Source organism: Streptomyces varsoviensis (genome assembly GCF_000718635.1).
Lineage (GTDB): Bacteria > Actinomycetota > Actinomycetes > Streptomycetales > Streptomycetaceae > Streptomyces > Streptomyces varsoviensis.
Window position 1 is genome coordinate 1 of the sequence record NZ_JOBF01000035.1, and the last position, 57,099, is coordinate 57,099.

General features: G+C 71.1%; 44 protein-coding genes and 1 pseudogene. 31 read left to right on the forward strand and 14 right to left on the reverse strand.

Annotated elements, in window-relative coordinates; translation table 11 throughout:
* The 4 genes and pseudogenes from IF55_RS33250 to IF55_RS33265 form a co-directional block, all read left to right on the forward strand.
* Positions 1-531: pseudogene (locus IF55_RS33250) on the forward strand (flavodoxin-dependent (E)-4-hydroxy-3-methylbut-2-enyl-diphosphate synthase); the annotation flags it as partial.
* A 331-nt stretch (positions 532-862) separates the two neighbouring features.
* Complete coding sequence (locus tag IF55_RS33255; protein ID WP_030890329.1) at positions 863-1,708, forward strand: GNAT family N-acetyltransferase; 846 nt, start codon at positions 863-865, stop codon at positions 1,706-1,708.
* Positions 1,709-1,813: 105 nt separating this feature from the next.
* Positions 1,814-2,347, forward strand: a complete 534-nt coding sequence (locus IF55_RS33260) for a GNAT family N-acetyltransferase (RefSeq protein WP_030890332.1) — start codon at positions 1,814-1,816, stop codon at positions 2,345-2,347.
* Between the two features lie 107 nt (positions 2,348-2,454).
* Complete coding sequence (locus IF55_RS33265; RefSeq protein ID WP_030890334.1) at positions 2,455-4,155, forward strand: proline--tRNA ligase; 1,701 nt, start codon at positions 2,455-2,457, stop codon at positions 4,153-4,155.
* 117 nt (positions 4,156-4,272) lie between these two features.
* Here the strand turns inward: IF55_RS33265 and IF55_RS33270 are convergent, their stop codons facing one another.
* The 3 genes from IF55_RS33270 to IF55_RS33280 all read right to left on the reverse strand — a co-directional run bounded on the left by IF55_RS33270 (position 4,273) and on the right by IF55_RS33280 (position 6,481).
* On the reverse strand, positions 4,273-5,205 hold the full coding sequence (locus IF55_RS33270) for an aminoglycoside phosphotransferase family protein (RefSeq protein WP_030890337.1): 933 nt from the start codon (positions 5,203-5,205) through the stop codon (positions 4,273-4,275).
* 165 nt (positions 5,206-5,370) lie between these two features.
* Positions 5,371-5,919 (reverse strand): ferritin-like domain-containing protein, encoded by a 549-nt coding sequence (locus IF55_RS33275; protein WP_048832986.1) that lies wholly within the window; start codon positions 5,917-5,919, stop codon positions 5,371-5,373.
* Between the two features lies 1 nt (position 5,920).
* A complete protein-coding gene (locus IF55_RS33280) occupies positions 5,921-6,481 on the reverse strand; it encodes a hypothetical protein (protein WP_245661615.1) in 561 nt (186 codons plus the stop codon).
* A gap of 232 nt (positions 6,482-6,713) precedes the next feature.
* Between IF55_RS33280 and rimP the strand changes: the two genes are divergently transcribed.
* The 9 genes from rimP (at position 6,714) to IF55_RS33320 (ending at position 19,559) form a co-directional block, all read left to right on the forward strand.
* Complete coding sequence (rimP, locus tag IF55_RS33285) at positions 6,714-7,289, forward strand: ribosome maturation factor RimP (RefSeq protein WP_030890345.1); 576 nt, start codon at positions 6,714-6,716, stop codon at positions 7,287-7,289.
* Between the two features lie 2 nt (positions 7,290-7,291).
* Positions 7,292-8,329, forward strand: coding sequence for a transcription termination factor NusA (gene nusA, locus IF55_RS33290; protein ID WP_030890347.1), 1,038 nt, complete (start codon positions 7,292-7,294; stop codon positions 8,327-8,329).
* Between the two features lie 180 nt (positions 8,330-8,509).
* A complete protein-coding gene (locus IF55_RS37920) occupies positions 8,510-8,797 on the forward strand; it encodes a YlxR family protein (RefSeq protein WP_078645682.1) in 288 nt (95 codons plus the stop codon).
* A 148-nt stretch (positions 8,798-8,945) separates the two neighbouring features.
* The gene (infB, locus tag IF55_RS33295; protein ID WP_030890351.1) at positions 8,946-12,032 is read left to right on the forward strand and encodes a translation initiation factor IF-2; all 3,087 of its coding nucleotides are present in this window, start codon (positions 8,946-8,948) and stop codon (positions 12,030-12,032) included.
* Positions 12,033-12,196: 164 nt separating this feature from the next.
* Positions 12,197-12,490: a DUF503 domain-containing protein gene (locus tag IF55_RS33300; RefSeq protein WP_030890354.1), complete on the forward strand. Its 294-nt coding sequence runs from the start codon at positions 12,197-12,199 to the stop codon at positions 12,488-12,490.
* A 38-nt stretch (positions 12,491-12,528) separates the two neighbouring features.
* Positions 12,529-13,032 (forward strand): 30S ribosome-binding factor RbfA, encoded by a 504-nt coding sequence (gene rbfA, locus IF55_RS33305; protein ID WP_030890356.1) that lies wholly within the window; start codon positions 12,529-12,531, stop codon positions 13,030-13,032.
* On the forward strand, positions 13,029-13,940 hold the full coding sequence (gene truB / locus IF55_RS33310) for a tRNA pseudouridine(55) synthase TruB (protein WP_030890358.1): 912 nt from the start codon (positions 13,029-13,031) through the stop codon (positions 13,938-13,940). The genes rbfA and truB overlap by 4 nt, the downstream gene beginning before the upstream one ends.
* A 285-nt stretch (positions 13,941-14,225) precedes the next feature.
* Positions 14,226-18,488, forward strand: a complete 4,263-nt coding sequence (locus IF55_RS41030) for a S1 family serine peptidase (protein ID WP_048832987.1) — start codon at positions 14,226-14,228, stop codon at positions 18,486-18,488.
* Between the two features lie 45 nt (positions 18,489-18,533).
* Entirely contained in the window at positions 18,534-19,559 is a 1,026-nt protein-coding gene (locus tag IF55_RS33320; RefSeq protein WP_078645685.1) for a bifunctional riboflavin kinase/FAD synthetase, read from the forward strand.
* A 117-nt stretch (positions 19,560-19,676) separates the two neighbouring features.
* Here the strand turns inward: IF55_RS33320 and IF55_RS33325 are convergent, their stop codons facing one another.
* From IF55_RS33325 to eccE, 4 genes are all read right to left on the reverse strand, one after another.
* A complete protein-coding gene (locus tag IF55_RS33325) occupies positions 19,677-23,165 on the reverse strand; it encodes an SCO5717 family growth-regulating ATPase (RefSeq protein ID WP_048832988.1) in 3,489 nt (1,162 codons plus the stop codon).
* 285 nt (positions 23,166-23,450) lie between these two features.
* Positions 23,451-23,756: a hypothetical protein gene (locus IF55_RS33330; RefSeq protein WP_048832989.1), complete on the reverse strand. Its 306-nt coding sequence runs from the start codon at positions 23,754-23,756 to the stop codon at positions 23,451-23,453.
* Positions 23,757-23,833: 77 nt separating this feature from the next.
* Positions 23,834-24,658: a hypothetical protein gene (locus tag IF55_RS33335; RefSeq protein ID WP_030890374.1), complete on the reverse strand. Its 825-nt coding sequence runs from the start codon at positions 24,656-24,658 to the stop codon at positions 23,834-23,836.
* Positions 24,658-26,025 (reverse strand): type VII secretion protein EccE, encoded by a 1,368-nt coding sequence (gene eccE, locus IF55_RS33340; protein ID WP_078645687.1) that lies wholly within the window; start codon positions 26,023-26,025, stop codon positions 24,658-24,660. Before eccE ends, IF55_RS33335 begins: the two co-directional genes overlap by 1 nt.
* A gap of 181 nt (positions 26,026-26,206) precedes the next feature.
* Here eccE and eccB point away from each other — a divergent pair, with 181 nt between their 5' ends.
* From eccB to IF55_RS33385, 9 genes are all read left to right on the forward strand, one after another.
* Positions 26,207-27,817 carry a type VII secretion protein EccB gene (eccB, locus tag IF55_RS33345; RefSeq protein WP_030890380.1) on the forward strand — a complete coding sequence of 537 codons (1,611 nt, stop codon included), beginning with the start codon at positions 26,207-26,209 and terminating at the stop codon, positions 27,815-27,817.
* A gap of 9 nt (positions 27,818-27,826) precedes the next feature.
* Positions 27,827-29,116: a type VII secretion-associated serine protease mycosin gene (mycP, locus tag IF55_RS33350; protein ID WP_245661617.1), complete on the forward strand. Its 1,290-nt coding sequence runs from the start codon at positions 27,827-27,829 to the stop codon at positions 29,114-29,116.
* 311 nt (positions 29,117-29,427) lie between these two features.
* Positions 29,428-30,690: an outer membrane protein assembly factor BamB family protein gene (locus IF55_RS33355; RefSeq protein WP_030890386.1), complete on the forward strand. Its 1,263-nt coding sequence runs from the start codon at positions 29,428-29,430 to the stop codon at positions 30,688-30,690.
* Positions 30,691-30,784: 94 nt separating this feature from the next.
* A complete protein-coding gene (locus tag IF55_RS33360) occupies positions 30,785-32,203 on the forward strand; it encodes an outer membrane protein assembly factor BamB family protein (protein ID WP_157854546.1) in 1,419 nt (472 codons plus the stop codon).
* Between the two features lie 157 nt (positions 32,204-32,360).
* On the forward strand, positions 32,361-32,816 hold the full coding sequence (locus IF55_RS33365) for a hypothetical protein (RefSeq protein WP_048832990.1): 456 nt from the start codon (positions 32,361-32,363) through the stop codon (positions 32,814-32,816).
* Between the two features lie 11 nt (positions 32,817-32,827).
* Positions 32,828-34,201, forward strand: a complete 1,374-nt coding sequence (locus IF55_RS33370; RefSeq protein ID WP_030890395.1) for a hypothetical protein — start codon at positions 32,828-32,830, stop codon at positions 34,199-34,201.
* Positions 34,202-34,242: 41 nt separating this feature from the next.
* Positions 34,243-35,466 (forward strand): S8 family serine peptidase, encoded by a 1,224-nt coding sequence (locus IF55_RS33375; protein WP_030890398.1) that lies wholly within the window; start codon positions 34,243-34,245, stop codon positions 35,464-35,466.
* A gap of 115 nt (positions 35,467-35,581) precedes the next feature.
* Positions 35,582-35,971, forward strand: coding sequence for a WXG100 family type VII secretion target (locus tag IF55_RS33380; RefSeq protein ID WP_030890400.1), 390 nt, complete (start codon positions 35,582-35,584; stop codon positions 35,969-35,971).
* Between the two features lie 65 nt (positions 35,972-36,036).
* Positions 36,037-36,342 carry a WXG100 family type VII secretion target gene (locus IF55_RS33385; RefSeq protein WP_030890403.1) on the forward strand — a complete coding sequence of 102 codons (306 nt, stop codon included), beginning with the start codon at positions 36,037-36,039 and terminating at the stop codon, positions 36,340-36,342.
* A gap of 77 nt (positions 36,343-36,419) precedes the next feature.
* On the opposite strand, the gene IF55_RS33390 is transcribed toward IF55_RS33385, so the two are convergent.
* The 5 genes from IF55_RS33390 to IF55_RS33405 all read right to left on the reverse strand — a co-directional run bounded on the left by IF55_RS33390 (position 36,420) and on the right by IF55_RS33405 (position 44,403).
* Positions 36,420-36,650: a DUF397 domain-containing protein gene (locus IF55_RS33390; protein ID WP_030890406.1), complete on the reverse strand. Its 231-nt coding sequence runs from the start codon at positions 36,648-36,650 to the stop codon at positions 36,420-36,422.
* 201 nt (positions 36,651-36,851) lie between these two features.
* Positions 36,852-37,436 (reverse strand): hypothetical protein, encoded by a 585-nt coding sequence (locus IF55_RS39610; protein ID WP_157854549.1) that lies wholly within the window; start codon positions 37,434-37,436, stop codon positions 36,852-36,854.
* 39 nt (positions 37,437-37,475) lie between these two features.
* Positions 37,476-39,845, reverse strand: coding sequence for a hypothetical protein (locus IF55_RS33395; RefSeq protein WP_030890408.1), 2,370 nt, complete (start codon positions 39,843-39,845; stop codon positions 37,476-37,478).
* A gap of 13 nt (positions 39,846-39,858) precedes the next feature.
* Complete coding sequence (locus IF55_RS33400; protein WP_157854551.1) at positions 39,859-40,191, reverse strand: hypothetical protein; 333 nt, start codon at positions 40,189-40,191, stop codon at positions 39,859-39,861.
* Between the two features lie 258 nt (positions 40,192-40,449).
* The gene (locus IF55_RS33405) at positions 40,450-44,403 is read right to left on the reverse strand and encodes a type VII secretion protein EccC (RefSeq protein WP_030890412.1); all 3,954 of its coding nucleotides are present in this window, start codon (positions 44,401-44,403) and stop codon (positions 40,450-40,452) included.
* Between the two features lie 246 nt (positions 44,404-44,649).
* Between IF55_RS33405 and eccD the strand changes: the two genes are divergently transcribed.
* The 6 genes from eccD to IF55_RS33435 all read left to right on the forward strand — a co-directional run bounded on the left by eccD (position 44,650) and on the right by IF55_RS33435 (position 51,928).
* A complete protein-coding gene (gene eccD / locus IF55_RS33410; protein WP_030890415.1) occupies positions 44,650-46,119 on the forward strand; it encodes a type VII secretion integral membrane protein EccD in 1,470 nt (489 codons plus the stop codon).
* A gap of 344 nt (positions 46,120-46,463) precedes the next feature.
* Complete coding sequence (rpsO, locus tag IF55_RS33415) at positions 46,464-46,751, forward strand: 30S ribosomal protein S15 (RefSeq protein WP_006602744.1); 288 nt, start codon at positions 46,464-46,466, stop codon at positions 46,749-46,751.
* Between the two features lie 275 nt (positions 46,752-47,026).
* On the forward strand, positions 47,027-49,246 hold the full coding sequence (locus tag IF55_RS33420; RefSeq protein WP_030890422.1) for a polyribonucleotide nucleotidyltransferase: 2,220 nt from the start codon (positions 47,027-47,029) through the stop codon (positions 49,244-49,246).
* Positions 49,243-50,622 carry a M16 family metallopeptidase gene (locus IF55_RS33425; RefSeq protein WP_030890425.1) on the forward strand — a complete coding sequence of 460 codons (1,380 nt, stop codon included), beginning with the start codon at positions 49,243-49,245 and terminating at the stop codon, positions 50,620-50,622. The genes IF55_RS33420 and IF55_RS33425 overlap by 4 nt, the downstream gene beginning before the upstream one ends.
* Before the next feature lie 96 nt (positions 50,623-50,718).
* Positions 50,719-51,471, forward strand: coding sequence for a 4-hydroxy-tetrahydrodipicolinate reductase (gene dapB / locus IF55_RS33430; protein ID WP_030890427.1), 753 nt, complete (start codon positions 50,719-50,721; stop codon positions 51,469-51,471).
* 4 nt (positions 51,472-51,475) lie between these two features.
* Positions 51,476-51,928 carry a tetratricopeptide repeat protein gene (locus tag IF55_RS33435; RefSeq protein ID WP_030890430.1) on the forward strand — a complete coding sequence of 151 codons (453 nt, stop codon included), beginning with the start codon at positions 51,476-51,478 and terminating at the stop codon, positions 51,926-51,928.
* Positions 51,929-51,993: 65 nt separating this feature from the next.
* Here the strand turns inward: IF55_RS33435 and IF55_RS33440 are convergent, their stop codons facing one another.
* On the reverse strand, positions 51,994-52,545 hold the full coding sequence (locus IF55_RS33440; protein WP_030890433.1) for a membrane protein: 552 nt from the start codon (positions 52,543-52,545) through the stop codon (positions 51,994-51,996).
* Between the two features lie 111 nt (positions 52,546-52,656).
* Positions 52,657-52,899, reverse strand: coding sequence for a hypothetical protein (locus IF55_RS33445; RefSeq protein ID WP_030890435.1), 243 nt, complete (start codon positions 52,897-52,899; stop codon positions 52,657-52,659).
* A 283-nt stretch (positions 52,900-53,182) separates the two neighbouring features.
* On the opposite strand from IF55_RS33445, the gene thyX reads away from it, so the two are divergent.
* The 3 genes from thyX to IF55_RS33460 all read left to right on the forward strand — a co-directional run bounded on the left by thyX (position 53,183) and on the right by IF55_RS33460 (position 56,798).
* Positions 53,183-53,923 carry an FAD-dependent thymidylate synthase gene (gene thyX / locus IF55_RS33450; protein ID WP_030890438.1) on the forward strand — a complete coding sequence of 247 codons (741 nt, stop codon included), beginning with the start codon at positions 53,183-53,185 and terminating at the stop codon, positions 53,921-53,923.
* 184 nt (positions 53,924-54,107) lie between these two features.
* Complete coding sequence (dapA, locus tag IF55_RS33455) at positions 54,108-55,007, forward strand: 4-hydroxy-tetrahydrodipicolinate synthase (protein ID WP_030890441.1); 900 nt, start codon at positions 54,108-54,110, stop codon at positions 55,005-55,007.
* Between the two features lie 105 nt (positions 55,008-55,112).
* Positions 55,113-56,798: a ribonuclease J gene (locus IF55_RS33460; protein WP_030890444.1), complete on the forward strand. Its 1,686-nt coding sequence runs from the start codon at positions 55,113-55,115 to the stop codon at positions 56,796-56,798.
* Positions 56,799-57,099 lie beyond the last annotated feature (301 nt).

The window sequence follows — 57,099 nt, forward strand, 5'->3', positions numbered from 1 at the left end:
TCGGTGCAGTCGATGACGACGACGGTGACGGCGGATGTCGGTGCGACGTTGCAGCAGATCGCCGAGTTGACGGCGGCGGGTTGTCAGATCGTGCGGGTGGCGTGTCCGTCGCAGGATGACGCGGACGCGTTGCCGGTGATCGCGCGGAAGTCGAACATTCCGGTGATCGCGGATATTCATTTCCAGCCGAAGTATGTGTTCGCGGCGATTGACGCGGGCTGTGCGGCGGTGCGGGTGAATCCGGGGAACATCCGGCAGTTCGACGACAAGGTGAAGGAGATCGCGAAGGCGGCCTCCGATGCCGGGACGCCGATCCGGATCGGGGTGAACGCGGGGTCGCTGGACAAGCGGCTGCTGCAGAAGTACGGGCGGGCGACGCCGGAGGCGCTGGTGGAGTCGGCGCTGTGGGAGTGCTCGCTGTTCGAGGAGCATGGTTTCCGGGATATCAAGATCTCGGTGAAGCACAACGATCCGGTGGTGATGGTCAACGCGTACCGGCTGCTGGCGCAGCGGTGTGATTACCCGCTGCACCGAACAGATGGAGAAGGACGGCGTCGCCTCCGGCGAGCCCGCGGTGAGCGTGGGTTGACGGTTCGCTCCCACGGCGGGGGCCCCGCCCCCGTAGCCGAGCGGGAGCCGGCCCCTCACGGCCGTACCGACGCCCGTAGTCGAGCCGGAGGCGGCCCCTCACGGCCCTACCGACGCCCGTAGCCGCCCCTCGGGCACACGCGCCCCGCGTCCGCCGCGCGGGGCGTTGTCGTGTCCGGTCCGCGCGCTCGGTGCCGCGCCGGAAGCGCGAGGTACAGTGCCAAGACCTGATCCCCCATGGCCCGCGGCCCGAACCGGTGAGGCAAACCGACACGTGTTGACGACGACCACCACCAGGGTCCTGGAGCCCGCAGAGCTCGACGCGGCGCTCGCCGTACTGGACCGCGACCCGGTCGCCAACGCCTTCGTCGCCGCACGCGTACAGGTCGCCGGGCTCGACCCATGGCGGCTCGGCGGTGAGATGTGGGGCTGGTACGCGGACGGCAGGCTGGAGTCCCTGTGCTACGCGGGCGCCAACCTGGTGCCCATCTGCGCCGGCCCCGCGGCCGTACGGGCCTTCGCCGACCGCGCACGCCGCAGCGGCCGCCGCTGCTCCTCCATCGTGGGCCCCACCGAGGCCACCGCCGAACTGTGGTCGCTGCTGGAGCCGAGCTGGGGGCCGGCCCGCGAGATCCGCGCCCACCAGCCGCTCATGGTCACCGAGGCCATGCCGCCGGACATCGCCCCCGATCCGCTCGTCCGCCGCGTCCGCAAGGACGAGATGGACGTGATCATGCCCGCCTGCGTCGCGATGTTCACCGAAGAGGTCGGCGTCTCCCCCCTGGCGGGCGACGGCGGCCTCCTCTACCAGGCGCGCGTCGCCGAACTGGTCAGCGCCGGCCGGTCCTTCGCCCGCGTCGAGGACGGCCGCGTCGTCTTCAAGGCCGAGATCGGCGCGGCCACCCCGCGCGCCTGCCAGATCCAGGGCGTCTGGGTCGCCCCCGAATACCGCGGCCGCGGCCTCTCCAAGACCGGCATGGCGGCCGTCCTCGGCTACGCCCTGCGCGACGTCTCCCCGGTCGTCAGCCTCTACGTCAACGACTTCAACACGGCCGCCCGCGCCACGTACCGCAGCGTCGGCTTCCGGGAAGTCGGCGCGTTCATGAGCGTGCTGTTCTGAGCCGTGGACCTGTCTCGGCCCGGCCCGTAGAGGCCGGTGGGATCGATGGGGCCGACGGGGCTGCGGGGCGGGACGCGCCCCGCGCCGCACCGGTAGCCTCCCCGCATGGATGACATCGTGGTCGGTCCACTCGACCTCGCCGCACGCGTGGACGACGCCCTCGCCGTGCAGGCGCTCGCCTTCGGGCTCACCGACGACGAGATCGGCGTACGCCGCCAGATCGTGCTGCGGCACCTGCGCAGCCCCGGGGCCCGCGCCCTCGGCGCCACCACGGAGGACGGCCGGCTCGTCGGCTTCGTCTACGGCATGCCCAACGACCGCCACCACTGGTGGGCGACGATCGTCGAACCGTATCTGCGCGCGGAGGGCAACGACGCCTGGCTCGACGACGCCTTCGTCATCACCGAACTCCACGTGCTCCCCGCCTACCAGAAGCACCGCATCGGCCGGACGCTGATCACCACCATCACGGACGGCGCCGACGAACCGCGCTCCATCCTCTCTGCCATCGACACCGAGAGCCCCGCCCGCGCCCTCTACCGCAAACTCGGCTACCGCGACCTCGCGCGGCCCGTGCACTTCCCCTCCGCGCCCAGCGCCTACGCGGTGATGGGCGCGCTGCTGCCGCTGCCGAGGTGAGGGGCGGGGCGGGGCGGCGGGAGAGGCGCCCGGGGGCACCCATTTCCCGGCTGTCGGTGGCGGCGGCTAATCTCCTGTGCATCCCACTTCGCACGCAGGAGATCACCATGGCCCACGTCCAGCGCATGTCCACGATGATGCTGAAGACATTGCGCGACGACCCGGCCGACGCGGAGACCGCCAGCCACAAGCTGCTGGTCCGCGCCGGTTACGTCCGCCGCACGTCCGCGGGGATCTGGACCTGGCTGCCGCTCGGCAAGAAGGTGCTGGAGAACGTCTCGCGGGTGGTGCGCGAGGAGATGGACGCCATCGGCGGCCAGGAGGTGCTGCTGCCCGCGCTGCTGCCCAAGGAGCCGTACGAGACGAGCGGCCGCTACGAGGAGTACGGCGACCTGCTCTTCCGCCTCCAGGACCGCAAGGGCGCCGAATACCTCCTCGGCCCCACCCATGAGGAGATCTTCACCCTCACCGTCAAGGACCAGTGCACGTCCTACAAGGACCTGCCCGTGATCGTCTACCAGATCCAGACGAAGTACCGCGACGAGGCGCGTCCCCGCTCCGGCGTGCTGCGCGGGCGGGAATTCCAGATGAAGGACTCGTACTCCTTCGACGCCTCGGACGAGGGGCTGGCCGAGGCGTACCGGCTGCACCGCGAGGCGTACACCCGCATCTTCGCCCGGCTCGGCCTCGACTACCGCATCGTCTCCGCCGTCTCCGGCGCCATGGGCGGCTCGGCGTCCGAGGAGTTCCTGGCCCCCGCCGCAGCAGGAGAGGACACCTTCGCCGACTGCCCCTCCTGCGGCTTCGCCGCCAACACGGAGGCGGTCACCGCGGTCGTGCCGCCCGTGCCCGAGACCGAGCACGGCCCCGTCGAGGAGCTGGACACCCCCGACACCCCGACCATCGAGACCCTCGCCGAGCACCTCGGCGTGCCGGCCTCGGCGACGCTGAAGAACCTCCTGGTCAAGGTCGACAGCGAGATCACGGCCGTCGGCGTCCCCGGCGACCGCGAGGTGGACCTCGGCAAGCTGGCCGAGCACCTCGCGCCCGCCGTCGTGGAGCTGGTGACGGCCGAGGACTTCGACGGCCGCCCCGACCTCGTCCGCGGCTACGTCGGCCCGCAGGGCCTGGCCGGCAAGGCGTTCCGCTACCTCGCCGACCCCCGCGTCGCGCCCGGCACGGCCTGGGTCACCGGCGCCAACAAGGCCGACACGCACGCCCGCAACGTCGTCTGCGGCCGGGACTTCGAGGTCGACGAGTACCTGGACGTGGTCGTCGTCGAGGAAGGCGACCCCTGCCCCCGCTGCGGTGAGGGCCTCAAGCTCGACCGGGCCATCGAGATCGGCCACATCTTCCAGCTCGGCCGCAAGTACGCCGACACGTTCGGACTCGACGTGCTCGGCCAGAACGGCAAGCCGGTGCGCGTCACCATGGGCTCGTACGGCATCGGCGTCTCCCGCGCCGTCGCCGCGCTCGCCGAGCAGACCCACGACGATGCCGGGCTCTGCTGGCCCCGCGAGATCGCCCCCGCCGACGTGCACATCGTCGCCGCGGGCAAGGCCCAGCAGACCGAGCTGGCCCTCGACATCGCACAGCGGCTGGCCGAGGCGGGCACGCGGGTGCTCGTCGACGACCGGGCCGGCGTCTCGCCGGGCGTCAAGTTCACCGACGCCGAGCTGATCGGCGTGCCGACGATCCTGGTCGCCGGGCGGCGGGCCGCCGAGGGAGTCGTGGAGCTCAAGGACCGGCGGACGGGGGAGCGGGAGGAGCTTCCGGTGGCGGAGGCGATCGCCCGTGTGACCGCCTGACGGCGACATCCTGGCGGTGGCCGTCCGGGGTCTTCGGGGCGCTGCCCCGGGCCCCCGGGCCCAACCGCCGGACGGGCTTGAGGGCGCGACCCTTGGCCGTCGCACGCGAGGCCGGGGTTACAGCAAACCCGCGAATTCCAGCAGCAGCTCGCCCTGCTGGCGGTGGCCCTCGGAGAGTCTTCGCAGGGCGGCCTCGGTGGTGCGGAAGTGGGACCAGCCGCGGAGGCGGTCGCGGTCCACATCGAGGGAGTCGGCCAGCTTGGCGACGCGGCGGCGGGCGGCGGAGGCCGCGCCGGAGGAGGCCAGGAGGGTGTCCGAGCGGTCGCGTACGAGCCGGGCCAGGTCGTACGCGCGCTCGCCCACCAGCGGCTTCGGGTCGATGGCCAGCCAGGGGACGCGGTCGCCCGCCAGGACGTTCCCCTGGTGGTAGTCGCCGTGCAGCAGCGCGTCCCCAGGCGCGTCCGCGACCAGCGCGTCGCGCAGTTCCAGGGCCTCGTCGACGACGGCTTCGGCGTCCGCGGCCCAAGGCTGCGCGCGCTGCTCGCGCACCTGGTCGGCCAGCGCCGCCGTACGGTCGGCGACCGAGACGAAGCGGTGCCCCTCCTCCGGGTTCACCCACAGCCGCTGCAACGTGGCGGCGGCCTCCAGCATGGCCTTCGGGTCCGCCAGGGAGCGCAGGCTGACATCCCCGTGCAGCCGCTCCAGGAGCAGCGCGCCGCCCTCCGGGTCGGCGCGCAGCAGCCGCGCCGCGCCCCAGCCGTTCCACTGGGTGAGCGCCGCGTGCTCCTGGGCGGTCTCCTCGTCGAGGAGGCCGAGCTTGAGCGCGGCCGGCGTGTCGTCGGACTGCCGTACGAGGACGACCATGCTGGACCGGCCGCCGGGGCGCTGCACGCGCAGCGGCGTCAGCTCCCAGCGCTCCAGGTAGTGCCGGGCCCGGGCGGGCAGCGTGGCGAGCCAGTCCCGCGCGGCGTCGCCGGCCGGTCCCTGACGGGCGCTCAGGGTGCGTACCAGCCGCTCCGGCGGTTGGAGGCGGTCGTTCGCGTCGGTCATCCCTGAGCTGTCCCTTTCAGACGAGTCGCTGTCAGACGGGTCGGTGCCGGCCGGGCTCGATCTCGGACGGGTTCGTTCCGGGCGGTCGGTCTCACACCGGTCGGTGCCGGGCGGGGCGATCGCGGCGACGGGCGGTCGCCGTGCGCCCGGGCGGGGCGACGGTCCTCACATGCCGTCCGCGCTCCCCGGTGTCCCCGACGCCCCCGGCGTTCCGGCTGTGTCCGCTGAGCCTGCTGAGTCCGCCGCGTCGGCCCGCTCGGCGAGCCCTGGGAAGGCTACGCTCCCGCCCCGCCACCGCACCGCGCGCACCGTCGCCTCGCGCATGGCGTCGGCGGCCGTACGGCGCAGAGTGCCCGTGGCGGCACGTACGAGGTCGGCGTAGACCCCCGTGACCCGGCTCTCCAGCTCCGCGGCGAGCCGCACCGCGGCCTGCGCGTCCGGGACGGGGAAGGGCAGGGCGTACGCGGCGGCCGCGGGCTCGGGCGTGCCGCCGAGGTCGCGCACCGTGCGCCGCATGGCGTCCCGCCGGGCGCGGTGCGCGTCGTAGCCCTGGCGCGCCTCGGCGGCGCGCGCCTTGTCCACCCGCCCGCCGACGACGCCGTAGCCGTACACGGCGGCGTGTTCGGCGGCGAGGGCGGCCTGGGCGGCGGCGAGCGCGTCGCCGCCGGGGCCCGCGGAGATGGTGCCGCTCGGGCGCGGCGTCACGTCGGCCATGTCAGCTTCCCTCCGTGAGGAGATAGACGTGCGCCGCGCCCGCGGCCGCGACGGAGGCGAGGAGCCGGGCCAGCTCCGGCGGCGCGTCCGCGAGGGCCGCCAGGTGGGCGTCGGCGGTGCGGCGCTCGGCGTCGGCGAGCGCGCCGAGGGCCCCCTTCTCGTCCCGCGGTACGTCCGTACCGGCCGTCGGAGAGGCGGATGAGGCGGACGACGACGACACGGTCGAGGGTGACGCGGACGACGGAGAGGGCGACGCAGGGGACGTCGACGCAGAGGAGGACGCCGACGGCGTGGACGATCCCGTCGCGCGCTTCTCGCGCGCCCCGAACGCCCGCGCGTGGAGCGCGACTTCGGAGCGCAGCGGCGCCAGGCGCCCCGCGAGCCCCGCGTGGGCGGCCAGCGTCGCCTCGTAGCGTTCCAGCAGCGCGGTGGAGTCCCGCGCGGCGCGCGCCCGTAGCCGCGCGCCGGCGGCGGCGCGCTTGTCGCCCTCGGCGCCGTCCTGGTGCGCGGAGCAGCCGGCGAGCAGCGCCGCCGCGCCGAGGGCCGCGGCCCCGGTCAGCACGCTGCGTCTGTGCGGGTCGGCCGGGCCCCGCCTCGTCGTCGTGAGCGGCACGTTCCTCTTTCCGCCTCGTTCGGGAATGATCCGGGAATGATCACCGCACGTGAGCGTACCGGCGCGGTGGCGGGGGTTCCGGGAGCGGCCACCGAATCGTCAGCCGGCTGCCGGAACGGCTAGGCTCTGTCCTGACACGCGACTTTCCCACAACAGCACACGCGGCCGAGGAGTCACCCGGATGAGCACCACCCAGAGCGAGAGGCTGCGCGAATTGCTGGCACCTCTCGTCAGCGCGCGAGAGCTGGATCTGGAAGAGGTCGAGGTGACGCCGGCCGGGAAGCGGCGCGTACTGCGCATCGTCGTGGACTCCGACGAGGGCGTGCTGCTGGACACGTGTGCCGAGCTGAGCCGGGCCGCCTCCGAGCTGCTCGACGAGACGGACGCGATGGGCGGAGCCCCGTACTCCCTGGAAGTCACCTCACCCGGCGCCGACCGGCCGCTGACCGAGCCGCGCCACTACCGGCGCGCCGTCGGCCGCCTCGTCAAGGCGCGGCTGACCGACGGCGGCGAGCTGGTCGCTCGCATCATCGCCGTCGACGACGACGGTCTCGACGTGGAGGTGCCGGGCGTGAAGGGGCGCAAGCCCACCGCCCGCCGCCTGGAGTTCTCCGAGATCGCCAAGGCACGGGTCGAGATCGAGTTCAACCGCAAGCAGAGCAGGACCATCAACAGCGACGCCAACGACACGGACGGCGCGAACGACACCGTCGACGCGGGCGACGACGCGCACGACGAGAACCAAGAGGAGGCGTAGCCGTGGACATCGACATGAGTGCCCTGCGGGGTCTGGTGCGGGAGAAGGAGATTTCGTTCGACCTGCTGGTCGGGGCGATCGAGTCGGCCCTCCTCATCGCGTACCACCGCACCGAGGGCAGCCGCCGCCGGGCCCGGGTGGAGCTGAACCGCGACACCGGCCATGTGACGGTGTGGGCGAAGGAGAACGCCGAGGACCTCACGGACCTGGAGGAGGGGCAGGAGCCCCGCGAGTTCGACGACACGCCCTCCGGCTTCGGCCGGATCGCGGCGACGACCGCGAAGCAGGTCATTCTGCAGCGGCTGCGCGACGCCGAGGAAGAGATCACGTTCGGCGAGTACGCGGGGCGCGAGGGCGATGTCGTCGCGGGCATCGTGCAGCAGGGCAAGGACCCGAAGAACGTGCTGGTCGACATCGGCCGGCTGGAGGCCATCCTGCCGGTGCAGGAGCAGGTGCCGGGCGAGGAGTACAAGCACGGCACGCGGCTGCGCACCTATGTCGTCCGGGTGGTCAAGGGCGTGCGCGGCCCGTCCGTGACGCTCTCGCGCACCCACCCCAACCTGGTGCGCAAGCTCTTCGCCATGGAGGTGCCGGAGATCGCGGACGGCTCCGTGGAGATCGCGGCCATCGCCCGCGAGGCCGGCCACCGCACGAAGATCGCCGTCCGGTCCACCCGGTCCGGGCTGAACGCCAAGGGCGCGTGCATCGGTCCGATGGGCGGCCGGGTGCGGGCGGTCATGGCCGAGCTGCACGGCGAGAAGATCGACATCGTGGACTGGTCGGACGACCCGGCCGAGCTGGTGGCGCACGCGCTCTCCCCGGCCCGGGTCGCCAAGGTCGAGATCGTGGACCTGGGCGCGCGCTCCGCGCGGGTCACCGTCCCCGACTACCAGCTCTCGCTCGCCATCGGCAAGGAAGGGCAGAACGCCCGGCTCGCCGCCCGGCTCACCGGATGGCGCATCGACATCCGGCCGGACACGGAGCAGCCCGGCGACCGGGACGGCGACCGCGACCAGGACCGGGACCGCGACCGGGACTGAGCACCGGACGACCGTACGGCCCGGACCGGGCCCGGCCCTATACATCCGGGCCGAGCCCGGCGCCGTCCACCCGGGCCGAACCCGGACCCGTACACCCGGGCCGGGGACGGGCCGGGACGAATACACACGCGATCAGTAACCCGAAGGGGTTATGTCGTCGCGGGGAGGTAGACTTAAGCAGTGTCTGGTCGGACGCACGCCCGAGCATGCCCAGAGCGAACCTGTGTGGGTTGCCGGGAGCGAACGGCCAAGAGCGAACTGCTGCGCATCGTGGCGGTCGAGGGCGCTTGCACCCCCGACCCTCGCGGTACGCTGCCCGGCCGGGGTGCCTATGTGCACCCCACAGTGGTCTGTTACGACCTGGCGGTCCGCCGCCGGGCGTTTCCCCGGGCCCTCCGCTATCAGGGGGACCAGGGACCGCTCGACACCGCGCGGGTGCGTGGTTTTGTCGAGCAGGTAACGCCGTAAGAAGAGAACGGCACGGGAAAGCCGTGCGGTCAGGTACCTCGCGAGTCGGAAGTAGGTCGAGATTGCGATGAGCACTCGATGAGTACGCGATGAGTACGCCCATGAAGTAGCGACGGTCCGGCGTGAACCCGGACCTAAAAGGAGCGAAGTGGCTAAGGTCCGGGTATACGAACTCGCCAAGGAGTTCGGAGTTGAGAGCAAGGTCGTCATGGCCAAGCTCCAAGAACTCGGTGAATTCGTACGTTCGGCGTCCTCGACGATCGAGGCGCCGGTTGTTCGCAAGTTGACCGACGCATTGCAGGGGCCCGGCGGCAACGCCGGCAAGTCCGCTGCCAAGCCCGGGGCGCCCCGCAAGGCGTCCCCCGCCAAGCCGGCCGCGCCCACTCCGGGCCCGTCGGCGCGTCCCGCTGCCCCGGCGCCCAAGCCGGCCGCGGACGCCCCCGCCAAGCCCGCCGCGGCCTCGGGAACCGGCTCCGCGCCGACGCCCGGCCCGCGTCCGGGCCCGAAGCCCGCGCCGGCCAAGCCCGGCCCGGTCGCCCCGGTGCCCGCCGCGGAGTTCTCCGCCCCGGCCCCGGCGCAGTCCGAGCGCCCGGCCCAGCAGGAGCGGCCCGCCCCGCGCCCCGGCGCCACCCCCGGCCCGCGCCCCGCCCGCCCGACCCCCGGTGGTCAGCAGGGCGGCGGCCAGCAGCGGGACGGCGGCCAGCAGGGCGGCCGTGCCGAGCGCGGCCCCCGTCCGGGCGGCCAGAACCAGGGCCCGCGCCCCGGCGGCGCCCGCCCGTCCGGACCGCGTCCGGGCAACAACCCCTTCACGTCCGGCGGCTCCACGGGCATGGCCCGCCCGCAGGCCCCCCGTCCCGGCGGCGCCCCGCGCCCCGGCGGTCAGGGCGGCCCCGGCGGTGCCCCGCGCCCGCAGGGCGGTCCCGGTGGCGCGCCGCGTCCCCAGGGCGGTCAGGGCGGCGCCCGGCCGACCCCGGGCGGCATGCCCCGTCCGCAGGGCGGCGCGCGTCCCGGCCCCCCGGCCGGCGGTAACCGTCCGAACCCCGGCATGATGCCGCAGCGTCCGGCTGCCGGCCCCCGTCCCGGCGGTGGCCCCGGCGGCGGTCGCGGTCCTGGTGGTGCGGGCCGTCCCGGCGGTGCCGGCCGTCCCGGCGGCGGCGGTTTCGCCGGCCGTCCCGGTGGCGGCGGCGGTGCCGGCCGTCCGGGTGGCGGCGGCGGTTTCGCCGGTCGTCCCGGTGGCGGCGGCCCCGGCGGCTTCGGCGGCCGTCCCGGCTTCGGCGGTCGTCCCGGCGGCCCCGGCGCCCGTGGCGGAACGCAGGGCGCCTTCGGCCGCCCCGGCGGTCCGGCGCGGCGCGGCCGCAAGTCGAAGCGGCAGCGGCGCCAGGAGTACGAGGCCATGCAGGCCCCGTCGGTCGGCGGCGTGATGCTGCCGCGCGGCAATGGACAGACCGTCCGCCTGTCGCGTGGTGCCTCCCTCACCGACTTCGCGGAGAAGATCAACGCCAACCCGGCGTCGCTCGTCGCCGTGATGCTCAACCTCGGCGAGATGGTCACCGCCACCCAGTCGGTCTCCGACGAGACGCTTCAGCTCCTCGCCGAGGAGATGAACTACGTCCTGGAGGTCGTCAGCCCGGAGGAGGAGGACCGCGAGCTCCTGGAGTCCTTCTCCATCGAGTTCGGCGAGAACGAGGGCGGCGAGGAGATGCTCGTCTCCCGCCCGCCGGTCGTGACCGTCATGGGCCACGTCGACCACGGCAAGACCCGGCTGCTGGACGCGATCCGCAAGACGAACGTCGTCGCGGGCGAGGCCGGCGGCATCACGCAGCACATCGGTGCGTACCAGGTCGCCACCGAGGTCAACGGCGAGGACCGCGCGATCACCTTCATCGACACCCCGGGTCACGAGGCGTTCACCGCCATGCGTGCCCGCGGTGCGAAGTCGACCGACATCGCGATCCTCGTGGTGGCGGCCAACGACGGTGTGATGCCGCAGACGATCGAGGCGCTGAACCACGCCAAGGCGGCCGAGGTGCCGATCGTGGTCGCGGTCAACAAGATCGACGTCGAGGGCGCCGACCCGACCAAGGTGCGCGGTCAGCTCACCGAGTTCGGTCTGGTGGCCGAGGAGTACGGCGGCGACACGATGTTCGTCGACATCTCCGCCCGCAAGGGCGAGAACATCGACGCCCTCCTGGAGGCCGTCGTGCTCACCGCCGACGCCTCGCTCGACCTGCGCGCCAACGCGGAGCAGGCCGCGCAGGGCATCGCGATCGAGGCCCACCTCGACCGCGGCCGCGGCGCCGTGGCGACCGTGCTGGTCCAGCGCGGCACGCTGCGGGTCGGCGAGACGATGGTCGCGGGCGACGCCTACGGCCGCGTCCGCGCGATGCTCGACGACAAGGGCAACAACGTCGAGGAAGCGGGTCCCTCGACCCCCGTCCTGGTCCTGGGTCTCACCAACGTCCCCGGCGCCGGCGACAACTTCCTCGTCGTCGACGAGGACCGTACGGCCCGGCAGATCGCCGAGAAGCGCGCGGCGCGCGAGCGCAACGCGGCCTTCGCCAAGCGCACCCGCCGGGTGTCCCTGGAGGACCTCGACAAGGTGCTCAAGGCCGGCGAGATCCAGCAGCTCAACCTCATCATCAAGGGCGACGCGTCCGGTTCGGTCGAGGCCCTGGAGTCCTCGCTGCTCCAGCTCGATGTGGGCGAGGAGGTCGACATCCGCGTGCTGCACCGCGGCGTGGGTGCGGTCACCGAGTCCGACATCAACCTGGCGTCCGGCTCCGACGCGATCGTCATCGGCTTCAACGTCCGCGCCGAGGGCCGTGCCACGCAGATGGCCGAGCGCGAGGGCGTCGACGTCCGGTACTACTCGGTCATCTACCAGGCGATCGAGGAGATCGAGGCGGCCCTCAAGGGCATGCTCAAGCCGGAGTACGAAGAGGTCGAGCTGGGCACGGCGGAGATCCGCGAGGTCTTCCGCTCGTCCAAGCTGGGCAACATCGCCGGTGTCCTCATCCGCTCCGGCGAGGTCAAGCGCAACACCAAGGCGCGCCTCGTCCGCGACGGCAAGGTCATCGCCGAGGACCTCAACATCCAGGGTCTGCGCCGCTTCAAGGACGACGTCACCGAGATCCGCGAAGGGTTCGAGGGCGGTATCAACCTCGGCAACTTCAACGACATCAAGGTCGACGACGTCATCGCGACCTACGAGATGCGCGAGAAGCCCCGCGGCTGATCGCTGATCGCAAAGTTGCGACCCGGGGCCGGTCGGCGGAGCGTTATTCCGTCGATCGGCCCCGGCCGTTGCGTGTACGGTTCGAGGAGCTTGTACACCGCCTTGTGATCAAGGAATTTCACACCGACGCCTCAGGCCCGCCGGGTGGGCTTCACCCGTACCGCATGTATGTGGGGACACTCTCGTTCGACCTGCTCCTGGGCGACGTACGGTCGCTGAAGGAGAAACGCTCCGTCGTGCGCCCGATCGTCGCCGAACTGCGCCGCGCGTACGCGGTCAGCGTGGCGGAGGTCGGCGACCAGGACCTCTACCGCAGGACCGAGATCGGACTCGCGGTGGTCTCCGGGGACACGGGACATCTCGTGGACGTGCTGGACCGCTGCGAACGCTGGGTCGCCGCCCGCCCCGAGGTGGAGCTGCTGTCCGTGCGACGGCGGATCCACGGCGACGACGAGTGACGACTGATGAATGAACCGAAGAAGAAAGAAGTAGGCGCATGACCGACAACGCGCGGGCGCGCAAGCTGGCCGACCGCATCCGGGAGATCGTCGCGGAGACCCTGCAGCGCCGGATCAAGGACCCGCGGCTCGGCTATGTGACCATCACGGACACCCGGGTCACGGGCGACCTGCGGGAGGCGACCGTGTTCTACACGGTCTACGGCGACGACGAGGAGCGCGCGGCCTCCGCGGCCGCCCTGGAGAGCGCCAAGGGCGTGCTGCGCTCCACGGTCGGCCGGGAGACCGGGGTGCGCTTCACCCCGACCCTGACGTTCGTGCCGGACGCCCTGCCCGACAACGCCCGCACCATCGAGGACCTGCTCGCCAAGGCCAAGGCCAAGGACGCGGAGGTCCGCGAGGTGTCCTCCGGCAAGTCGTACGCCGGCGACGCCGACCCGTACCGCAAGCCGGGCGAGAGCGCCACAGACGGCGCGGAGGGCGCAGACGGCGACGGCGGAGCCGACGGCGACGCGAAGGGCAAGGGGACCGCCGCCGAATGAAGCGCGCAGCATCCACCTGTCCGGACGGCCTGGTCATCGTCGACAAGCCGGCCGGCTTCACCTCGCACGACGTCGTGGCGAAGATGCGGGGCATAGCCCGGACCCGCAAGGTCGGGCACGCGGGCACGCTCGACCCGATGGCGACGGGCGTGCTCGTGCTCGGCGTCGAGCGGGCCACGAAGCTGCTGGGCCACCTGGCGCTCACCGAGAAGGAGTACGTCGGCACGGTCCGGCTCGGCCAGAGCACGGTGACGGACGACGCGGAGGGCGAGATCACCGCGTCCGCCGACGCCTCCGGCATCCCGCGCGAGGACATCGACGCCGGGGTCGCCAAGCTGAGCGGCGACATCATGCAGGTGCCGTCGAAGGTCAGCGCCATCAAGATCGACGGCAAGCGGTCGTACGCGCGGGCCCGGGAGGGCGAGGAGTTCGAGATCCCCGCGCGGCCCGTGACGGTCTCCTCCTTCGTCGTCCACGCCGTGCACGACGCGCTCGCGGAGGACGGCACGCCCGTACAGGACCTGCTGGTCTCCGTGGTCTGCTCGTCCGGTACGTACATCCGCGCGCTCGCCCGCGACCTGGGCGCGGACCTGGGCGTCGGCGGCCACCTCACGGCGCTGCGGCGCACCCGCGTCGGCCCGTACGGGCTGGACGCGGCCCGCACGCTGGAGCGGCTCCAGGAGGAGCTGACGGTCATGCCCGTCGCCGAGGCCGCCGCGGCGGCGTTCAGCCGCTGGGACGTGGACGGGGACCAGGCCCGGCTGCTCGCCAACGGCGTGCGGCTGCGGATGCCGCCGCCGGTGGCGGCCGCGACCGGGCCGGTCGCCGTCTTCGGCCCCGACGGCGCGTTCCTCGTGCTCGTCGAGAACCAGGGCGGCAAGGCCAAGAGCCTGGCGGTCTTCGCCTGACGCGCGTGCCGCCCCGGGCCCTTCCGGCCGCTCCGGGCCGTCCTGGGGCGTCGATCTCTTCGGGACATCGTGGGGCGGGCCGGCGCGGTCGGCTCGCCCCCCGCCCCAAAATCCCCCTCACCGGCTCTTTATCCAGGCCGCGGCCCTGATTCACCCCTTCGGGCAGGCGCTCGGAGTGAACCAGGGGGGTGCGAGGGGGCGCGTTCGCCGTTCGAGGTGTTTCCGGCGATCATCGGCCGCATACCGTCGGAGTACGGGGTGGCGGGGCACGGGGAGGCTCGGCGGATGGGGTGGCGGCGAACCGATCCGGATGAGGCGCTGGTGCGCGTCCGGGACCTGGCCGGGCGGCCGCGCGGCACGGGCTTCCTCGCGGACGGCCACGGCACCCTGATCACCAGCCACGAGGCGGTCGACGGCCTCGCCCGCGTCGTCCTCCACGCCCCCGGCGAACAGACCTGCCTGGTCGGCGACGACGCCGTGATCGCCCTCCCCGAGTGGGACCTCGCGCTCGTACGCACCGAGGGGCTGAGCGCGCCGCCGCTCGCCGTCTCCGCGTCCACCGCCATCGAGCCGGGCGCGGGCGTGCGGCTGCGCACGCGGCGCTGGCTCGACGCCAGGGTGGTGGGCGGCGCGGCCGTCACGTACACCGCCACCGACCGCTTCCACCTGCTGGGCGCGGCGCTGGAGCTGACCGTGGGGGACCGGGAGACGGTGCGGCTCGGCGAGCGGGCCGCGGGCGGGCCCGTGCTCGACGCGCGGACCGGCGCGGTCGTCGCCGTCCTCGGCACCGCCCTGCAGACCGGCCGCCGGGCGGGCGGCTTCGCCATCCCGCTGCGCGCCACCGCCGCGGCGGACCCCCAAGGCCCGCTCGCCGCGCTGCTCGCGCGCAACAGCGCGACCGTGCCGGCGTACGGGCCGGAGCTCAACCTCGCGGGCGCGCTCCAGCTCACCGCCCTCTCCCTCGGCCCGGCGGACGGCCCCCGACCCTGGGGCGAACCGGCCGAACGCCCGGACACCGCCGAGGAGTTCACCCGCTTCCTCGACGGCGACGCCCCGGTGCTCGGCCTCGTCGGCGACCCCGGCACGGGCCGTACGACCGAACTGGCCGCGCTCGCGGCGCGCCGGGCCAGGGGCGCGGCGCCCGCCCCCACGGTGTGGCTGCGCGGCGCGGACCTGCGCGCGGGCGACACGAGCGTCCGGGACGCCGTCGCGCGGGCGCTGACCGCGGCGGGCCGCGTCGTCACGGCGTCGGCGGGGGCGGCCGGGACGGTCGGCGACACGGAGGCCGTGACCCCTGAGGCGATCGCGCGGCTGACGCGCGCGGCCGGGCGGCCGCTGCTCGTCCTCCTCGACGGGCCGGAGGAGACGCCGCCCGCGCTCACCCGCGAGCTGGCGGGCTGGACGGCCGCCACCGCCGAGTGGCTGCGCGCCTCGGGGGCCCGCCTGATCGTCGCCTGCCGCCCCGAGCACTGGGAACAGGCCGGAGCACTCTTCCCGCCGCACGCCCTCCACCGCCCCGCGCACCGCGCCCGCTCCGGCGCCCGCGCCCTGCCGCCCTGCGCCCGGCTCACCGACCTCACCGGCCGGCAGCGGGACCAGGCGTACGTGCGGTACGGGCTGCCGGGCGACGCCGTGGCACCGGCGGACGACAGCCATCCGCTGACGCTGCGGCTGCTGGCGGAGGTACGGGCGGCGATGGGGGATGTTTCTGGGGCGGCCGGTGGGGCGGAGGGTGAGGGAGGTGCGGCCACGGCTGTCGGGGTGGCTGGCCCGATCGAGGCGGCCGGGGCGGCGGGGGGCGGTTCGGGGTCGGGGCGTGCGCCGGCGCAGGGGGCGCGCGCTACCGGCGCGCGCGGTGGTTCAGAGGCGGGAGCAGCCGAGGAGCCGTGCGCCCCCGATCGGTGGGAGATCTTCTCCGCCTACCTCGACCTGCTCTGCCTGCGCGTCGCGCTCCGCCTCACCGCCGACGAACTGCCCAAGAGACCCGGCAGCGCCGTCCGCCGGCTCGCCGCCCGCGTGGCCGGGCAGGCGCACGAGGCCGCCCGACGCTGCCTCGGGCCGGGCCAGGGCGAGCTGGACCGCGCGTCGTTCGAGGAGCTCTTCCCCTGGCGCACCGGCTGGGCCGCCGCCGTCCTCAAGGAGAACCTCCTCGTCCCGGCCGGTTCGGGCTACCGCTTCGCGCACGAGGAGTTCGCGGACTGGCTGCAAGGGCAGCACCTCGACCTCGACCTGGCGCTGACCGCCCTGGTGCACCGCCGGTACGAGGCACGGGTCCGACCGGCCGACGCGCCGGTCGCCGGCCCGGAGGCGGAGGAGACCGACGTCCGGCTGCCCTCCCGGGCCGGAGCCGCCCCCGCGGGCCCGGAGGAAGCCGCTCCCGCGTCCGTACGCAGATGGGGCAGGCGCGCCGCCCGCCGACGGCCGGCCCCCGCCCCGCCGCCCGGACGGCACCGCCCCCTGCCCGTGCCCCGGCACCGTATCGGCCCCGTACTCCACGCCCTGCTGCTCCTCGGCCGCCGCGCCGGGCCGGCCGAACTCGCCCGCCGCCTGACGGAGCTGGTCCACGCCGTGGACGTACTCGGCGCGCCAGGACCCGACGAGGAGCGCCCCGGTTTCCCGGAAGCTCCCTCGGCCCCGGCGGAGGGCTGGGGCACCGCGCCGCCCGCGGACGGTACGACCGCGGCGGTAGCCGACGGCGACGCCTGGACCGTGAGTACGGACGGGCGGCTGCGCCGGGCGCGGGGCCGAGGCAGGTCGGCGGGGGCCGGCCTCATGGTCGGGGACAGTGGGCGAGAGGCGTCGGCCGGCAACGCGGCAGGGGGCGACAGGCGAGAGACCGCGTCGGACGGGGGCGAGTGGGCCGGGGCGGGGAGCGGCGCCGTACGGGCCGTCGCCGTGGCGCGGGACCGCCGCCCGGGGCCGCCGGCGGGCGAGGGGAGGCCCGTACGCGCCGACGAGCCTCCCGGCCGGCACCGGTCGACGGCGGCGGAGCAGCGTGCCGACGCCTCCTGGTGGGCGGCCCATCTCCTGGGCGAGACGTTGCTGCGGGTGCCCGATGCCACCCCCTACCTCGGGGTGCTGCGCTCGCTCGCCGATCGGGTGGCGGCGCGCTCCCTGTGCCACGGCGGGCTGGGAGAGTTCGGGCCGTGGTTCTGGCTGCGCCTCGGGCTCGCCCTGCCCGACCGGCTCGAACTGCTGCGGCTGCTGCTGCCCGCCGACGCCCCGCCCGCCAAGGACCCGGCCCGGGAGCCCGAGCGGTTCCTGCCCGCCGTCGCGACCGTACTGGCCGAGGACCCCTGCGCGGCCCAGACACTGCTCTGCCGCTGGTTCACCGACGACCGCCCGCTCCGGGCCGCCGCCGCGCCGGACGGCGACGGCATGCGGCCCACCGTCGCGGTCGCGGCCCAGGCCCTGCTCCACACCCACCGGCGACGCGCCGTGGACGACCTCACCGAGGCGCTGGTGGCCGCGGCCCACCCGCTCGCCGACGAGCTGCTGGACGCTCTCGCCGAGGACGAGCCGTCGGCGGTCTGCCGGGCCGTGGACCGGTGGGCGCACGACAGCCGCGACGAGCGCCACGCGGCCGCCGCCGCGTACGGGCTCCGGGCCGCCCCGCACATCACCACAGACGCCGACCGCGAACTGCTGCGCTACGCCGCTCTCGCCCTCCTCGCCGGCCCCGCTGACCGCGCCCTGCACGGCGCCGCCCTCGCCCTGCTCGTACAAGATCCCAAGACGCGCGCCGGCTATCTGCCGCGGGCCCTCGAACGGTTCGCCGACGGCGACCCGCGGCTCACGCCGGATGTCCTGGCCACGGCCCTGACCACCCACCCCGAACCGGTGCTGCGAGCCCTCCGGTCCCGCCTGGGCGAGCCGGGCGACGACCCGGCCCGTCCGCTGGAGGTCATGCGGACGCTGGCGGACGTGACGGCCCCGGCGCTCGCCCGCCGCGCCACCGAGCTCGTACGCGAACACGTCGAGCACCGCCCCGGCGGCGCCCGGCACGCCGCGGCCTTCGTGGACCGCAGGCTGGAACACGGCCCGGCCGTGCGAGCGCTGCTCTTCCCGCTGGTCTCCGACTTCCTGCGGGCCAGATCGCCGCACGCGCGCCGCGCCCTCGCCCCCGTGCTCGCCGCCCCCGGCACCCCCCTCTCGCGCGCCCTGCGCCATGAGTTGCTGGAGGTGCTGCTCGAACACGAGGGGCACGGACAGTACGGCCGGTACGGGCAGTACGTGCCCGATGCCGCCACCCTGGACGCGCTGCTGCGGGCGGCCGCCGAGGGCGCGGCCGACCGGGGCCCGGCCCGTACCCGCGATCTCGTCCACCGCACCGGGCTGCTGCTGGCCCGTACGGCGGAGGGCGCGGCCTGTTTCGACCGGCGGCTGCTCCAGCTCGCCCGTGACGTGCCCGGCTTCGCCGCCCTGGTGCGCGGCTGGCTGGAATCGGCCCCCGCCGAATGGGCGGCCGTGGTGAGCCCGCGGACCCGCGGCCAACTGGCGGGCGCAATGCCCGATGCGTGGCGCGAGCACCCGGCATGGCACTCTTAGACCTGCGTATTGGACAGACAAAGGTTCGGGCGAGGAGCGGGCACAGTGCAACGCTGGCGTGGCTTGGAGGACATCCCCGAGGACTGGGGACGCAGCGTCGTCACCATCGGCTCGTACGACGGAGTGCACCGCGGGCACCAGCTCATCATCGGCCGGGCGGTGGAGCGGGCGCGCGAGCTCGGCGTGCCGTCGGTCGTGGTCACCTTCGACCCGCACCCCAGCGAGGTCGTACGGCCGGGCAGCCATCCGCCCCTGCTGGCCCCGCACCACCGGCGTGCGGAGCTGATGGCGGAGCTGGGCGTGGACGCGCTGCTGATCCTGCCCTTCACCGCCGAGTTCTCGCGGCTGTCGCCCGCGGACTTCGTCGTCAAGGTGCTGGTCGACAAGTTGCACGCGCGCCTCGTCGTCGAGGGCCCCAACTTCCGGTTCGGGCACAAGGCGGCCGGCAACGTCGAGTTCCTGGTGGAGCTCGGCGCCACCTACGACTACGAGGTCGAGGTCGTCGACCTGTTCGTGAGCGGCGAGGCGGGCGGCGGGCAGCCGTTCTCCTCCACCCTGACCCGGCGGCTGGTGGCCGACGGCGATGTCGCGGGCGCGATGGAGATCCTGGGGCGGCCGCACCGCGTCGAGGGCGTCGTCGTGCGCGGCGCGCAGCGCGGCCGCGAGCTGGGCTACCCGACCGCCAACGTGGAGACCCTGCCGCACACCGCGATCCCCGCCGACGGCGTCTACGCCGGGTGGCTGACCGCGGACGGCGAGACGATGCCCGCAGCGATCTCGGTCGGCACGAACGTGCAGTTCGACGCCACGGAGCGGACGGTCGAGGCGTACGCCATCGACCGCGTCGACCTCGATCTGTACGGGCAGCACGTGGCGGTCGACTTCCTCGCCTACCTGCGGGGGATGGAGAAGTTCGACTCCATCGACACGCTCCTGGAGCGGATGGCGGGCGACGTGAAGCGGGCCCGGCAGTTGATCGAGACGGCCGATGCGGCCGATGTGACTGATGGGTCCGATGTGACTGATGGGGCCGACGCGGGGGATGCGGCCGGGGGCGAGGGCGCGCGGTAGGTCCTCGGGGGAGCGACATGACGGAGGGGCGGGGCCGCACATCGTGTGCGCGGTCCCGCCCCTCCGCTTTGCCTTCGTCCTCTGGTGGTGCTTTCTGAGCTGCTACTGCTGGTACTGCTACTGCTGCGGCGGGGCCGGCGGGTAGCCGTATCCGGGCTGTTGCTGCGGATGCTGCTCCGGGTGGGGCGGTTGCTGGCCGGGCTGGGGCGGTTGGGGCGGGGACTGCGGCTGCTGGGGCTGTTGCGGCTGTTGCGGTTGTTGGGCCGGCCAGCCCGGCATCTGTCCCTGCCCCTGGCCCTGGCCCGGCTGCGGCTGGTACGGGGGCTGCTGCTGCCAGCCTCCTGGTTGGCCCTGCTGCCCTGGCTGTCCCTGCTGTCCCGGCTGCGGGTAGGGCTGGGGCTGCTGCGGCTGCCCGCCGTACGGGGCGCCGTAGGGGCCGCTGTTGTACGGACCGCTGTTGTACGGGCCGCCGCCGTAAGGAGCCGCGCCGTACGGACCACCCGGCGCACCCGGCGCCTGGCCAGGCGCCTGCCCCTGGCCGGGGAACTGCCCGGGGGCCTGGCCCTGGCTCTGACCCGGAGCGGGTGCGTAACCGCCCTGCGCGGGCGAACCCATGTGTCCCGGTGGGTTGTTGGCGTCCCCGGGCCACAGCCCTTGCTGCTGCTGGGCCCGTACGAAGTCCTCGGCGACCATGGCGGAGAGGTTGAAGTACGACTCGCGCGTCTTCGGCCGCATCATGTCGAGGTCCAGCTCCGCGCCCGCCGCCAGATGCTCGTCGAACGGCACGACGACGACGCCGCGGCAGCGGGTCTCGAAGTGCGACACGATGTCGTCGACCTTGATCATCTTGCCGGTCTCGCGGACCCCGGAGATCACCGTGATGCTGCGCGAGACGAGGTCGGCGTAGCCGTGCGCGGAGAGCCAGTCCAGAGTGGTGCTGGCGCTGGACGCGCCGTCGACCGACGGCGTCGAGATGATGATCAACTGGTGCGCGAGGTCCAGGACCCCGCGCATCGCGCTGTAGAGGAGGCCGGTGCCCGAGTCGGTGAGGATGATCGGGTACTGCTTGCCGAGCACGTCGATAGCGCGCCGGTAGTCCTCGTCGTTGAAGGTCGTGGAGACCGCCGGGTCCACGTCGTTGGCGATGATCTCCAGCCCGGAGGGCGCCTGCGAGGTGAAGCGGCGGATGTCCATATAGCTGTTGAGCTGCGGGATCGAGTGCACCAGGTCGCGGATGGTCGCACCGGTCTCACGGCGCACCCGGCGGCCGAGCGTGCCCGCGTCCGGGTTGGCGTCGATCGCGAGGATCTTGTCCTGCCGCTCGCTCGCCAGCGTCGACCCCAGGGCCGTGGTGGTCGTCGTCTTGCCGACGCCGCCCTTGAGGCTGATGACGGCGATGCGGTAGCAGGAGAGGACCGGCGTACGGATCAGCTCCAGCTTGCGCTGCCGCTCCGCCTCCTCCTTCTTCGCGCCGAACTTGAACCGCGAGGCTGCGTTGCCGCCCTGCTTCTTGGGCTTCTGCTTTCCCCTGATCAGCCGGTCGGAGGAGAGCTCCACCGCCGCCGTGTACCCCAGCGGCGCGCCGTGTACGGAACGCTGCCGCTGCTCGGGCGTCACGGTGGGCCAGCCGCCGGCGCGCGGGTCGGCCGGCCCCTGCTGCGCGCCCTCGTAGCCCGGCCCCGGCTGCGCCGGCTCGGCGGCCGGAGGCATCGCGCCGGGCTGCGGGCCACCCGGCTGCGGCTGCGGGTAGCCGTAACTCGCCGGCGCGGCAGGGGCGTTGCCCGAGGCGGCCGGTGCGGCAGGAGTGTCGGCCGAGGCGGCCGGGGCGCTTGGGGCCGGAGGCTGCGCGGCCGGGCCGGGGTAGCCGTAGCCGCCCTGAGGGGGCGCGGTCGGGGCCGGGGCCGGTGCCTCGGGCGGCGCGGCCGGGTGCTGGGGCTGCTGGGGCTGCTGAGGCGCGTACGGGCCCGCGGGCTGCGGCGGGTACGGGCCGCCGGGCTGGGGCGCGGCGGGTGCGGCGGAGGAGGCGGCTCCGGGCTGCGGGAAGCCGTAGCCGCCCTGCGGAGCGGACGAACCGGCCGGGCCGGCCGGGCCGGGATACCCATAACCGGCTTGCGGGGCAGGAACGTTGGGGGCGGATGGCGCTGCCGACGCGGAGCCTTCGGCGGGCTGGGGCGGTGCGGGGGAGCCCTGCGGTACCTGCGGTACGGGACCGGCGCCGGGGCCGCTCGTCGGCGCGTACGGGCCCGGGGCCGCCTGAGCCGCCGCGCCCGGCTGCTGTTCCGGCGCGGGCTGCGCCCACGGCGCGCCACCGGACGGCGCGGCGGCGGCCGGGGGAGCCTGCGGGGGCTGCGGTGCCGCGGGCTGGAAGTCCGGCGGCAGCGGCGGCAGCCCACTGGGCGGCGCGGGCGACGAGGCCCAACCCAGCGGGAGAGGAGGCACGTTCGGGCCGTCGGACGCGGCATCGTCCTCCGGTACGGACGGTACGGCGTCGGCGACCGCGTCCTCCGGGGCGGCCGGCGCGGCATTCGCGTCCGCGGGCTCGGCGGCCGTTCCCTCGCCGCGCGGCGTGGCGGGCGCGAACCTCATCGTCCCCTCGCTGCGCACGTCACCGCGGCCGCGTGCGTCCTCCCCGGCGCCGTCGCGCGCCTCGGCCGCGGCGTCATCGGCAGGCGTCCGGTCGGCGGCCGTTCCCCTCTCGCCCGTGCCTTCCGCTTCCGCTTCGCCCGTGCCTTTCGCTCCGCCCGCAGCTTTCGCGGCCTCGCGGCGCAGGTCGGCGCTGGAGAAGCGCATGGTGTCCCCGCCGAGCGGTACGCCACCGCCGCCGGTGCCGTCGGCGGCCCGTTCCGCTTCCTGAGCGCTTCCCGCGCCGGCGGCGGGAGTTTCATTCCCCTGCCGGTAGCTACCGCTGGAGCTGCCGGAGCCGGAGCCGGAGCCGGAGCCGGAGCCGGTGTCGGTGTCGAGGTCGGAGCCGGTGTCGGCGGTGTGCTCGAGGTCCGCCGTTCCTCCGTTCACCGCCGCGACCGCCGCGTGCAACTCGGCGAAGCTCGGCAGCTTCTCCTCCTCCTTCGCCTCCTTCGCCTCCTTCTCGTCCTTCGCCTCCGGCGCGGCCGCTGCCGCGCTCGGGGGCGTGGGGGGCGAGGCGGGGGCGGGCGGCGCCGAGACCGGAGCCGTCGGAGCAGGGCTCGCGGGAGCGGCGGCCGGCCCACCCTGAGACTGCGACTGTCCACTGGGGGTCTGCGATTGATCGCCTTGGGGCCAGGACTGACCGCTTTGATACTGCGGCGGTACGGACGGCTGCGCGGCCGGGGGCTGGGCGGCGGGCTGCGGGGGCACCGGGGGGCGAGCGGCGGCCGGCTGCTGAGCCACTGGCGGCTCGGCCGCCGACGGCGCCCACCCCTGCTGGAACTGGCCCGGGGGCGGCAACGGCATGCCCGACGGCGGCGGAGGCGTCGAAGCCCCGCCCTGGTCGCCCGACGCGTTCTGCGTGTACCAGGCAGGCGGCGTGTAATCGATGGTGAACTCGCCCGTGTGCTCGTGCTCGGCGTCGGACCGATCCTCGCCGGCCGTCTTCCCGCCAGCGCGGCTCTCGTCCCGATCGCTGCTCACAATGCCTCCTGCTGGTGTGGTCTAGCGCCCTTGGATTTCTTGTCGGGGCCGACCGTTCCCGTCGTCCGACTGCCCGGGTTTCCCCCGTATGTGACGCAGAAGCCCGAGACTCGGCCTCTCCTGCGCGTACGTACACCAAGACTAATCATCATCAGCGGTGCGATGGCAGGCCCGCCCCCGCCCTTACCGGTGTCCGATGAGTCACCTGCCCGCCTACGGCCGTTCCAGTGCGGCCCAGGAGCAAGTAGTGGCAATTGGTGCGCTTCGCTGCGCGGAACCGACGCTTCACTTCCGTAACTGCACGGAATTCACGCCTAATTCGGGTATTTCCCGTGATGTGCGCCGAGCGTCGGCGGCACACACGACCGACCGGGCGACGCACGCCGGCCGCCCTTGACCGGCCTCGATCGTACCGGCCTCGACCGAACCGACCTCGACGAAACCGTCCCCGACCGAACCGATCCCGACCGAACCGACCCCGGCGAAACCGACCTCGACCAATCCGACCTCGACCAATCCGACCTCGACCAATCCGACCTCGACCAATCCGACCTCGACCAATCCGACCCCGACCGGACCGAACGCGCCCACCCCTCCCCGCCCCCTTCCCTTCCGCCCCTCCGCAGGAAGGGCCCTCCCTACGGCCGGGGCCCCCACGGACGGATCTCTCAGTCCATCCGGCGCGGCCCGCCCAGCAGCCCCGTCTCGGGATCGGTCGGCTGCGTGGCGACGTACACCCGAGAATTGCGCGTGCACCAGAGCGTGACCCCGTCCTGGAGCGTGGACAGCGCCTCGACGTCCGCCTGCGGCAGGGCCATGGCCCTGCCGATCTGGCGCGCCTCGTCGGGGGAGACCCGCTGCACGCCCACCAGTCCCGCGTTCTCCATCAGCCGGGGCGCGACGGGACTGAGGTAGGGCAGCAGCGTCAGCACCGACTGCCAGGGCGCGGCGCTGACCCGGCCGCGCGGCGGCCGCATCCCGCAGTCGCGGATCACCAGGACCGGGCTGTGCACAGACGGACCCTGCGGCGGCACTCGCCCCACGTCGTGCAGGGTGACGCACTGCTGGCCGCTGTTGGCCGCCTGCGCGAGCGCGGTCCACATCTGCTGGCGGCCCGTCTCCACCGTCACCCGGGCGCCCGTGCCGACCGTACGCAGGGCGATCACCTGCGATGTCCACACGCCGCCGATGAGCAGCACCTCGAACGGCGTCGGCCGGTTGAGGCCGAGCACGGAGGGCCGGCCCTGCGCGTCGGCGCCGATGACCACTCCGTCGTCGCCGACCGGCAGCGCCAGGGACTCGAATTGCTCCGGGGACAGCTCGTGCCGCTGCCGGCGCGGCCCGATCAGCCCGAAGCCGAAGCGGGAGGTGCGTATGCGCGGGGCGGGCGGCGCCGGCGCGGGGCTGGGCGCGTCGGTGCGGCCCGCGCCCGGGAAGCCCTGCGGGCCGCCGGTGGGCTGGGCGGCGGCCGGGGTGGTCGTCGGCGTGGCCATCAGCGGGTACCTCCGAGGGGCAGGGTGGCGAGGACGCCGGGAACCTGTTCGCGATCCAGCCGTACGAGGCCGACCTTCACCCCGCGCGCCGTACGCTCCATCTCCCGCCGCACGGCGACGAGTTCGTCGGCGCTGCGGCCCGTGATCCGCACATGGCCGGTCACCGTCGGGGCGTGCCGCCCGCTCTGCGTACGGCCCCGGCCCAGGGTGAGGCTCAGCGTCGTCGACAGCGCGGGCAGCGAGGTCAGCAGCGCCGCCAACTGCGGCAGCGGCGTCGCCGACGGCCCCAACTGCGGCCAGCGGCCGACCCAGTACGTGGTGTGCCACCGGTCGTCGCAGCGCCAGGTCCGCGACGTCTCGACGGTCCGCCGCGTGGGCGTGTTCGTGCGGCCCGCCTGCGCCGTGGCCATCGGGTTCGCGCTCGCGGCGGTTGCTATCGCCGCCGTCAGCCCTTCCTCCGTGAGCACCGTCACCCCGAAACCGGCCCCCTGCAACCGGCTCGCCAACTGATCGGCCGCCCGCAGCACACACCGCCGCGCGCCCTCCAGACCGCCGCCTCTGGCCTCGACGGCCTCCGGGCACAGCTCGGGGTTGAGCTTGAGCGCGACCCAGGTCAGCCGCACCGCGGGGGCCCCGGTCTGGGCCTGCAACGGCACGTAATTGCGGGCGGCCACCGCCTGCGCCGGAAGGTGCGGCGCTGGCGCGGGCATGGCGCTCTGCACGACCTGCACGGACTCCAGGCGGATGCCGTCCACCTCCATCGCGTCCCGCAGCAGCGCCAGCGGCAGCGGCCGCTGCGTGCGCTGCGGACGCAGGGGGGAGTCCACGGCCTCGATCTGGAGGACCGCCGTCAGGAACGTCCCGTCCCCGACCATGCCGACCGACCGCCGCTCCCGGTCCGTGAAGGTGCTCGTGGCCAGCGCCGGCTCGCACTCCACGGCGGGCGCGAAGCTCGGGTCCGTACCCGCGTCGAGCGGCTGGGCCGCCTGGCGCTTGCGCCGGCGCAGCGCGAGCGCCGTGGCCAGCCATTCCGCTATCGGCCGGCACCCGCGGCGTACGAGCGCGAGCAGCACCAGCACCACGGCCACCACCGACGCGGGGATCAGCGCCATCTTGTCGATGGCCCAGCCCACGAGGACGACCGCGGCCGCCACCTCGATCAGCACGAGCTGCTGGAGCCGCAGCGGCCCCATGCTCCCGGGCCGCGAGGGGGCCCGCGGCACGACCGTGCCCGTCGAGGCGCCCCGCGCGGAGGCGGCCGGAGCGGTCGTCCGCGCCGCGCCCCGGCGGCCCGGCCGCCGCCGCGCCGGGGAGCCTCCCGCGCTCCCCGTATTCCGCGAAGTCCGTACGCGCGTCCCGGCAGTCATCCCCGCCAATGCCCCCTCAATGTCCGAAACGCACCAGCCTGGAGCGGTCGCTGTCCGTATCGAGACGGTCCCCCGGCACATGCGTCAAACGTCTACGGGCATAGTAGAGGGTCCGTATGACAGGGGGACCGAGGGCGGCGCCCGTCAACCGAGGCCGAACAACGGGGAGAAACGGCTAGACATGGCATCACGGCGGGACGAGCTCAATGCCTACACCTTTGCGAAGAAGCGGACAGTCGCCGCGTTTCTGCAACCGTCGCCGACCGGCACCGAGGAAGGAGCCCCGCGCCCGCTGCGCACGGTCCTACCGAGCGTCGTCGTCGGAGCGCTGATCCTCGCCGGGTTCGGCGCCTGGGGCATGTTCAAACCGACCGCCCCCAAGGGCTGGGACGATGTCGCGGCGCACGTCATCGTCGGCAGCGATTCGACGACCCGCTATGTCGTACTGAAGACGGACAAGAAGAAGCAGCTCCACCCCGTCCTCAACCTCGCCTCCGCCAAGCTCCTCCTCACCCCCGACAAGTCCAGCGTGATCAAGGTGAAGGAATCCGAGCTCGACAGCGGAAAGATCTCCCGCGGCCCGACGCTCGGCATTCCGTACGCGCCGGACCGTATGCCCAGCGCCGACGAGGCGGGCAAGAAGAAGCGGTGGGCGGTCTGCGAACAGCCCGGGGGAAACGGGCGAACCACGCAGAAGGCCGTATTCCTCTTCGCCGACCGCGACCCCAAGGGCCAGCGGCTCGAAACCGACCGCCTGCGGGGCAAGCAGGCGCTGTACGTGGAGGGCCAGGACCACGCCCGCTACCTGGTCGACCCGAGCGGCACCAAGTACCTCCTCGGCGGCCCCGGCTGGAAGAGCATGCGGCCCGCCGACTACAACCTGCTGCTCCGCTCGATCTTCCGGGACGGCACCCAGCCGCAGCCCGTCACCAAGGACTGGCTGGCCACCTTCCACGACGGCGCGCCCATCACCTTCCCCGAGGTCCCCGGCCAGATCGGCGCCGACGCCGGCGTGCCCACGCTCGGCGCCAAGGCCAACCGCGTCGGCATGGTCCTGGAGGCGCCCACGGGTACCGGCACCCAGAAATACGTCGTGCTCCAGGGCAAGGTCCAGCGCGTCTCCGACTTCGTCGCCAACCTGCTCCTCAGCAGCCGCAGCCTCAGCACGCTGGACCAGGCGGGCACCGCCGAGCGGGTCGGCGCCGCGGACTTCACGCCGGACACCGAGGAGTACTACGGCCAGTACCACTGGCCCGCCGAGGTCCCCGACAAGGCCAACTCCATCGACTCCGCCGCGGGCGGCGGCGCGAAGAACACCGTGTGCAGCGTCTTCAACGGCGTCAACGCCCAGGGCACCCCGCAGCTCGCCGCCTGGGCCGGCACCGACTACCCCGCCGCCCTCCCCGACGGCGCCACCAGCGCGTACGTCACCCCCGGCGCCGGCATCCTCTACCGCCAGGTGACGGGGCGTCAGACCAAGAGCGGCTCGGTCTTCCTCGTCACCGACACCGGCCTGCGCTACGCCGTCCAGTCCAACAACGACAGCGCCACCGACAAGTCGAAGATCGGCGACGACGACGCCAAGAACAGCGCCGACAACGACCAGGAGGCCGGAGAGGCGGGGGAGACCGGACAGTCCGCGGCCCCCGAACAGCCGGCCGCCAACCAGGCCCAGACCCGGCTCGGCTACCAGAACGTGAACCCGATCCCCGTCCCCGCCAACTGGTCGGAGTTCCTGCCCACCGGCCCCCGGCTGGACACCAACAGCGCCAAGCAGCCGCAGGGTTCGTAGGGGATGGGCATGAGGACAGCCACCATGACGACGCCCGCCGCCCTCCTCGCGACAGCGGCCACGCTGACCGCGCTGACCGGGGCCACCGCCGGCACGGCCGCCGCCGCCGAGCCGGTCAGCGCCCCCGCGCCCGTGACCCGCCCCGACGGCAGCGGCGAGTGCACCTACCCCGCCAAGCAGATCAAGGGCACCCCCTGGTCCCTCCAGCGCGTCCTGCTGGACCAGCTCTGGCAGGACACCAAAGGCACGATCACCACGGGCAAGGACAAGGGCAAGCCCATCCGCGTCGCCGTCATCGACACCGGCGTCGACATCAAGAACCCGCAGCTCAAGGACGCGGTCGACGCCAAGAGCGGCGTCGACCTGCTCCCCAAGCCGAAGGACGAGAACAAGGAGGCCCCGCCCGGCGGCCCCACCACCGACGTCGTCGGCCACGGCACCAAGGTCGCCGGCATCATCGCGGCCCGCAAAGCGCCGGGCACCGGCTTCGTCGGCATCGCCCCCGAAGCCACGATCATCCCGATCCGCCAGAACGACGAAAAGGGCACCGGCAACACCACCACCATGGCCACCGGCATCGAGAAGGCCGTGGCCGCGGGCGCCGCCGTCATCAACATCTCCCAGGACACCGCCACCCCCCTCAAGGCCGACAGCGCCCTGGAACGGGCCGTGGAGAAGGCCATCGCCGCCAACGTCGTCGTCGTGGCCTCGGCCGGCAACGACGGCCTCGACGGCAAGGTGAAGCAGACCTACCCCGCCGCCTACCCCGGCGTCCTCGCCGTCGGCGCCTCCGACCGCAACAACGAACGCGCCGCCTTCTCCCAGTCCGGCGACTTCGTCGGCGTCGCCGCCCCCGGCGTCGAAATGGTCTCCACCGTCCCCAAGGGCGGCCAGTGCGTCGACAACGGCACCAGCTTCTCCGCCCCGTACGTGGCCGGCGTCGCCGCCCTCGTCCGCGCCAAGCACCCCGACTGGACGCCCCAACAGGTCATCGCCCAAATCGAGCAGACCGCCGAACGCGCCGTCAACGCCCACGACCGCTACATCGGCTGGGGCGTCATCGACCCCGTCCGAGCCCTCAACGAGGACGACCACCCCATCGACCACGTCACCCTCAACCAGGGCCCCGCCCACAACGTCGAAGCCCCCCAACCCGCCGCCCTCGCCACCGGCGAAACCCCCCAACAACGCCAAGAACGCCTGGCCACCTACGCCCTCGGCGGCACCGCCGTCATCGTCGCCATCATCACCGGCGCAGCCATCATCACCCGCGACCGCAAACGGCGCGGACGGGCTTGAGGAGAGGTGGGGAAGCGGACGCAGGAGGTCACTGACGCATGACACAGCCACCACCGGAGCCACCGCAGCACGGCCCACATCGGCCGCCGCAGATCTGGGACACGCGCTTCGATCCCCGGTCCGCCCAGCCTCCGCCTCAGTCCCCATCACCGTCAGCGCCACTGCCGCCACCTTCGCCTTCGCCCGAGCAGTCCCTGGCAGACCGTCCGACAGAGACGGGTTTCGGTCCGCCGCAGCTCTCCCCGTTCACGGCCTCGGCCCTGGCGGACGGCTCCGCGAACGGCCTGCGCCGCAAGCGCCGTACGGGCCTGGTGATCGCTCTCGCCCTGCTGCTCGTCGCAGGGGCGGCGACAGGCGGATGGCTGCTCTGGGGCGGGGACGATGCCCACCCGGTCGCTCGTAAGACGAGCCGGCCACACCGCGTCGACGCCCGGCTCGACTGGGTCGTTCCCGCACCGCAGGCCGCTCCCAGCGGTACCGGTGCCGCCGCGGCGTGGTTCGCTCACGGCAATCTGATCCAGGCGGACAAGAACAACGTCGTCGCCTACGCCATGGACGGCGGAAAGAGGCGCTGGAGCCTCCCGGTGCCGGGTGATACATGCGGCACGTCGAGGGAGGCCGACCACGACACCGCCATCGTTCTGTACGGAGCGGCGGGGCGCTTCGAATGCGACCAGATCATGGCCGTCAACCTCAAGGAAGGTACGAAGCGCTGGGCCCACCCTTTGCCCGAGAACGGGACATGGGACTCGGCCTCGATCTCCATGAGCGATGGCGTCATCAACCTGGCGAGCGTGGGAGCTTGGGCCAGTTACGCGGCGGAGGACGGGCACGCGGTCCACCGCCCCAGCCTCCTCGCGGACGGTTGCGCGGACCGGGGCTCGAAGGTCGACCGGGCGATGCTCACCCGTGTCGAGTGCAAATCCACGCTGAACTTCCTGATGCGCGTCGACCGGAAGTCGGGAAAGGAACAGTGGATCTGGAAGGCCCCGGAGGGGACCGAGATCAAGAACGTCATCTCGACCGAACCCGCCGCCGTCGTACTGGCGCTGTCCGCCCGTGAAGGATTCGGCGACATCGTGGTCCTGAACGACAAGGGCCGTATGGGAGCCAAGATCTCTCTCACCGAGGGCCCCTACGACCCGGACTGCGAAGCGGTACGGCTGAACAGTTGCCGCAGGATCGTCGTCGCGGACGGAATTCTGTATATCCCGACGAAACCCACTGGCGGGCCGGACGGTACGCGCCGCAACCAGATCGCCGCCTTCGACTTGCGGACCGGGAAGAAGTTGTGGAGCACCGACGTCGGCGGCGTCCGGGTGAACCGCCCCGTAGCCATCCACGAAGGCCGTCTCCTCGTATACCAGGACGCCCTCCAGGACGAAGGCGGCAAGGTCGCCTCACTCGACCTGAAACAGGGCCGCGCGAAACCGTACATGCGGCTCCCGGCCGAAAGCGCCGACAAGGAGCACCAACTCGCCAACCTCGGCTCCGTCTACTTCCAGGACGGAAAGCTCATCATCGCCGGGGAATCGTCCGGCGACGGCGAGGCGAGCGCGCTGGTCTTCCAATGAGGGCCGCCGACGGTCGTCGGCAGCGCGCCCAAGGCCGTGACAGGCATGAAGAAAACGTCCAGTGGCACGAGTGAGAGCGGATGGGAACGCGACAGTGTCGGAACCACCACACTATGGAGCCCCGCTGCCACCACAGGGCCGGCCCGGGCCGCTGGGGCGATCACGGCGCAAGCCATTCGTCCTCGCGCTGGTATTCGTCCTGTTGCTGGCCGCGGGCGGCACGGCCTATTTCCTGACGACCGGCAAGGGAAAGGACAGCGAAGCCTCCGCGAAGCAAGGGGAGAAGGGCCCGGCCGCCGGCGGACTCAGTTGGTCCGCCGCCGCCCGTACGACGCCGGTCAAGGGCTCGAACATGGCGTTGGGCACCTGGTTCACCGACGACACCGTCGTCAAGGCCGAGCCGAACACCGTAACCGCCTATGACCTGGCGACCGGCGAGAAGAAATGGTCGTTCATCCTGGCGGACACGCTGTGTGCCGTCTCCGGCAACGCGGACGCGGACACCGCCGTCATCGTCACCCAGTTCGACGGCGCGTGCACCCGGCCCACGGCCTTCGACCTGCGCACCGGAAACCGCGCCTGGACGAAAGACCTGATGGCCGACGGAGAACGAGCCGGCCCCGAGCTCAAGCCGGCCAAGTGGCAGGCTCTGGCGCAACTCCGTGTCGCGGTCGGCGGCGGGTACGCGCTCCTCACCTGGGCCACGGGCGAGCAGACTTTCCGGCTCGGCGACGGCAAGAAGATGACGTCGGTGAAACGGAAGGCGTGCGGCGTGACCGCGGCCGCCGGCGGAAAGGAACTCCTGTCGGCGACCTCATGCGGCGGACGCGGCGAGGTCCGCTCACTGAACCCCGCCGACCCGAAACGGCTGAAGTGGAAATGGACGGCGCCGAAGGGGGTCTGGGTGCGGGGCATCCTCTCCACGACCCCGGCCGTGCTCCAGACGGACAAGGACACGGACGCGAGCAGCGAACTCACCGTCCTGGCCCAGGCCAATGGCCGCGAGGCCAGGCGAATTCCGTACGGCAACGACTGGGCCCTGGGCTCGTGCCTCCAAGGAGGAGAAGGCTGCGTCGGAGGCCTCGTCTCCGGCGACACCTTCTATGTGGCGGGCAAGGGAATGACGGCCGCCTATTCCCTGAATACTGGCAACGAACTCTGGGTCCACAAGGACGACCCGAACCGGAAAGCCAACCCGATCGCCGTGCGCGACGGGGAACTCGTCACCTACGTCCAGGCCACCGCGGAACGCCCCGGTCACCTCTCCTTCGTAACAGCCGCTACCGGCAGGACGGCCCGCAAGCAGGAGCTCGCGATGAGCATCCGCAAACGTGAGTACGCCATGGAATCGGTCCGAACAGCCACCCCCTACTTGCGGAGCGGACGCTTCCTGCTCGTAGCCGACGGCATGCTCGACTCCGAAGACGACGACGTCATCCTGGCGATCGCCCCTGGCGGGACCGAACCTGACGACCGACGCGCCGCGTACTCCCCGCCGTCCAGCCCTCGTTGACAGCAGACAGGCTGGTCAAGCGGTATGTCGCCGGACGAGGCCAGCAGGAACCTGTTACAGATCTGACAACATGCTTTGACCATTTTGAAGTTGGGACGGGCGCGACGAGTGGATAGAGTGTTGAGGCGGCGTCGCCAGTAACAGGGGGAGGAACACGGTGGAGCTGAGAGCGCTGAGTGCGTCGGTGCACACTCCGTTCGGCAAGAACTTGGTCAAGGAAGCAGAGACACTGGCCAAGTTCAAGAGCCGCGTCGACAAGGTGCTGACCGATCTTGAGAAGTCGCCCGCCTCGCAAAAGAGCATCGACCACCAGGTGATCCCGGCGGACGCCTATGGAACTTTCGATTCCGCGAAGAGGCTCGCCACCAAGTACGCAGCCGTCCACGCCCGCCTTTCGACACTGTCCAAGATCTTCGGCGATCAGATCGAAGCGATGGGCCTGACGGCCCTGGTCGCCGAGAAGGGCTACGACGGCATCGACGCCGAGCAGGCAGCGCGACTGAAGGAAATCCAGGCGCGAGTACGCAAGAACTACCACGCGCCGGAACCCGAGCACACACCGGGCACACCAGAGCGCAGCGACGCCAAGGACGTCGGAGACGAGAAAGCCTGACGGGGGCAGAGATGGGACACGGGAAGTTCGACGGCGAGAGCCACGAGCAGCTCTACAACATGATCTCCGGCGCCAAGCCGAGCCTGTTCAGCGACGCTGAGGAAGCGCTGAACAAAGCGCACACCGATATCGCCGCGATCGGCGAAGAGTTCAAAGCGCACGTCGCCCACGTGCAGTGGGAAGGCGAAGGCGCCGACGCCTTCCGCGCCTGGGGCGACGAAATGGCGAAGCAGACGCTCGTCATGGCCGAATACACCAAGGGTGTCGGCCATTGGATCGGCCACGCCGGCAAGGGCCTGAGCGCCGCCCAGAGCGCAATGCCACCGGTGGCCGACCTGTGCTTCGTGGACCCGAAGATGGACGCGAAGCGCCGCCTCTCCGCGGACAAAAAGCTCGACGAGGCCATCCAGGCCCTGGAGAAGGCCGACTCCTATGTGACGGTGGCACAGGAGGGGCTGGACGGGCTCAAGGAGCCGAACTTCCCGATTCTCCCGTCCACCGTGCTCGGCGACGGTGGCTACGAGCGACCGCTGGATGGAACGCAGCCCGGCACAGTCGCCTCAGGAGGCGGGGGTGGTTTCACCAACCCGACTTCGGTGCACCACACGATTGCCGTCAGTGGAGGGACGGACTCGCCGACGAGGTCGCACCATGGCGGTGCGGGCGGAATTCACCAACTCGCCGAGACCGGTCGGCACGGAGTCGAGTCGAGTGGAACCGTCATCGACTCCACCGTAACTGCGCCGTATCCCGACACCGCTAAGCACGTTGTTCCTGACCACACAGGGCCTACAAACAACACCGGTCCCCTAGTACCGGGGCCGGCGCCGGCAATGCCGAGTGGGCCGACGAGCCCCCGGGGGACTGCGAAGCTCACGGCGGGCCGAAACAGCGGCCTGCCGGAGAAGAGCGTGACCACGCCTCGGTCGGCGGCAGTCCCGCGTGCCGGAAAGAGCGACGGAATCTTCGGCGGTACGTCCGTGGAAAGGCCGACGCAATCCACCGGCCCGCGCCTCCCGCGAGGCACGGTCATCGGCGAGGAGCGGACTCCCATGAGCCGAGCGCCTATGGGAGCGGGGGGCTACGGTGCTGGCTCCGGCCGGACGGGGACACCAAGCAGCAACGTTCCCGGCCGTCGATTGGCATCGGAAATGGGCGGTTCCGCCGGCGCTCCGCGTCCCTCGCGAGAGGGACGTTCCGAATTCACTCAGGGTGGCTCCGGGCTCGTGCGCGGCGCTCAGGCGCCGGGCGCGATGCCGCACTCCCGGGCGCAGGCTCCGGGGAAGCCCGGCCGACGCGGCGGTAGCAGGCCCGACTACTTGACAGAGGACGAGGAGACGTGGGCGAGCGGGCGGCGCGGTACCGTTCCGCCGGTCATCGACTGACTCATCTGCCAGCTGTGCCACGCCGAGGAGAGCGCCGACACATGCGAATCCAGGTACGGAAACTACGTCACCGCGTCGTGTCGGCCACGGCGTTGTGCGGTGTCGGGCTTGTCGCCATGGGGGGTACCGCGCCTGCGGCCACTGCCGCGGACATCCGTTCCCGGCAGTGGTACTTGCAGGACATGCAGGCCGAGAACATGTGGAAGGTGAGCAAGGGCGAGGGGGTCACGGTCGCCGTCATCGATTCGGGGATCAACGCCGAACTCCCCGAGCTACGGGGGCAGGTGCTGGCGGGAGCCGACTTCAACAAGAACCCCACGGGTGCGCACAAGGACGAGGAGGGCCACGGATCCAATATGGCTTCCCTTATCGCCGGCACAGGAGCCGAGGGCGGTGTTCAAGGCCTTGCACCCGAAGCCAAAATTCTCCCGTTGAAGGTAAAGCTGCACGCGAACTCCGCGGTCATTGACGAAATGCTGTCGAAGGCCGTGCGCTACGCGGCCGACCACAACGCACGCGTCATCAATATGTCGCTGGGAGGAGAAGGTGTCCCGTCGTATTACTCCAAGGTCCAGGCGGCAGTGACGTATGCGCTCAAGAAGGATATTTTGATCTTCGCTGCCGTGGGCAACAACGGAGACAAGAAAAACTTGCCCGAGTACCCAGCCGCTCTGCCAGGTGTGGTGGGTGTCGGCGCCATGGACCGTCAAGGGTCGGTCGCGAAGTGGTCGACCCACGGCAGCCAAGTGGCGCTCGTAGCCTTCGGCGACGAGCTGCCAGAACGCTGTATGAAGCGTGAGGGGATCTGCACGGCAGGAGGCACGAGCCAGGCCTCTGCCATCGCTGCCGGTTCAGCAGCCCTGATCAGGGCTAAGCACCCCGAATGGACGAACAACCAGGTCCTGCGCGTGATGATGGAAACCGCAGGCAAGCCCGCGAACGCCAAGATGCCCAGCGAGTACCTGGGGTACGGCAGTATTCGTCCCCGCAAGGTGCTCGTCGATGGCGAGGGAGACCCCGGCCCCGCCGACGTCAACCCCCTTACCAACACTAAGAACCCCGCGCCGGCAGCCCCCTCGGCTGTGGCCACCGAAGGCAAGGACGGGGAGAAGGCGCCGGCGCCCTCGGCCGAGAGCGTCGAAGCCAAGACTGAGACGTCCCGAGGGGGCCACACAACCGTGTGGCTCGCCATCGGCGCAGGTGTAGTCGTGCTCGTCGGCCTGGCCGTCGCCTTCACCCTGAAGCGACGCAGGGGCAGCGCTTAAGGCGGGCCACTGCGCCGGAACCGGGCTATTGCCCGGCGGCGCTACCGAAGATCGGGCGAATTAGTGCCACCGTCTTCGGAACTCCGGAAAGAAACCAAGAGAGGAAGGAAGAGCTATGAGCTTGAAGGTCGGCGATGAGCGGATCCGGAAGCTTGAAGGTCACATCGACAGCGTGATCTCCAGCATGAACGGTCAGGTGAGCGACCTGGAGTCCGTCATCGAGATGCTCGCCGCCCACTGGCGTGGCGACGGTGGAGGCCAGTACCGCAAGGCGCAGACCGACATCAACACCTACCAGCGCAACCTGACCAAGATCATGCGCCAGGTCAAGGACGCGGTCGAGGCCACGCGCACGAGCCACGGCAAGAACGACCAGGGCGTCGTCGACGCCATGCGCGGCATCGACATCAACGGCAGCGCGCCGGGCAACGGCATGGTCGCCGCCGGCTCGTACGGGGAAACCGGCCAGGACATGAAGCAGTACTCCAAGTTGGATGCCTTCTGATCCCGGGCGCCACCACGCTCCACCGCGCAACTCAACACAAAGCCTGAGAAAGAGAAGGAGGCTCCATGACCGCGAACAGCCTGGGTGAAATCGCCGTACAGTACGGGTCCCTCGCCAACGCCGCCGAGAGCATCAGGAATTCCGCCAAGCGCCTCCGCGGAGACATCGAGGTCCTCCAGGGGGAGGTCGGGCAGGTCGCCGAGGCATGGGAGGGCGAGGCGCACTCGGCCTGGGCCCAGGTTCACACGAACTGGGACAAGCAGGCAGACGGCCTCTACAACACGCTCATGAAGATCGCCGCCATGGTCGAGCAGGCGAGCGGTGACTACAAGACTACCGACAAGAAGGCGGCTTCGTTCTTCGACATCTAAGTCGAAGGCATAAGCCAGACTCAGCGGTACAAGATGGGGCGGGTGTGCGCGGGAGGCACCCGCCCCGTCGTCGTACCTCACTTCAAATCGAACTCACCATCACGCGCCCCGAGCACAAACGCCCGCCACTCGCCCTCCGTGTAGCGCAGCACGGTGTCCGGATCCGCCGACGACCGCATAGCCACCGCGCCACCCGGCAGATACGCGATCTCCACCCGCTCCGCGGACGGGTCACCGGGCGCGCTCACCCACTCGACATCCGAGATGTCCAGCGCGTACAGCTCAGCCTTCTCACGTTCATCAGACATCGGCCAAGAACTCCTTCAGTGACGGGATCGAACTCCTGCCCGGTACAGCAGGAAGATGACGGGTGGGCTCGGGTACGCGGAGGGCAGACTGCTGGGTGCTGACAGCAGTGACCGAGTTCCGCGTAGATCGGCTCTGATCAGCCCCACCGGGTCGAGCTCCCCCTGCCGGGGAAGGTCGGACTATCTCGGCAGTCAGTGAACTCAATTGCGGCAGAGAAGTTTCTTGACTGCGAAATCTGTGTAGTGGCGAAGTGTCTTTTCGAGTAGCTGGTGTGAACTCTTCTTACCCGCAGGCGGGTATGTGTCGATGCGTAGGATCACATACTTTTCGGAGTTCGGATGCTGTGGGTCGGTTGCGGGATGTGAATCTGATCGATTGCAGGCGAAAGTAGATGCCGCGCCCGTATCCCACACCCACCCTTTGTCTCCCACTTTGATGGCAGCAATATTGGGCTTGTTCTCGACCAGGTTCCGTTGCTCTACGGAATTCTTGACCGGGTACCGGTGGGCGGAAGCGAGGAAACGGGTTCTTCCGTCGATGTAGATTGAGCAGATTGTAGATTCTTTACCGTTATAGAGGTCGAAGTTATTGGTGGTGTCCGATGAGAATTTCTTTCCGTCCGGGACGAGCTTCTTGACATCTGCCCCGTTGAAGGCGTCCCAGCACACGCTGTCAGGGAATTTGAGAGATGAGGCTTTGTGCTCACTGGTGCAGCCCTGGAGCGAAGCTGCGGCAAGGACGGCGAGCGTAGCCGATGCGATGGGGAACGTTTTTTTGCGAGGCATGATGCATTTTTCCTCAACTGGGGCTCTAGGGGTGCCGTATCAAGATCCTCCTGTCGAAGTGGCCCACCCTCCTCGGCCATCGGTATGGGCATGCCCCGCTTCCGTAGAGGCGGCACCCGCCAGGGCGTAGACGTCGCTTCGGGAGATGCCGCTCCCTCGGCAGGCGGTGTGGACCGCTGCTGCCGCAGCGTCTTTCGTGGCCTCTTGGGCTCGCATGTAAGCCATTGCTGAATCGTGTCTGGCCTCAAGCGTGCTGTCGTGCTTCACACGGTCAACCACGGCTTCGCTGATGTCTTCCTTGGCCCAGCCGATGACTTCGCCACCCACCGGAATCATGTCGATGTACTTACCGCCGACTGAATCGATAATGCGGTCGATCCATTTCGCCTTTTCGGCAACAGCCTCGTTGAACTGACCATCCTCATAGGCTCGATCGCCATGAAGGGCCTCGGCGCGTGCCTCGGTCATGATGCCCGCGATCTGGCCGCCGGGGTTCACGGCGTTCTTCACCGCCGACTCAAGATAGTGGTACTGGTCCCGATGCTTGATCACGTCGTGCACCAGACTTGTGGTGTATGCCTGCTGAGCGTTGTTGATCGCGCCGTAGGCATCTGGGTCCTGTCCGACTGCACCGAGAAATTGCTGGAGATGGTAACTGGAGAACTTTGCACCATGCCCGAAGGGCTTGATCAGATGGTTCTGGTTTTCGAGTGTCATCTGCATGTCCGGCATGTACTCGGCCGCCATGTTGCCGAAGTTGCCGGCCAGTCCGCTCAGCGCGCCGGGGTGGTCCGGATCCTTCCCCTCGATCAGTACGGGGTGCGCCCCGACCTTTTCCACCACCCTTTCCATCACCTTGGCCATGGTCGCGGTGTGGCGGACTTGTTGGGCTCCTTCGTCGCTCGGGTCGCGGTGGGTGGTGGCTGCTTCCAGGGCGTTTCCCAGGGCCACCTGCTGCGCGTGGGCTTCCTTGCCCTTCGCGTCCAGTGCGTCCGTGTCCGGATTTCGGTCGAGCATGTAGTCGACCATGCTCATCGGACGGGTGTCGCCCTTGTCGGTCTTCCCGTCGTAGTTGGAGTCGTAGTGCGTGACGACCTTGTCGGCCGAGGTGATGATTCCGTCGTGGTCGCTGTCTTCTCTGACCGGCTCGTTGAAGAACGCGGTAGAGGCTTCCGGGTTGTGGCTCAGCCCTTCCATCAGCCCGGTGAGGGGGTGGAAGCCCTTGCCGCCGGTGTTGTCGAAGTTGAGCGTCGGCTGCCCGGATGATCCGTTACGGGTTCCCAGCGGGGCGTTGCGGTCCCAGATCTGCGGGTCTTTGCGCTCCATCGCGACCATGTCACGGCCGATCTTCGTCATGAAGTCGGCGTCGAACTTTCCGTCTCGCACGAGCGCCCCCAACGCCTGATAGCCGTATACCTGGGTGCCGGGTGCGGTGATCCGGGAGAGGTCGAGTTGTTGGTGGCCAGCTTTCTGAAGGTCGGTAACCCAGGCGGCGTCCAGATGGGTCGCGCTGTGCTTGCTCGTGGCCACGCCGAGCATGGAGCCCATGTCGTTCTGAAGGTGATGGACAAGATTGATCCGGGTCTTGTCGTGCAGCGAAGAAGCGTCCAAGGCTACGTTGGCGTAGAAGTCCAGTGCGCCTTTCGCTCCCATGGACTTGTAAAAAGTGGTGGAGAAGTCCGCGTTCTTCGCGTTCCTGTCGAACAGTTTCTGGAGCTGCTTGAGTTCGTCGAGGTTCTTCGCCGTGCCGTCTGCGGTGAGGTGGTGGGCGAGTCGGGTGGCGGTTCTGGCGTCGGCGATGGCCTGTGCCTTCTCCGCGTCCTTGTACGAACCGTATTTCACCGTGGTGAAGTTATGAGGATCCTTGCCGGCGATGGTTCGCAGGGCGCGCGAAGTGGTTTCGTCGGCCTCGGCCGCTGCTTCCAAAATCTTATTGATCTTGTCCACCATCGCGTCGACCTTCTTCTGCTCCGCTGGTGGAGCCTTCATGAAGTTCAGAACGCCATCGTCGGGTGCCGCCGAGGGGGCGACGCGCGGTGGAGCAACCTTCGGGGCGGATCGAACGACGCCGCTCGCGCTGATGCTCAGCTCATGGCTCGCGGCTTCGTCCACCGCGGCCTGTAGGTCGTTTTGGCACGTCTGGAACTTGGCGTGCGCTTCTTTGAGGATGTTGCGGATGCTCGTGGCCTCCGTCAGGGCATCCGAGAACTCCTTGGCCGTCTTGATGACGAACGGCTTGACGGCGGCAGCGTTCTCTCCCTGCCAGTTCGCGGCCCTCGTCTTGGCGGCCATGCGCTTGTCGGCGATCTCTTCGAGCGTCTTGAGTTTCTTGACCATGGCGGTCCAGTCCTCGACCGCTTCCTCAAGCTTCCCCAGGCGGAGGTGCCGGAGTTGTTCGAACGATGGCACGGGAGCCCGCCTCTCAGTGGAAGTAGTGACTGATCTTGGAGGCGGTCAGGTATTCCCCTTCGACCTTCGGCATGCTGGCCGCGATCTTCTTTTCATCGTTGGCATGCGCGGCGAGGGAATAATCCAGATGGTCGGAAATGAGGGCGCATGCCTGCAGCAGGGCGTTCACCTGGTTTTCCCAGGTGTGGACGACATGGTCCAGTGCCGACCCGGTGCCCAGTCCCCCGTCGGTGAGATGGGCGGCGGCGGTCTTGCTGTTGTCGTGGGCGTGTCTGCCGTCTGTCTTTAGCTGGTTGTAGAGGCCGTAGGCGTCAGTGCCGATAGGGCCGAGTTCGTCGCTGTTCACATGCAGGTCTGCGGTGGTAGCGGAGCTGGGCCCGCCCCCGTCGGTACTGTTGATGCGAGTGTGAGTCTCTTGCTGCCTGGCTGATTCCGCCCGCAGTTGGTCCCACTCGGCCTTAAAAGTCATTTCCCCCGGCCCTCATTCAAGTCAGCCTTGCTGTAAGCCAGTTGTGCGTGCAGCAGTCATTGGATGGCTACCGGCACGCAAGGCTACCAAGGAGACACGGTGAGTCGTGCCCCCGCGAGCACCCGCCCCCGCCCCTCACTGTTCCGGCAGCCACCCCACCTGTACCAGGGGGGTGCCCCGCTTGCGGGAGACGAAGAAGCCGCGGCCCGGGGGCATGGGGCGGGGGCGGACGCCGCCGAGGAGGTCGCCTTCGGCGGGGTCGCCGGAGAGGACGATGCCCTGGGCGCCGAGTTCCTTGATGCGTTGCATGAAGGACTCGTACATGGAGCGGGAGGCGCCGGCGGTGCTGCGGGCGATGATGAAGCGGATGCCGACGTCGCGGGCGAAGGGGAGGTTCTCCGTGAGGACGGCGAGGGGGTTGCCGCTGCTGGTGGAGACGAGTTCGTAGTCGTCGACGATGACGAAGAACTGCGGGCCCGTCCACCAGCTCCGGTCGCGGAGCTGCTGCGGGGTGATGTCCGGCTGCGGGGCGCGGCGTTCCATCAGGCCGTTCATGGCGCCGGCGTGGACGGTGAGGGCGGAGGCGATCGGCGCGTACTCCAGGAGGTGCGACTCCGGAATGACATCGAGGAGCGAGCGGCGGTAGTCGCCGACGACGATCTTCGCCTCGTCGGGGCCGTACCGCTCGGTGATCTGCTTGGCGAGGAGGCGCAGCAGCGCGGTCTTCCCGGATTCGCTCTCGCCGAAGACGAGGAAGAAGGGGTCGGTCTCGAAGTCGACGAAGACCGGTTCGAGATTGGTCTCGTCGATGCCGATGGCGACGCCGTGCTGCGGGTATTCGAAGCCCTTCGGGAGGTCGTCGGCGCGGAGCCTGCGGGGGAGCAGGCGGACGCCCGGGGCGTGCGGGCCGGACCAGGCGGCGTCGACGGCGCGGATCATCTCGGTGCTCGCGTCCGTCATGGCGTCCGGGTCGCTGCCGCCGTCGATGCGCGGCTGTGCGCCCATGAAGTGCAGTTTCTCGGGGAGTTGGCCGCGGCCGGGCACGCCCGCGGGGACGTTCGCCGCGACCTTGCGGTCGAACTCGGAGTCCATGGTGTCGCCGAGGCGCAGTTCGAGGCGGTTGAGGAGCTGGTCCTTGAGGGAGGCGCGCACCTCCATGTTGCGGGAGGCGGTCACGATGACGTGCACGCCGTAGCCGAGGCCCCGGCCGGCGATGTCGGTGACGATCGCCTCCAGCATCTCGTACTCCTGCTTGAAGTTGCCCCAGCCGTCGACGATGAGGAAGACGTCTCCCCATCCTTGGTCGGCGTGGTGTCCGGCCGCGCGCTGGCGGCGGTACGTGGCGATGGAGTCGATGTTCTGGGCGCGGAAGTACTCCTCGCGCCGCGCGAGTACGCCCGAGACTTCCGCGACCGTGCGGCGCACCTTCTCCGGGTCGAGGCGGGAGGCGATGCCGCCGACGTGCGGCAGGTCGGCGATGGCGCTCATGCCGCCGCCGCCGAAGTCGAGCCCGTAGAACTGCACTTCGGCCGGGGTGTGGGTGAGCGCGAAGGACGAGATGAGCGTGCGCATGAGCGTCGACTTGCCGGACTGCGGGCCGCCGACGACGAGCATGTGGCCGGCCGCGCCCGAGAAGTCGCGGTAGAGGATGTCGCGGCGCTGCTCGAAGGGCTTGTCGATCAGGCCGAGCGGCACGACGAGGCCGCCGAGGCGCGGGTAGTCCGCGCAGGTCAGGCCGCGGCCCTCCATGGGCGCGAGCCCCGGCAGCAGTTGGTCCAGGGACGGCGCCTCCTCCAACGGCGGCAGCCAGACCTGGTGGGCGGGGGCGCCCTGGCCCTCCAGGCGGCGCACGATCACGTCGAGGACGGTGTCGGCCAGCGCGTCGTCGTCGCCGGTGACGGGGGCCGGCGGCGCGATCGGGTCGGGGGCGGTGTACGTCACCGGGACCGGGGCCGCGGTGAACAGGACGGGCCGGCGCTCGATGGGCAGCGGCGCGCCGCCGAGGTCGGCGGTGCCCGTGCGGTACGTACCGGAGACGTACGCGGCCTTGAAGCGCGTCATCTCGTCCGTACCGAACTTCAGATAGCCGGAGCCCGGCACCGAGGGGAGGTGGTACGCGTCCGGGACGCCGAGCGCCGTACGGGACTCCGCCGCGGAGAAGGTGCGCAGACCGATGCGGTACGAGAGGTAGGTCTCCAGCCCGCGGAGCCGGCCCTCCTCCAGCCGCTGCGAGGCGAGCAGCAGGTGGACGCCGAGCGAGCGGCCGATGCGGCCGATCTGGATGAACATCTCGATGAAGTCCGGCTTCGCCGTCAACAGCTCGCTGAACTCGTCGATCACCAGAACGAGTGAAGCCAGCGGCTCCAGGGGGGCGCCCGCGGCCCGCGCCTTCTCGTAGTCGTGCATGTTGGCGTAGTTGCCCGCCGCGCGCAGCAGCTCCTGGCGGCGCTGCAGCTCGCCCGTGATGGAGTCGCGCATCCGGTCGACCAGCGTCAGGTCGTCCGCCAGGTTGGTGATGACGGCCGCGACGTGCGGCAACTGCGACATGCCGGTGAACGTCGCGCCGCCCTTGAAGTCGGCGAGGACGAAGTTCAGCGTCTCCGACGTGTGCGTCACGGCCAGGCCCAGCACCAGCGTGCGCAGCAGCTCCGACTTGCCGGAACCCGTCGCGCCGACGCACAGCCCGTGCGGGCCCATGCCCTCCTGCGCCGCCTCCTTCAGGTCCAGCATGACCGGCGCGCCGTCCTCGCCGACGCCGATCGGCACCCGCAGCCGCTCCGCGAGCGTCCGCGGCCGCCAGGTGCGCGAGACGTCGACCGACCCGGCGTCGCCGAGCCCGAGCAGCTCCGTGAAGTCGAGATTGGCCAGCAGCGGCTCGTCATCGTCGCCGCCGCCCCCCACGCGCAGCGGCGCGAGCTGCCGCGCGAGCGCGTCCGCCGCCTCCATCGACAGCGTGTCCGGCACCCCCTCGTACACGGCGACCTGCGACAGCAACTGCAACCGGTCCGGCCGCACGACCACCGACAGCCCGCCGCGCAGCTCGTCCAGCTCGCCCGCCACCACCTCGACGATCGTGACGCCCTGGAGCCCCTCCTGCGCCGCGAACGCCGAGTCCGGCGGCACCATCGCGCCGTCCAGTATCAGCAGCACCTGCGGCTGGTCCAGCAGCGGCTGCCCGTCCCGGCTGAAGCGCGTACGCCCCTCCAGGCGCGGCTTCAGCAGCTCCTCCAGCTCGCTCAGGTCGTCGCTGATCAGCCGCCGGGAGCCCGCGCCGTCCACCGCCCCGGCGAGCTGGACGTGCGGCAGCCACTTCGTCCACTCCCAGTACGAGGCCGCGCCGCGCGCCGCCACCACCGCGATCACCAGGTCGTCCGGCGAGTGCAGCGTGGCGAGCTGGGCCACCAGCGAACGCGCCGCCCCATGCACGGTCTCCGGGTCGCCCGACAGCGTCACGTGGTAGAAGGCGCGCAGCGAGACCGCCATCGGCATCCCGTCCAGCGATCCGTGGACCGCCAGGAAGTGCTGCATGGCCCCCGCCGTCAGCGGCTCCAGCTCGTCGACGGGCGCGGTCTCCGGCGCCACCAGCGGCGTCGCGAGCTGCTGCGAGCCGAGCCCGAGCCGGGCCTGCCCGAAGTCGTTGTCGCTCATCCGCCGCTCCCACACGCGGCTGCCCTCGGCGACCACGGCCCAGAGCTGGTCGGGGGAGGGGTGCAGATAGAACTGCGCGTCGCGCTGCGCCCGCGCCGTCTTGCGCACGGTCCGGCGCGTCTGCGCGAGGTATTTGAGGTAGTCGCGGCGCATGTCCGCCATCTGCCCCTGTGAGCCCTGACGGTGCCGCATGAACATCGCGATGGTCATGCCGAGCGTCGAGAACATCATCATGACGCCCATGATCTTCATCATCGGCGCGGCGCCCGGCATGAAGAAATAGACCATCGACGAGGCCATGCCGAGCGTGGGCAGGAGCTGCATCAGCACGCCGTCCTGCTGGCCGCGCGGCAGCTCCGGGGGCGATTCGAGGCGGAGTTCCTCGCTCGGCACCTCGGGCGGCAGGACCCGCGGTTGGCGCTTGACGACGACCTGGCTCAACGGTCCTTCAACCCCCATCACGCAAAAGGACAGTTCCAGTCCGGCGCCCCCGTGGCGACGGCCTCCCTCCGCGAGACGGCGATCCTACCGATGGGGTCCGACACCGGCCCCGGTAGGGTGGCCGCCGCGCGTACGCACGAGCGAAGCCGGATGCGGAAACAGCCATACGCAGCATTACGCAGCCGCACGCGGAAGCACGCCGAATGCACGAGCGCACCGAGCAGAGCGATTCAGGGGGCCTTTAACGTGAGTACGTCCGCTACGACCGGCTTCTGCAGGGTGACCGTCGTCGCCCCCGACAGCCGGATCGATGTCGCACTCCCGGAGGACATCGCGGTCGCCGACGTCTACCCGGAGATCCTCCGGCTCACCGGCCAGACCCAGGCCGCCGGCGAGCCCACCGGCTACCACCTGGTACGCCGCGACGGCGCCGTCCTCGACAGCTCCCGCTCCCTGGTCGCCCAGCGGATCCTCGACGGCGAACTCCTCTCGCTGCGGCCCTTCGCCGAGTCCCTGCCGCCCGCCGTCTACGACGACGTGTCCGACGCCGTGGCCTCCGCCGTCACCCGCGACCGCACCCTGTGGAACGACCAACTGCTGCGCGTCTGCGGCCTGTTCGGCGGCTCCCTGCTGCTCGTCCTGATGGGCTTCGTGCTCTGGTTCGCCGACCCCGTCCGGCACGACATGCACGGCCTGCCCGGCGTGATCGCCGCCGCCGTCGGCGTCCTGCTGGTCGCGCTCGCGGGCGTACGGGCGCGGATCTACGGCGACCGGTACTCGGCCATCGCCCTCGGGCTCGCCGCCCTGCCGCACCTCATGATCGCGGGCTCCGGAATCCTGGCGCCCGCCGCCGGCGAGGGCATCGGCCGCCTCCAGTTCCTGCTCGGCTGCGTCACCGTCCTCGTGGCCTCCGTCGCCCTCGTCGCCGCCATGCCCACCGGCGACGCCCCCTTCGTCGCCACCGTCTTCGCCGCGACCGTCGGCACCCTCGCCACCTTCTGCGCGATCCTCACCGAGGCCGACGTCACCGGCACCGCCGCCGTCTGCGCCGTCGTCGCGATCGGCGCCATCGCCTTCCTGCCCGGCCTCTCCGCCCGCGTCGCCCGGCTGCCGATCGGCTATGCCGCGCCCCGCTCCGCGGCCGCCGACGACCTCGACGCCACGCCGGGCGGCGCCCCCGCGGAGCCCGTCGACGCCGACCGCATCGCGGCCCAGGCCCGCCGCGGCCACGAGATGCTGCTCGGCCTCGTCGGCGGCTGCTCCGCCGTCGTGGTGGGGGCCGCGGCCGTCCTCGGCTTCTCCGCCGACCTCTGGGGGCAACTGCTGGCCCTCGCCGCGGGCCTCGCGATGCTGCTGCGCGCCCGGCTCTTCCGCTACACCGCCCAGGTCGCCGCGGTGCTCGGCGCGGGCCTCGCCGCCCTCGCCCTGCTCGTGCTGGGACTGTCCCTGAACCCGCCGGCCGACGCCGTCCTCAAGCTGCTCACCGAGCACGACCACGGCCCGCTGGACATCCGTACGGTCTGGCTCGCCGCGGCCGTCACCGCCGGCGCCGCCCTGATCATCGGCATCGCGCTGATCATCCCGAAGAAGGGGCTCTCGCCCTTCTGGGGCCGGCTGTCCGACATCGCGGAGAGCGCCCTGCTGCTCGCGCTCGTACCGCTGTGCCTCGCGGTGCTCGACGTGTACGCCTCGGCGCGCGGCCTCGCCGGGAGCTGACCGTTCCAGAGCCGGCCGCCACGACCGATCCAGGGCCGGCCGCCACGACCGATCCAGGGCCGGCCGCCCGGGCCGATCCACGGCCGGGCCGCCCGGGCCGTCCCAGAACCGGCCGCCCGGACCGTTCCAGAGCCGGCCGCGTCCGATCATCCAAGGGCCGGCCGGACCGCGGGGGAGGGGCCCCGGGTCCGGCTGGTACTGTGGGTGGCGGCCGTTTGTGTACGCGCCCCCGGAGCACTCTGGGGACAGCGCCCAGCGGACCCCGCCTCCCGAGTCATGGAAGCTCCCCTGCGATCGAGACCAGGGGCACTCGGTGGCTGAATACAGAATTTGAGGAGTACCGCGTGTCGCTCGACGCCGCTACGAAGAAGCAGATCATGGCCGAGTTCGCGACCAAGGAGGGTGACACCGGTTCCCCCGAGGTCCAGGTCGCGATGCTCTCCCGCCGCATCTCGGACCTGACCGAGCACCTCAAGACCCACAAGCACGACCACCACTCCCGCCGTGGTCTGCTGCTGCTGGTGGGCCAGCGCCGCCGGCTGCTGCAGTACCTGGCGAAGAAGGACATCACGCGCTTCCGCGCGCTGGTGGAGCGCCTCGGCATCCGTCGCGGTGCGGCCGGCGCCAAGTAAGCCGTCGTGAAGGGAGCGGTTCCCACCGAATGGGGGCCGCTCCCTTTGCGTATCTCGTGGGAAGCGGAAGCTTTGTAGTCTGGTCCCACAACGGAATGACGAAAATCGCATAGCGAATGAGGAGGAGCGTCCCGCTCGCCGCCGGTCCTCGGTAGTGGCCCCCGGATCACCGAACCCCGGGTGCTTCGATCGAAGACCGGCCCCGCACGGAGGACGCCCTCCACCACCGTCCCGCGCCACACGGGCGCCGGGACGCAGACGAGGAGATAACCCTGGTGGAGAACGAGACCCACTACGCCGAGGCCGTCATCGACAACGGCACCTTCGGCACCCGCACCATCCGCTTCGAGACGGGCCGCCTGGCCCGTCAGGCCGCCGGCTCCGCCGTGGCCTACCTGGACGACGACACCATGGTGCTGTCGGCCACCACCGCCTCGAAGAAGCCCAAGGACCAGTTGGACTTCTTCCCCCTGACGGTCGACGTCGAAGAGCGCATGTACTCGGCCGGCAAGATCCCCGGCTCCTTCTTCCGCCGCGAGGGCCGGCCCTCCGAGGACGCGATCCTCACCTGCCGCCTCATCGACCGGCCGCTGCGCCCGTCCTTCCAGAAGGGGCTGCGCAACGAGATCCAGATCGTCGAGACGATCATGGCGCTCAACCCCGATCACATCTACGACGTGATCGCGATCAACGCCGCCTCCTGCTCCACGCAGCTCGCGGGCCTGCCCTTCTCTGGCCCGATCGGCGGCACCCGCGTCGCGCTGATCAAGAACCAGTGGGTGGCGTTCCCGACCCACAGCGAGCTGGAGGACGCCGTCTTCGACATGGTCGTCGCCGGCCGCGTCCTGGACGACGGCGACGTCGCGATCATGATGGTCGAGGCCGAGGCCACCGAGAAGACCATCCAGCTCGTGCGGGACGGCGCCGAGGCGCCCACCGAGGAGGTCGTCGCCGCCGGCCTGGAGGCCGCGAAGCCCTTCATCAAGGCGCTCTGCAAGGCCCAGTCCGACCTCGCCGCCAAGGCCGCGAAGCCGACCGGCGAGTTCCCGATCTTCCTCGACTACCAGGACGACGTCCTGGAGGCGCTGACCGCCGCCGTCCGCGGCGAGCTGGCGCAGGCGCTGACCATCGCCGGGAAGCAGGAGCGCGAGGCCGAGCTGGACCGCGTCAAGGCGCTGGCCGCCGAGAAGCTGCTCCCGCAGTTCGAGGGCCGCGAGAAGGAGATCTCCGCCGCGTACCGCTCGCTGACCAAGACCCTGGTCCGCGAGCGCGTCATCAAGGAGAAGAAGCGCATCGACGGCCGCGGCGTCACGGACATCCGTACGCTCGCCGCCGAGGTCGAGGCCATCCCGCGGGTGCACGGCTCCGCGCTGTTCGAGCGCGGCGAGACCCAGATCCTGGGCGTCACCACGCTGAACATGCTCCGCATGGAGCAGCAGCTCGACACCCTCTCCCCGGTGACGCGCAAGCGCTACATGCACAACTACAACTTCCCGCCGTACTCCACCGGTGAGACCGGCCGCGTCGGCTCGCCGAAGCGCCGCGAGATCGGCCACGGCGCGCTCGCCGAGCGCGCGCTGGTGCCGGTGCTGCCGACGCGCGAGGAGTTCCCGTACGCGATCCGCCAGGTCTCCGAGGCGCTGGGCTCCAACGGCTCCACGTCCATGGGCTCGGTCTGCGCCTCCACCATGTCCCTGCTGAACGCCGGTGTGCCGCTCAAGGCCGCCGTCGCCGGCATCGCCATGGGCCTGATCTCGCAGGAGATCGACGGCGAGACGCACTACGTCACCCTCACCGACATCCTCGGTGCGGAGGACGCCTTCGGCGACATGGACTTCAAGGTCGCCGGCACCAAGCAGTTCGTGACCGCGCTCCAGCTCGACACCAAGCTCGACGGCATCCCCGCCTCGGTCCTGGCCGCCGCGCTGAAGCAGGCCCGCGACGCGCGGCTGCACATCCTGGACGTCATGAACGAGGCCATCGACGTCCCGGACGAGATGTCCCCGAACGCCCCGCGGATCATCACCGTCAAGATCCCCGTGGACAAGATCGGCGAGGTCATCGGCCCCAAGGGCAAGATGATCAACCAGATCCAGGAGGACACCGGCGCCGACATCACGATCGAGGACGACGGCACCATCTACATCGGCGCCGCCGACGGCCCGGCCGCCGAGGCCGCCCGCTCCACGATCAACTCGATCGCCAACCCGACCATGCCGGAGGTCGGCGAGCGCTACCTGGGTACGGTCGTCAAGACCACCACCTTCGGCGCCTTCGTCTCCCTCATGCCCGGCAAGGACGGCCTGCTGCACATCTCGCAGATCCGCAAGCTCGCCGGCGGCAAGCGCGTGGAGAACGTCGAGGACGTGCTCGCGGTCGGCGCCAAGGTGCAGGTCGAGATCGCCGAGATCGACCAGCGCGGCAAGCTCTCCCTGATCCCCGTGATCGAGGACGACGAGAACGCCGCCGAGCAGAAGGACGACGCCGCCAAGTGACGTCCCGTAGCTCACAGGCGACGGCCCGCCCCTCCACGGAGGGGCGGGCCGTCGCCCGTACCCAAACGCTTCTCCAGGGCGAGAACGGCGTCGGCACGGTCCGCAAGACCACCCTCCCGGGCGGCCTGCGCGTCGTCACCGAGACCCTGCCGTCCGTACGCTCCGCGACCTTCGGCATCTGGGCGCACGTCGGCTCCCGCGACGAGACGCCCTCCCTCAACGGCGCCACGCACTACCTGGAACACCTGCTCTTCAAGGGCACCGAGCGACGCAGCGCCCTCGACATCTCCGCCGCCATCGACGCGGTCGGCGGCGAGATGAACGCCTTCACGGCGAAGGAGTACACCTGCTACTACGCGCGGGTGCTCGACACCGATCTGCCGCTCGCCATCGACGTGGTCTGCGACATGCTCACCGGCTCGCTGATCAAGCCCGAGGACGTCGAGGCCGAGCGCGGCGTCATCCTCGAAGAGATCGCGATGACCGAGGACGACCCGGGCGACTGCGTGCACGACCTCTTCGCGGAGACCATGCTCGGCGACACCCCGCTGGGCCGCCCCGTCCTCGGCACCGTCGACACGGTCAACGCGCTGACCCGCGACCGCATCGCCCGCTTCTACAAGAAGCACTACGACCCGACGCACCTGGTCGTGGCCGCCGCGGGCAACGTCGACCACGCCAAGGTCGTACGCCAGGTCCGCCGCGCCTTCGAACGGGCCGGCGCCCTCACCCGTACGGACGCGACGCCGATCGCCCCGCGCGACGGCGCCCGCACGCTGCGCACCGCCGGCCGCGTCGAGGTGCTCGACCGCCGCACCGAGCAGGCGCACATCGTCCTCGGCATGCCGGGCCTGGCCCGTACGGACGACCGGCGCTGGGCGCTCGGCGTGCTCAACACCGCCCTCGGCGGCGGCATGAGCTCCCGGCTCTTCCAGGAGATCCGGGAGAAGCGCGGACTGGCGTACTCCGTCTACTCCTACACCTCCGGCTTCGCCGACTGCGGCCTCTTCGGCGTCTACGCGGGCTGCCGGCCCAACCAGGTCCACGACGTCTTGAAGCTCTGCCGCGACCAGCTCGACCAGGTCGCGGAGCGGGGCCTCGACGACGAGGAGGTCGGCCGCGCCATCGGCCAGCTCGCAGGCTCCACCGTGCTCGGCCTGGAGGACACCGGCGCGCTGATGAACCGCATCGGCAAGAGCGAGCTGTGCTGGGGCGAGCAGATGTCCGTCGACGACATGCTGGCGCGCATCTCGGCCGTCACCCCGGACGATGTCCGCGCGGTCGCCCGCGATGTCCTGACCCGGCGGCCCTCGCTGTCCGTCATCGGCCCGCTGAAGGACAAGCAGGCGGCCCGCCTGCACGATGTCGTCGCCTGACCGGCCGGCCGATCCCTGCCGGCCGGCCGCCGCCGGGCCCGTACACCGATCACCCGATCGGATCACCATCAGCCGAAGTCGAAGGAAGCGAGCACGATGAGCAAGCTGCGCGTGGCAGTCATCGGCGCCAAGGGCCGTATCGGCTCCGAGGCCGTACGAGCGGTGGACGCCGCCGACGACATGGAACTGGTGGCGGCGCTGGGCCGGGGCGACAGCCTGGACGCGCTGACCGACGCCGGCGCCCAGGTCGCCGTCGAGCTGACCCGCCCGGACTCCGCCATGGGCAACCTCGAATTCTGCGTCCGCAACGGCATCCACGGCGTCGTCGGCACCACGGGCTGGACCGACGACCGCCTCACCGAGCTGCGGGGCTGGCTCGACGCCGCACCAGGGACCGGCGTGCTCATCGCGCCGAACTTCTCCATCGGCGCCGTGCTGACCATGCGGTTCGCCCAGCAGGCAGCCCGCTACTTCGAGTCGGTCGAGGTCATCGAGCTGCACCACCCCAACAAGGCCGACGCCCCGTCCGGCACCGCCACCCGCACCGCCCAGCTCATCGCGGCCGCCCGCGCCGAGGCCGGATGCGCGCCGCAGCCCGACGCGACGGCCACCGCGCTGGACGGCGCGCGCGGCGCGGACGTGGACGGCATCCCCGTGCACTCCGTCCGCCTGCGCGGCCTCCTCGCCCACCAGGAGGTCCTCCTCGGCGACACGGGGGAGACGCTCACCATCCGGCACGACTCGCTGCACCACAGCAGCTTCATGCCGGGCATCCTGCTGGGCGCGCGCCGCGTCGTCGACGCCCCGGGGCTGACCTTCGGCCTGGAACACTTCCTGGACCTGGGCTGACACCGTGCGCGCAAAGATCGTCTACTTCGCCCTGGCCGCCGTCCTGGTCGTCTACTTCGTCCTGGTCGGCAGCCGCGGCGTGCTGCTCATCGAGCAGGGCACCGCGGTGACCGTCGTCTTCGGCGTCGCCGTGCTCATCCTGCCGTTCATCGGCGCCTGGTTCCTGTGGCACACCACCAAGTTCGCGCGCGACGCGGGCCGGCTCGCCCGGGAGCTGGAGGCCGAGGGCGGGCTGCCGGTCGACGAGCTCGTACGGACCCCCGGCGGCCGTATCGACCGCGACTCCGCGGACGCGGTCTTCGCCCGGCGGCAGGCCGAGACCGAGGAGGCCCCCGGCGACTGGCGCTCCTGGTTCCGCCTCGCGGTCGCCTACCACGACGCCCGCGACACCCCGCGCGCCCGCAAGGCCATGCAGCGCGCCATCGCCCTGCACGACGGCAAGGCCGTACGGGCCTGATACGGGCGTAGACAGAGGCCGCCGGACGGAACGCTGTTCCGTCCGGCGGCCTCCGCTATGAGCGCCTACGGGCGTCCGCTGTACCGCGCCGCCCACCCCTCGATGGCGTCGGCCGCCATGTCGAAGGCCTCGGCGCGGGAGAGGAAGTCGCCGTTGTGGTCGGTGAGCACCGTACGCACCGGCTCACCGGTCCGCCGCCCCACGACCAGGGCCTGGCCCTGCACCGTACGCGGCAGCCCCAGCCACCGCACGGGCTGCTGCACGGTCCGTACGGACGCGACGTCCTGCCACCGCACGGTCAGCGAGGTGAAGAGGCCGGTCTGGCGCAGCCCCTCGGCGCTCACCCAGACGCCGACCCGGACCAACTGGACGGCGAAGCCGATCACCAGCACCGCCACCCCCAGGCAGATGCCCGCGCCGGTCAGCGAACCGGCGGCGGCGATGACCACGGCGGAGAAGAGGATGTACGAGGAGAGCAGCAACAGCAGCGCCGCGCCGCCGACCCGCCAGGGGCCCGGCCGGTACGGGCGGCGCCAGCGCTCCCGGTCTTCGAAGGGGAGGGGGACAGCGGCCGCGATCTCGTCGTCGCGTTCGGCTGTCAGGAAGGGCAGGGGCACAACTTGTCCTCACTCACAAGCACACTCGAATGGGCTGTGCTCGGTGAGGTTATCCATGCGAACGGGCCCGGACCACCCCAGGGGGGCGGTTCGGGCCCGTGGAACGCCCGATCAGCGGCCGGTCGACGCCTCGGACCGCTGGGCGTGCTGAGGGCTCTGCGCCCCGGGCTGGAGCGAGGGCATCCCGAACAGCAGCGCGCCGACCAGACCTGTCGTGACGGTCAGACCGATCAGGACACGTCCGGCGAGCTGCGTCCGGCTCGGGCGTTCTCGGGGCGGCGGCGTGATGTTGCTGCGGTAACGCTCGGCTTCGGCGACGAAGGCGAACGGCACGGGCTCTCGCCGGCGGAACATGAAGGGCTCTCCTAGGAACCTCGTAGTGGGCACTCACACATACAGACGAACGCCGGTCCGTTTTGGTGCCCGTTTTCGGCAACTTTCTGTGAAAAATATCAACTCCCGATCCGCGCGCTTCCGAAAGCCACGCCCCATACGGGCGCGAGGGAAGGGGACGCGTGGGCGGAGCGCCGGGTCCCGTGGCGGCCGGGGCGCCGAGCGGCTCGGCGGGGCGGGCTTGTCAGTGGTGGCCCGTAGGCTGGGCGCCGCCCGAACCATGCGATTGGAAGGACCCCCGCCGGTGAGCGACACCCCCACCGAGAGCGCCGCACCCAGCTTCCGCAGCGATGTCACCGTCGAGCTGGTCAAGCACAGCGCCGCCGACTCCGACGTGCTGTTCGCCGCCCGCGTCTCCACCGCCGGCGAGCAGTCCCTGGAGGAGATCACCAAGGACCCGGAGCGCTCCAAGGGGCTCATCAACTTCCTGATGCGGGACCGCCACGGCAGCCCGTTCGAGCACAACTCGATGACCTTCTTCATCAGCGCCCCGATCTTCGTCTTCCGCGAGTTCATGCGGCACCGCGCCGGCTGGTCGTACAACGAGGAGTCCGGCCGCTACCGCGAGCTGCAGCCGGTGTTCTACGTGCCGGGGGAGTCCCGCAAGCTGGTCCAGGAGGGCCGCCCCGGCAAGTACGTCTTCGTGGAGGGCACGCGGGCGCAGCACGAGCTGACGGGCCGCGTGATGGAGGACTCCTACCGCGCGTCCTACGAGGCGTACCAGGAGATGCTGGCCGCGGGCGTGGCGCGCGAGGTGGCGCGCACGGTCCTTCCGGTCGGCCTCTACTCCTCGATGTACGCGACGTGCAACGCCCGCTCCCTGATGCACTTCCTCGGGCTGCGCACCCAGCACGAGGCGGCGACCGTCCCGTCCTTCCCGCAGCGCGAGATCGAGATGGTCGGCGAGCAGATGGAGGAGGCGTGGGCCAAGCTCATGCCGCTCACACACGCGGCGTACAACAAGAACGGGCGGATCGCCCCGTAGTGCCAGCACATGCACAGGTGTGCGGGCTAGTGCGAGAAGTGTCCAGATTGCGGCATTTCGTTACCTTCATCTAGGCTGACATACGGACTCGGCGCTGCCTGAACCCCCGAGCAGGCAGCGCCGGGATCCATATCGCACTCCCCAAGGGAGCACCTCACGGTGAGCAACGAGTAGCGTGGGCCCCATGGCTCCGACCTCCACACCGCAGACGCCCTTCGGGCGGGTCCTGACCGCGATGGTCACGCCCTTCACCGCTGACGGCGCGCTCGACCTCGATGGCGCCCAGCGACTCGCCACCCATCTGGTGGACGCCGGCAACGACGGGCTCGTCGTCAACGGCACCACGGGCGAGTCCCCGACCACCAGCGACGCGGAGAAAGCCCAGCTCGTACGGGCCGTGGTGGAAGCGGTCGGCGACCGGGCCCACATCGTCAGCGGGGCCGGCACCAACGACACCCGGCACAGCGTCGAGCTGGCCCGCGCCGCCGAACAGGCGGGCGCCCACGGACTGCTGGCCGTCACGCCCTACTACAGCAAGCCCCCGCAGGAAGGTCTCCTGCGGCACTTCACCGCCATCGCCGACGCCACCGAACTGCCGGTGATGCTCTACGACATCCCCGGCCGCAGCGGCGTACCGATCAACACCGAGACGATCGTCCGGCTGGCCGAGCACCCGCGCATCGTCGCCAACAAGGACGCCAAGGGCGACCTCGGCCGCGCGAGCTGGGCCATCGCCCGCTCGCGACTGGCCTGGTACTCCGGCGACGACATGCTGAACCTGCCGCTGCTGTCCGTCGGCGCCGTCGGATTCGTCTCCGTCGTCGGCCACGTGGTCCCCTCGGAGCTGCGCGCCCTGCTGGAGGCGCACACCGGCGGCGACGTCCAGAAGGCCGTCGAGATCCACCAGAAGCTGCTCCCGGTCTTCACCGGCATGTTCCGCACCCAGGGCGTCATCACCGTCAAGGCCGCGCTCGCCCTCCAGGGCCTGCCCGCCGGCCCGCTGCGCCTGCCGCTCGTCGAGCTCTCCCCGGAGGAGACGGAGCAGCTCAAGCGAGATCTGGCCGCCGGCGGGGTACAGCTGTAGCCACAGACTTCACAACTGAACACCGACAACAACTGCAAGTGCACGAATGTCACGCGCGCCATGTGTCCCAGGGGGACATGTGGCGCGCGTGGTGAGGAGAGTCTTTTGAGTCATCCGCACCCTGAACTCGGTCCGCCGCCGAAGCTGCCCGAGGGCGGCCTGCGCGTCACCCCGCTCGGCGGCCTCGGCGAAATCGGCCGCAACATGACGGTCTTCGAGTACGGCGGCCGCCTGCTCATCGTCGACTGCGGGGTGCTCTTCCCCGAGGAGGAGCAGCCCGGAATCGACCTGATCCTGCCGGACTTCACGTCCATCCGGGACCGTCTCGACGACATCGACGGCATCGTGCTCACCCATGGGCACGAGGACCACATCGGTGCCGTCCCCTACCTGCTCCGCGAGAAGGCGGACATCCCGCTCATCGGCTCCAAGCTGACCCTCGCGTTCATCGAGGCGAAGCTCCAGGAGCACCGCATCCGCCCGTACACCCTTGAGGTCACCGAGGGACACCGCGAGCGCGTCGGCCCCTTCGACCTCGAATTCGTCTCGGTCAACCACTCCATCCCGGACGCCCTCGCGGTCGCCATCCGCACCCCGGCCGGCATGGTGGTGCACACCGGCGACTTCAAGATGGACCAACTGCCGCTCGACGGCCGCCTCACCGACCTGCCCGCGTTCGCGCGGCTCGGCGAGGAGGGCATCGACCTGCTGCTCTCGGACTCCACCAACGCCGAGGTGCCGGGCTTCGTCCCGCCCGAGCGCGACATCTCCAATGTGATCCGCCAGGTCTTCGCCAGCGCCGACAAGCGCATCATCGTGGCCAGCTTCGCCAGCCACGTGCACCGCATTCAGCAGATCATCGACGCCGCGCACGAATACGGGCGACGGGTCGCCTTCGTGGGCCGCTCGATGGTCCGCAACATGGGCATCGCCCGCGACCTCGGCTACCTCAAGGTCCCCGCCGGGCTCGTCGTCGACGTCAAGACCCTCGACGACCTGCCGGACGACGAGGTCGTGCTCGTCTGTACGGGCTCCCAGGGCGAGCCGATGGCCGCGCTGTCCCGGATGGCCAACCGCGACCACCAGATCCGCATCGTCCAGGGCGACACCGTCATCCTGGCCTCCTCGCTGATCCCGGGCAACGAGAACGCGGTCTACCGCGTCATCAACGGCCTGACGCGCTGGGGCGCCAACGTCGTCCACAAGGGCAACGCCAAGGTGCACGTCTCCGGCCACGCCTCGGCCGGCGAGCTGCTGTACTTCTACAACATCTGCAAGCCCCGCAACCTGATGCCGGTCCACGGCGAATGGCGGCACCTGCGGGCCAACGCGGAACTGGGCGCGCTCACGGGCGTCCGCAAGGACCACATCGTCATCGCCGAGGACGGCGTCGTCGTCGACCTGGTGAACGGCGCCGCGCGGATCGTCGGCAAGGTCCAGGCGGGATACGTGTACGTGGACGGCCTCTCGGTCGGCGACGTCACCGAGTCCTCCCTCAAGGACCGCCGCATCCTCGGCGACGAGGGCATCATCTCCGTCTTCGTCGTCGTCGACAGCACCACCGGCAAGGTCGTGGGCGGCCCGCACATCCAGGCGCGGGGCTCCGGCATCGAGGACTCCGCGTTCGCGGCGGTGCTCCCGAAGGTCGAGGAAGCCATCGCCAAGGCGGGCTCCGACGGCGTCGCGGAGCCGCACCAGCTCCAGCAGCTCGTGCGCCGCACGCTGGGCAAGTGGGTCTCCGACAGCTACCGCCGTCGCCCCATGATCCTCCCCGTCGTCGTCGAGGTCTGACGCCGCGTCAACTCCCTGGACGGCCGCACCGATGCCGATTTGCATCCGGGCGCGGCCGTCCAGTACGTTTACGGCTCCACCGCAGCGGGAACCGCGATCACTCACGTGTGACCGACCGTCCCGAATAGCGAGTGGAAAATCCGGCCCAGGGAAACCTGATAAAGTCGGAAAAGCCGAAAGGCAAACCCCTTCTGACGGGGATCGGAGATGAATTCCGACCGGAAACGGAACGGAAAACGGATCTGGTAGAGTCGGAAACGCGAAGAAGCCGAAAGGCCGAAACGCACCGGCGGAAATCAGG

What these genes read in the sequence shown, in the direction of transcription:
- IF55_RS33260 (WP_030890332.1), top strand. Translation starts at nt 1,814, where the DNA reads ATGGATGACATCGTGGTCGGTCCACTCGACCTCGCCGCACGCGTGGAC.
- IF55_RS33265 (WP_030890334.1), top strand. Translation starts at nt 2,455, where the DNA reads ATGGCCCACGTCCAGCGCATGTCCACGATGATGCTGAAGACATTGCGC.
- IF55_RS33270 (WP_030890337.1), bottom strand. Translation starts at nt 5,205, where the DNA reads ATGACCGACGCGAACGACCGCCTCCAACCGCCGGAGCGGCTGGTACGC.
- IF55_RS33275 (WP_048832986.1), bottom strand. Translation starts at nt 5,919, where the DNA reads ATGGCCGACGTGACGCCGCGCCCGAGCGGCACCATCTCCGCGGGCCCC.
- rimP (WP_030890345.1), top strand. Translation starts at nt 6,714, where the DNA reads ATGAGCACCACCCAGAGCGAGAGGCTGCGCGAATTGCTGGCACCTCTC.
- IF55_RS33300 (WP_030890354.1), top strand. Translation starts at nt 12,197, where the DNA reads ATGTATGTGGGGACACTCTCGTTCGACCTGCTCCTGGGCGACGTACGG.
- rbfA (WP_030890356.1), top strand. Translation starts at nt 12,529, where the DNA reads ATGACCGACAACGCGCGGGCGCGCAAGCTGGCCGACCGCATCCGGGAG.
- truB (WP_030890358.1), top strand. Translation starts at nt 13,029, where the DNA reads ATGAAGCGCGCAGCATCCACCTGTCCGGACGGCCTGGTCATCGTCGAC.
- IF55_RS41030 (WP_048832987.1), top strand. Translation starts at nt 14,226, where the DNA reads ATGGGGTGGCGGCGAACCGATCCGGATGAGGCGCTGGTGCGCGTCCGG.
- IF55_RS33335 (WP_030890374.1), bottom strand. Translation starts at nt 24,658, where the DNA reads ATGGCCACGCCGACGACCACCCCGGCCGCCGCCCAGCCCACCGGCGGC.
- eccE (WP_078645687.1), bottom strand. Translation starts at nt 26,025, where the DNA reads ATGACTGCCGGGACGCGCGTACGGACTTCGCGGAATACGGGGAGCGCG.
- eccB (WP_030890380.1), top strand. Translation starts at nt 26,207, where the DNA reads ATGGCATCACGGCGGGACGAGCTCAATGCCTACACCTTTGCGAAGAAG.
- mycP (WP_245661617.1), top strand. Translation starts at nt 27,827, where the DNA reads ATGAGGACAGCCACCATGACGACGCCCGCCGCCCTCCTCGCGACAGCG.
- IF55_RS33370 (WP_030890395.1), top strand. Translation starts at nt 32,828, where the DNA reads ATGGGACACGGGAAGTTCGACGGCGAGAGCCACGAGCAGCTCTACAAC.
- IF55_RS33375 (WP_030890398.1), top strand. Translation starts at nt 34,243, where the DNA reads ATGCGAATCCAGGTACGGAAACTACGTCACCGCGTCGTGTCGGCCACG.
- IF55_RS33380 (WP_030890400.1), top strand. Translation starts at nt 35,582, where the DNA reads ATGAGCTTGAAGGTCGGCGATGAGCGGATCCGGAAGCTTGAAGGTCAC.
- IF55_RS33385 (WP_030890403.1), top strand. Translation starts at nt 36,037, where the DNA reads ATGACCGCGAACAGCCTGGGTGAAATCGCCGTACAGTACGGGTCCCTC.
- IF55_RS33390 (WP_030890406.1), bottom strand. Translation starts at nt 36,650, where the DNA reads ATGTCTGATGAACGTGAGAAGGCTGAGCTGTACGCGCTGGACATCTCG.
- IF55_RS39610 (WP_157854549.1), bottom strand. Translation starts at nt 37,436, where the DNA reads ATGCCTCGCAAAAAAACGTTCCCCATCGCATCGGCTACGCTCGCCGTC.
- dapB (WP_030890427.1), top strand. Translation starts at nt 50,719, where the DNA reads ATGAGCAAGCTGCGCGTGGCAGTCATCGGCGCCAAGGGCCGTATCGGC.
- IF55_RS33445 (WP_030890435.1), bottom strand. Translation starts at nt 52,899, where the DNA reads ATGTTCCGCCGGCGAGAGCCCGTGCCGTTCGCCTTCGTCGCCGAAGCC.
- dapA (WP_030890441.1), top strand. Translation starts at nt 54,108, where the DNA reads ATGGCTCCGACCTCCACACCGCAGACGCCCTTCGGGCGGGTCCTGACC.